The organism is Natrarchaeobius versutus, from assembly GCF_041205745.1.
GTDB lineage: Archaea > Halobacteriota > Halobacteria > Halobacteriales > Natrialbaceae > Natrarchaeobius > Natrarchaeobius versutus.
In genome coordinates, this window is the sequence record NZ_JBGFCC010000006.1 from 224,772 (window position 1) to 279,916 (window position 55,145).

Annotated in this window: 58 protein-coding genes and 1 pseudogene (1 of these 59 only partly in view); 28 read left to right on the top strand and 31 right to left on the bottom strand. The window is 64.9% G+C overall.

Annotated features, from left to right (window positions below):
• Nucleotides 1-52: 52 nt before the first annotated feature.
• The gene (locus AB7C87_RS14970; RefSeq protein ID WP_369730289.1) at nt 53-385 is read right to left on the bottom strand and encodes a hypothetical protein; all 333 of its coding nucleotides are present in this window, start codon (nt 383-385) and stop codon (nt 53-55) included.
• Nucleotides 386-512: 127 nt separating this feature from the next.
• Here AB7C87_RS14970 and AB7C87_RS14975 point away from each other — a divergent pair, with 127 nt between their 5' ends.
• Nucleotides 513-1,406, top strand: coding sequence for an isoaspartyl peptidase/L-asparaginase (locus AB7C87_RS14975; RefSeq protein ID WP_369730406.1), 894 nt, complete (start codon nt 513-515; stop codon nt 1,404-1,406).
• A 318-nt stretch (nt 1,407-1,724) separates the two neighbouring features.
• Nucleotides 1,725-2,621 (top strand): type II methionyl aminopeptidase, encoded by an 897-nt coding sequence (gene map / locus AB7C87_RS14980; RefSeq protein ID WP_369730290.1) that lies wholly within the window; start codon nt 1,725-1,727, stop codon nt 2,619-2,621.
• A gap of 315 nt (nt 2,622-2,936) precedes the next feature.
• On the opposite strand, the gene AB7C87_RS14985 is transcribed toward map, so the two are convergent.
• Entirely contained in the window at nt 2,937-3,137 is a 201-nt protein-coding gene (locus AB7C87_RS14985) for a DUF7835 family putative zinc beta-ribbon protein (protein ID WP_369730291.1), read from the bottom strand.
• A gap of 262 nt (nt 3,138-3,399) precedes the next feature.
• Between AB7C87_RS14985 and AB7C87_RS14990 the strand changes: the two genes are divergently transcribed.
• Together AB7C87_RS14990 and AB7C87_RS14995 are read left to right on the top strand one after the other, a co-directional pair.
• A complete protein-coding gene (locus AB7C87_RS14990; RefSeq protein WP_369730292.1) occupies nt 3,400-3,942 on the top strand; it encodes an HIT family protein in 543 nt (180 codons plus the stop codon).
• Nucleotides 3,943-4,004: 62 nt separating this feature from the next.
• Nucleotides 4,005-4,250: a hypothetical protein gene (locus AB7C87_RS14995; protein WP_369730293.1), complete on the top strand. Its 246-nt coding sequence runs from the start codon at nt 4,005-4,007 to the stop codon at nt 4,248-4,250.
• Here AB7C87_RS14995 and AB7C87_RS15000 read toward each other — a convergent pair.
• The 3 genes and pseudogenes from AB7C87_RS15000 to AB7C87_RS24265 all read right to left on the bottom strand — a co-directional run.
• Nucleotides 4,247-5,500 carry a tRNA (N(6)-L-threonylcarbamoyladenosine(37)-C(2))-methylthiotransferase gene (locus AB7C87_RS15000; RefSeq protein ID WP_369730294.1) on the bottom strand — a complete coding sequence of 418 codons (1,254 nt, stop codon included), beginning with the start codon at nt 5,498-5,500 and terminating at the stop codon, nt 4,247-4,249. The genes AB7C87_RS14995 and AB7C87_RS15000 overlap by 4 nt on opposite strands.
• A 100-nt stretch (nt 5,501-5,600) precedes the next feature.
• Complete coding sequence (locus AB7C87_RS15005) at nt 5,601-5,810, bottom strand: HalOD1 output domain-containing protein (RefSeq protein WP_369730295.1); 210 nt, start codon at nt 5,808-5,810, stop codon at nt 5,601-5,603.
• Nucleotides 5,811-5,861: 51 nt separating this feature from the next.
• Nucleotides 5,862-6,158: pseudogene (locus AB7C87_RS24265) on the bottom strand (DUF8158 family protein); the annotation flags it as partial.
• A 140-nt stretch (nt 6,159-6,298) separates the two neighbouring features.
• Between AB7C87_RS24265 and AB7C87_RS15010 the strand changes: the two are divergent.
• Both AB7C87_RS15010 and AB7C87_RS15015 read left to right on the top strand, forming a co-directional pair.
• Nucleotides 6,299-6,571 (top strand): winged helix-turn-helix domain-containing protein, encoded by a 273-nt coding sequence (locus tag AB7C87_RS15010; RefSeq protein ID WP_502260521.1) that lies wholly within the window; start codon nt 6,299-6,301, stop codon nt 6,569-6,571.
• Nucleotides 6,572-6,964: 393 nt separating this feature from the next.
• Nucleotides 6,965-7,099, top strand: a complete 135-nt coding sequence (locus AB7C87_RS15015) for a DUF7503 family protein (RefSeq protein ID WP_369730297.1) — start codon at nt 6,965-6,967, stop codon at nt 7,097-7,099.
• Nucleotides 7,100-7,194: 95 nt separating this feature from the next.
• On the opposite strand, the gene AB7C87_RS15020 is transcribed toward AB7C87_RS15015, so the two are convergent.
• Both AB7C87_RS15020 and AB7C87_RS15025 read right to left on the bottom strand, forming a co-directional pair.
• On the bottom strand, nt 7,195-9,348 hold the full coding sequence (locus tag AB7C87_RS15020) for a hypothetical protein (protein WP_369730298.1): 2,154 nt from the start codon (nt 9,346-9,348) through the stop codon (nt 7,195-7,197).
• Between the two features lie 66 nt (nt 9,349-9,414).
• A complete protein-coding gene (locus AB7C87_RS15025; protein ID WP_369730299.1) occupies nt 9,415-10,644 on the bottom strand; it encodes a DUF7504 family protein in 1,230 nt (409 codons plus the stop codon).
• A gap of 185 nt (nt 10,645-10,829) precedes the next feature.
• Between AB7C87_RS15025 and AB7C87_RS15030 the strand changes: the two genes are divergently transcribed.
• From AB7C87_RS15030 to AB7C87_RS15055, 6 genes are all read left to right on the top strand, one after another.
• Entirely contained in the window at nt 10,830-11,252 is a 423-nt protein-coding gene (locus tag AB7C87_RS15030) for a DUF7344 domain-containing protein (RefSeq protein ID WP_369730300.1), read from the top strand.
• A 157-nt stretch (nt 11,253-11,409) separates the two neighbouring features.
• Complete coding sequence (locus AB7C87_RS15035; RefSeq protein WP_369730301.1) at nt 11,410-12,504, top strand: M48 family metallopeptidase; 1,095 nt, start codon at nt 11,410-11,412, stop codon at nt 12,502-12,504.
• The gene (locus AB7C87_RS15040; RefSeq protein WP_369730302.1) at nt 12,501-14,138 is read left to right on the top strand and encodes a DUF4129 domain-containing protein; all 1,638 of its coding nucleotides are present in this window, start codon (nt 12,501-12,503) and stop codon (nt 14,136-14,138) included. The genes AB7C87_RS15035 and AB7C87_RS15040 overlap by 4 nt, the downstream gene beginning before the upstream one ends.
• Nucleotides 14,135-14,923 (top strand): DUF7269 family protein, encoded by a 789-nt coding sequence (locus AB7C87_RS15045; RefSeq protein WP_369730303.1) that lies wholly within the window; start codon nt 14,135-14,137, stop codon nt 14,921-14,923. Before AB7C87_RS15040 ends, AB7C87_RS15045 begins: the two co-directional genes overlap by 4 nt.
• Complete coding sequence (locus tag AB7C87_RS15050) at nt 14,920-16,266, top strand: DUF58 domain-containing protein (protein WP_369730304.1); 1,347 nt, start codon at nt 14,920-14,922, stop codon at nt 16,264-16,266. Before AB7C87_RS15045 ends, AB7C87_RS15050 begins: the two co-directional genes overlap by 4 nt.
• Nucleotides 16,263-17,639, top strand: coding sequence for a hypothetical protein (locus AB7C87_RS15055; protein ID WP_369730305.1), 1,377 nt, complete (start codon nt 16,263-16,265; stop codon nt 17,637-17,639). The genes AB7C87_RS15050 and AB7C87_RS15055 overlap by 4 nt, the downstream gene beginning before the upstream one ends.
• A 46-nt stretch (nt 17,640-17,685) precedes the next feature.
• On the opposite strand, the gene AB7C87_RS15060 is transcribed toward AB7C87_RS15055, so the two are convergent.
• Nucleotides 17,686-18,666 (bottom strand): AAA family ATPase, encoded by a 981-nt coding sequence (locus tag AB7C87_RS15060; protein WP_369730306.1) that lies wholly within the window; start codon nt 18,664-18,666, stop codon nt 17,686-17,688.
• A 285-nt stretch (nt 18,667-18,951) separates the two neighbouring features.
• Here AB7C87_RS15060 and AB7C87_RS15065 point away from each other — a divergent pair, with 285 nt between their 5' ends.
• Nucleotides 18,952-20,037, top strand: coding sequence for an SDR family oxidoreductase (locus AB7C87_RS15065; protein WP_369730307.1), 1,086 nt, complete (start codon nt 18,952-18,954; stop codon nt 20,035-20,037).
• Between the two features lie 90 nt (nt 20,038-20,127).
• Here AB7C87_RS15065 and AB7C87_RS15070 read toward each other — a convergent pair whose 3' ends face one another.
• Both AB7C87_RS15070 and AB7C87_RS15075 read right to left on the bottom strand, forming a co-directional pair.
• Nucleotides 20,128-20,544: a universal stress protein gene (locus tag AB7C87_RS15070; protein WP_369730308.1), complete on the bottom strand. Its 417-nt coding sequence runs from the start codon at nt 20,542-20,544 to the stop codon at nt 20,128-20,130.
• Between the two features lie 361 nt (nt 20,545-20,905).
• Complete coding sequence (locus tag AB7C87_RS15075; protein WP_369730309.1) at nt 20,906-21,925, bottom strand: AI-2E family transporter; 1,020 nt, start codon at nt 21,923-21,925, stop codon at nt 20,906-20,908.
• Nucleotides 21,926-22,040: 115 nt separating this feature from the next.
• Here AB7C87_RS15075 and AB7C87_RS15080 point away from each other — a divergent pair, with 115 nt between their 5' ends.
• A complete protein-coding gene (locus tag AB7C87_RS15080) occupies nt 22,041-22,775 on the top strand; it encodes a DUF547 domain-containing protein (protein WP_369730310.1) in 735 nt (244 codons plus the stop codon).
• A 66-nt stretch (nt 22,776-22,841) separates the two neighbouring features.
• Nucleotides 22,842-23,639, top strand: a complete 798-nt coding sequence (locus AB7C87_RS15085; RefSeq protein WP_369730311.1) for an HNH endonuclease — start codon at nt 22,842-22,844, stop codon at nt 23,637-23,639.
• A gap of 70 nt (nt 23,640-23,709) precedes the next feature.
• Here AB7C87_RS15085 and AB7C87_RS15090 read toward each other — a convergent pair whose 3' ends face one another.
• The 6 genes from AB7C87_RS15090 to AB7C87_RS15115 form a co-directional block, all read right to left on the bottom strand.
• A complete protein-coding gene (locus AB7C87_RS15090; RefSeq protein WP_369730312.1) occupies nt 23,710-24,147 on the bottom strand; it encodes a universal stress protein in 438 nt (145 codons plus the stop codon).
• A gap of 275 nt (nt 24,148-24,422) precedes the next feature.
• Nucleotides 24,423-25,151, bottom strand: coding sequence for a guanosine phosphorylase (locus AB7C87_RS15095; RefSeq protein ID WP_369730313.1), 729 nt, complete (start codon nt 25,149-25,151; stop codon nt 24,423-24,425).
• A gap of 75 nt (nt 25,152-25,226) precedes the next feature.
• Nucleotides 25,227-25,526 (bottom strand): HalOD1 output domain-containing protein, encoded by a 300-nt coding sequence (locus AB7C87_RS15100; RefSeq protein ID WP_369730314.1) that lies wholly within the window; start codon nt 25,524-25,526, stop codon nt 25,227-25,229.
• Nucleotides 25,527-25,665: 139 nt separating this feature from the next.
• Nucleotides 25,666-26,547, bottom strand: a complete 882-nt coding sequence (locus AB7C87_RS15105) for an ATP-dependent ribose-1-phosphate kinase (RefSeq protein ID WP_369730315.1) — start codon at nt 26,545-26,547, stop codon at nt 25,666-25,668.
• A 108-nt stretch (nt 26,548-26,655) separates the two neighbouring features.
• A complete protein-coding gene (locus AB7C87_RS15110) occupies nt 26,656-27,477 on the bottom strand; it encodes a DUF63 family protein (RefSeq protein WP_369730316.1) in 822 nt (273 codons plus the stop codon).
• Between the two features lie 149 nt (nt 27,478-27,626).
• Nucleotides 27,627-28,655, bottom strand: coding sequence for a ribose 1,5-bisphosphate isomerase (locus AB7C87_RS15115; RefSeq protein ID WP_369730317.1), 1,029 nt, complete (start codon nt 28,653-28,655; stop codon nt 27,627-27,629).
• A gap of 71 nt (nt 28,656-28,726) precedes the next feature.
• On the opposite strand from AB7C87_RS15115, the gene deoC reads away from it, so the two are divergent.
• Together deoC and AB7C87_RS15125 are read left to right on the top strand one after the other, a co-directional pair.
• The gene (deoC, locus tag AB7C87_RS15120) at nt 28,727-29,371 is read left to right on the top strand and encodes a deoxyribose-phosphate aldolase (RefSeq protein ID WP_369730318.1); all 645 of its coding nucleotides are present in this window, start codon (nt 28,727-28,729) and stop codon (nt 29,369-29,371) included.
• Nucleotides 29,372-29,556: 185 nt separating this feature from the next.
• Nucleotides 29,557-30,024, top strand: a complete 468-nt coding sequence (locus tag AB7C87_RS15125) for a GNAT family N-acetyltransferase (protein ID WP_369730319.1) — start codon at nt 29,557-29,559, stop codon at nt 30,022-30,024.
• Between the two features lie 47 nt (nt 30,025-30,071).
• Here the strand turns inward: AB7C87_RS15125 and AB7C87_RS15130 are convergent, their stop codons facing one another.
• From AB7C87_RS15130 to AB7C87_RS15145, 4 genes are all read right to left on the bottom strand, one after another.
• Nucleotides 30,072-30,413 (bottom strand): hypothetical protein, encoded by a 342-nt coding sequence (locus AB7C87_RS15130; protein WP_369730320.1) that lies wholly within the window; start codon nt 30,411-30,413, stop codon nt 30,072-30,074.
• Between the two features lie 68 nt (nt 30,414-30,481).
• A complete protein-coding gene (locus AB7C87_RS15135) occupies nt 30,482-30,799 on the bottom strand; it encodes an AzlD family protein (protein ID WP_369730321.1) in 318 nt (105 codons plus the stop codon).
• Complete coding sequence (locus tag AB7C87_RS15140; protein ID WP_369730322.1) at nt 30,792-31,610, bottom strand: AzlC family ABC transporter permease; 819 nt, start codon at nt 31,608-31,610, stop codon at nt 30,792-30,794. The genes AB7C87_RS15135 and AB7C87_RS15140 overlap by 8 nt, the downstream gene beginning before the upstream one ends.
• A gap of 100 nt (nt 31,611-31,710) precedes the next feature.
• Nucleotides 31,711-32,316, bottom strand: a complete 606-nt coding sequence (locus tag AB7C87_RS15145; RefSeq protein ID WP_369730323.1) for a DUF7347 domain-containing protein — start codon at nt 32,314-32,316, stop codon at nt 31,711-31,713.
• 125 nt (nt 32,317-32,441) lie between these two features.
• Here AB7C87_RS15145 and AB7C87_RS15150 point away from each other — a divergent pair, with 125 nt between their 5' ends.
• A complete protein-coding gene (locus AB7C87_RS15150) occupies nt 32,442-34,343 on the top strand; it encodes a S9 family peptidase (RefSeq protein ID WP_369730324.1) in 1,902 nt (633 codons plus the stop codon).
• On the opposite strand, the gene AB7C87_RS15155 is transcribed toward AB7C87_RS15150, so the two are convergent.
• A complete protein-coding gene (locus AB7C87_RS15155; protein WP_369730325.1) occupies nt 34,340-35,536 on the bottom strand; it encodes an NAD-binding protein in 1,197 nt (398 codons plus the stop codon). The genes AB7C87_RS15150 and AB7C87_RS15155 overlap by 4 nt on opposite strands.
• A gap of 142 nt (nt 35,537-35,678) precedes the next feature.
• Here AB7C87_RS15155 and AB7C87_RS15160 point away from each other — a divergent pair, with 142 nt between their 5' ends.
• On the top strand, nt 35,679-35,960 hold the full coding sequence (locus AB7C87_RS15160; RefSeq protein WP_369730326.1) for a ubiquitin-like small modifier protein 1: 282 nt from the start codon (nt 35,679-35,681) through the stop codon (nt 35,958-35,960).
• A gap of 9 nt (nt 35,961-35,969) precedes the next feature.
• Here AB7C87_RS15160 and AB7C87_RS15165 read toward each other — a convergent pair whose 3' ends face one another.
• Nucleotides 35,970-36,893 (bottom strand): GNAT family N-acetyltransferase, encoded by a 924-nt coding sequence (locus AB7C87_RS15165; RefSeq protein WP_369730327.1) that lies wholly within the window; start codon nt 36,891-36,893, stop codon nt 35,970-35,972.
• Nucleotides 36,894-37,266: 373 nt separating this feature from the next.
• Here AB7C87_RS15165 and AB7C87_RS15170 point away from each other — a divergent pair, with 373 nt between their 5' ends.
• Nucleotides 37,267-37,512 carry an AbrB/MazE/SpoVT family DNA-binding domain-containing protein gene (locus tag AB7C87_RS15170; RefSeq protein ID WP_369730328.1) on the top strand — a complete coding sequence of 82 codons (246 nt, stop codon included), beginning with the start codon at nt 37,267-37,269 and terminating at the stop codon, nt 37,510-37,512.
• The gene (locus AB7C87_RS15175) at nt 37,502-37,885 is read left to right on the top strand and encodes a PIN domain-containing protein (RefSeq protein ID WP_369730329.1); all 384 of its coding nucleotides are present in this window, start codon (nt 37,502-37,504) and stop codon (nt 37,883-37,885) included. Before AB7C87_RS15170 ends, AB7C87_RS15175 begins: the two co-directional genes overlap by 11 nt.
• 93 nt (nt 37,886-37,978) lie before the next feature.
• On the opposite strand, the gene gatD is transcribed toward AB7C87_RS15175, so the two are convergent.
• On the bottom strand, nt 37,979-39,250 hold the full coding sequence (gene gatD / locus AB7C87_RS15180; RefSeq protein ID WP_369730330.1) for a Glu-tRNA(Gln) amidotransferase subunit GatD: 1,272 nt from the start codon (nt 39,248-39,250) through the stop codon (nt 37,979-37,981).
• 159 nt (nt 39,251-39,409) lie between these two features.
• Complete coding sequence (locus AB7C87_RS15185) at nt 39,410-39,607, bottom strand: hypothetical protein (protein ID WP_369730331.1); 198 nt, start codon at nt 39,605-39,607, stop codon at nt 39,410-39,412.
• A 129-nt stretch (nt 39,608-39,736) separates the two neighbouring features.
• Between AB7C87_RS15185 and AB7C87_RS15190 the strand changes: the two genes are divergently transcribed.
• The 3 genes from AB7C87_RS15190 (at nt 39,737) to AB7C87_RS15200 (ending at nt 41,225) form a co-directional block, all read left to right on the top strand.
• Entirely contained in the window at nt 39,737-40,378 is a 642-nt protein-coding gene (locus AB7C87_RS15190; RefSeq protein WP_369730332.1) for a DUF8526 domain-containing protein, read from the top strand.
• A 242-nt stretch (nt 40,379-40,620) separates the two neighbouring features.
• A complete protein-coding gene (locus AB7C87_RS15195; RefSeq protein ID WP_369730333.1) occupies nt 40,621-40,776 on the top strand; it encodes a hypothetical protein in 156 nt (51 codons plus the stop codon).
• Nucleotides 40,777-40,826: 50 nt separating this feature from the next.
• Nucleotides 40,827-41,225: a SpoIIAA family protein gene (locus tag AB7C87_RS15200; RefSeq protein ID WP_369730334.1), complete on the top strand. Its 399-nt coding sequence runs from the start codon at nt 40,827-40,829 to the stop codon at nt 41,223-41,225.
• Between the two features lie 970 nt (nt 41,226-42,195).
• On the opposite strand, the gene AB7C87_RS15205 is transcribed toward AB7C87_RS15200, so the two are convergent.
• From AB7C87_RS15205 to arcS, 5 genes are all read right to left on the bottom strand, one after another.
• The gene (locus AB7C87_RS15205) at nt 42,196-42,756 is read right to left on the bottom strand and encodes a PIN domain-containing protein (RefSeq protein ID WP_502260533.1); all 561 of its coding nucleotides are present in this window, start codon (nt 42,754-42,756) and stop codon (nt 42,196-42,198) included.
• Nucleotides 42,757-42,769: 13 nt separating this feature from the next.
• Nucleotides 42,770-43,393, bottom strand: a complete 624-nt coding sequence (locus tag AB7C87_RS15210) for an ArsR/SmtB family transcription factor (RefSeq protein ID WP_369730336.1) — start codon at nt 43,391-43,393, stop codon at nt 42,770-42,772.
• 694 nt (nt 43,394-44,087) lie between these two features.
• Nucleotides 44,088-44,399: a hypothetical protein gene (locus AB7C87_RS15215; RefSeq protein WP_369730337.1), complete on the bottom strand. Its 312-nt coding sequence runs from the start codon at nt 44,397-44,399 to the stop codon at nt 44,088-44,090.
• A 419-nt stretch (nt 44,400-44,818) separates the two neighbouring features.
• Nucleotides 44,819-45,229 (bottom strand): CBS domain-containing protein, encoded by a 411-nt coding sequence (locus AB7C87_RS15220; RefSeq protein WP_369730338.1) that lies wholly within the window; start codon nt 45,227-45,229, stop codon nt 44,819-44,821.
• A 505-nt stretch (nt 45,230-45,734) separates the two neighbouring features.
• Nucleotides 45,735-47,507 carry an archaeosine synthase subunit alpha gene (arcS, locus tag AB7C87_RS15225; RefSeq protein WP_369730339.1) on the bottom strand — a complete coding sequence of 591 codons (1,773 nt, stop codon included), beginning with the start codon at nt 47,505-47,507 and terminating at the stop codon, nt 45,735-45,737.
• Between the two features lie 361 nt (nt 47,508-47,868).
• Between arcS and AB7C87_RS15230 the strand changes: the two genes are divergently transcribed.
• Nucleotides 47,869-49,110 (top strand): cation:proton antiporter, encoded by a 1,242-nt coding sequence (locus AB7C87_RS15230; protein WP_369730340.1) that lies wholly within the window; start codon nt 47,869-47,871, stop codon nt 49,108-49,110.
• A gap of 143 nt (nt 49,111-49,253) precedes the next feature.
• Entirely contained in the window at nt 49,254-50,168 is a 915-nt protein-coding gene (locus AB7C87_RS15235; protein ID WP_369730341.1) for a DMT family transporter, read from the top strand.
• Nucleotides 50,169-50,216: 48 nt separating this feature from the next.
• Here the strand turns inward: AB7C87_RS15235 and AB7C87_RS15240 are convergent, their stop codons facing one another.
• Nucleotides 50,217-50,579: a TRAM domain-containing protein gene (locus AB7C87_RS15240; protein WP_369730342.1), complete on the bottom strand. Its 363-nt coding sequence runs from the start codon at nt 50,577-50,579 to the stop codon at nt 50,217-50,219.
• A 93-nt stretch (nt 50,580-50,672) separates the two neighbouring features.
• The gene (gene tgtA / locus AB7C87_RS15245) at nt 50,673-52,154 is read right to left on the bottom strand and encodes a tRNA guanosine(15) transglycosylase TgtA (RefSeq protein ID WP_369730343.1); all 1,482 of its coding nucleotides are present in this window, start codon (nt 52,152-52,154) and stop codon (nt 50,673-50,675) included.
• A 328-nt stretch (nt 52,155-52,482) separates the two neighbouring features.
• Here tgtA and AB7C87_RS15250 point away from each other — a divergent pair, with 328 nt between their 5' ends.
• On the top strand, nt 52,483-53,718 hold the full coding sequence (locus tag AB7C87_RS15250; protein ID WP_369730344.1) for a hypothetical protein: 1,236 nt from the start codon (nt 52,483-52,485) through the stop codon (nt 53,716-53,718).
• Between the two features lie 375 nt (nt 53,719-54,093).
• A protein-coding gene (locus AB7C87_RS15255) for a hypothetical protein (protein WP_369730345.1) crosses the window boundary here: on the top strand, nt 54,094-55,145 show its 5' portion. It continues 271 nt past the right edge of the window; 1,052 of the gene's 1,323 nt are visible here — the first part of the coding sequence; it begins with the start codon at nt 54,094-54,096; its stop codon lies beyond the right edge, outside the window.

Sequence of the window (55,145 nt, forward strand, 5' to 3'; positions counted from 1 at the left end):
CGCCGATCGCACAGTCGCGGCTCTGGCCTCCCGTTCACTCGAGTGGTCGTCGTTACGCCGATTCGTCTCCATCGGTAGTCGTCGTGTCGTCCGCCGAAGGCCTGCTCGCGTTCGTGGCGACGTCGGTTCGATCCCAGTACCGGACGACGAGACCGACGCCGAGAACGCCGAGAAGGCCCGCAACCGCGAGCAACGCGATCTGTCCCGTCGGCGCCAGCCACCCCTCCTCTAAGGCGAGCCACCAGGATGCAAGCGCCGTGATCGCGACGACGATCAGCGTCGTTCCGACGTCGACGAGATCACGATCGTCGTCAGTCACCAGTCCCAGGACTGCGACCACTGCCATCACGGCACAGAAGCCGGCGAGCATCGCGACTGGTGTCATCGTCGACAACGATTCACAATCCGCCGTCGTAAGTGTACAGGTTTCGTCGCCGGTCTCGCGACGCCAGTTCGTCGACGCGTTTTCCACCACGACAACCGTTATGGAACTCACGACCGCAGATGCGTTCATGCAGGTGCTGGTTCACGGCGGCGCCGGCGGCGTGGCGAACGAACCCGAATCGAGACAGGCGGTTCTCGAGCGAGCGGCCGACGCCGGCTCCGAACGCTCGAACCCGGTCGAGGCAGTCGAGGCGGCCGTCGCGGCCCTCGAGTCATCACCCCGGTTCAACGCGGGTGTCGGGAGCGCAGTCCAGAGCGACGGCGAGATCCGCACCGACGCGGGGATCATGACCGACGCGCGAAACGTCGGCGCGGTGTGTTCGATGCCGAACGTCGAGCACGCACTCGCCGTCGCACGAATCGTCATGGAGGAGACGCCCCACGGGTTCGTCTCGGGGGAACACGCGGTCGCGCTCGCTGACCGCTACGGAATCGAGACCGGCGTCGACCTCTGGTCGGAGCGCACCCGCGACCGGTGGGACGACCTCGAGCGCCCGGCCGACGACGCCACCGGGGACGACCTCGAGTGGATCCGCGACCGGTACGGTCGGTCAGATCCCGACGGTCGTCGAGACGACCTCGATCACGATACGGTCGGCGCGGTCGCCGTCGAGGGCGACGACCTGGCCGCCGCGACGTCGACCGGGGGTCGCTGGCTCGCACTCGCCGGCCGCGTCGGCGACGTCCCGCAGGTCGGCTGTGGCTTCTACTGTTCGCCGGCCGCGGCGGTCAGCGCGACCGGCGCCGGCGAGGACATCGCTCGCGTCACCCTCTCCCGTCGCGTCGCCGGCCACGTCGAACGCGGACTCGAGGCCCAGGCGGCGGCCAACCTCGCGATCGAGGAGTTCGCGGAGCTAACCGGTTCGACCGCCGGCGTAATCACCCTCGACGCCCGCGGGAACGTCGGTTCCGCCGACAACAGCCCGGCGATGCAAACCGCTCGAGCACGCCGCTCGAGCTGATATAAGTTCGACGATCGTCGTTACCACATCTTTATAATTGTCGACTTCGTGGTCACGACCATGTTGAAGCCACGGTATCACGCCGCCAAACGGTGTCCTCACTGTGAGACGATCGTATCCAACGTACAGGGGGTCGACGCCTGCCTCGACTGCGAGTGGACCGACGTCGATCGAGACTGACGGCGATCGGCCGATAGTTCGATCTTCCTCAGCACCCGCCAACGGATGATCCCAGTCTTCTGACCTCGGTTTCGCGCCTCGAGTCGTTCGACACGCGGGAGCGGAACCTCTTTTTGTCGACCGGTCTAACCCCGGTGCATGGCCGAATCCGAGGTGGATCTGGAGTCCGAGCAGTACGAGAAACACCGCGAGGCGGGTGAGATCCTCGCCCAGGTGCGCGAAGAGACGGTCGAGCGCGTCGAGGTCGGCGCGAGCCATCTCGAGGTCGCCGAGTACGCCGAGGACCGCATCCGCGAACTCGGCGGAAATCCCGCGTTCCCCGTCAACATCTCGATCGACGAGGAGGCGGCACACGCGACGCCTTCCATCGGCGACGAGTCGACGTTCGGCGAGGAGATGATCAATCTGGATATCGGCGTCCACGTCGACGGCTGGCTCGCCGACACGGCGATTACGGTCGACCTCTCGGGTAACCCGGAGCTGGCGGAGGCACCTGAAGAGGCCCTAGAGGCCGCGATCGACGTCATCGAGCCAGGTATCGAGACCGGGGAGATCGGCGCCGAGATCGAGGACGTGATCGACGGCTACGGCTTCAACCCCGTCGTCAACCTCACCGGTCACGGCCTCGGTCACTGGGAACAACACACCAGCCCGAATATTCCGAATCGGGCGGTCTCACAGGGAACGACCCTCGAGGTCGGCGACGTCGTTGCGATCGAACCGTTCGCGACCGACGGCGGCGGCAAAGTCTCGGAGGGTGCAAGCGAGGAGATCTTTTCGCTCGAGCGGGAGGGCAACGTCCGGAATCGCCAGGCTCGTGACGCGCTGTCACAGATTACCGAGGAGTTCCGAACGCTCCCGTTTGCGACCCGATGGCTCGAGACGGATCGTGCGGAGATGGCGCTTCGCCGGCTCAAACGAAGCGATATCGTCCACGGCTATCCGGTCCTCAAAGAAGACGACGGCTTCCTGGTCAGCCAGAAAGAGCATACGCTCATCATCACCGAGGACGGCTGTGAAGTGACCACCGGCTGAGTCGGTCCGGCTGTGAAGTGACCACCGGCTGAGTCGGTCCGGCTGTGAAGTGACCACCGGCTGAGTCGGTCCGGCTGTGAAGTGACCACCGGCTGAGTCGGTCCGGCTGTGAAGTGACCACCGGCTGAGTCGGTCCGGCTGTGAAGTGACCACCGGCTGAATTGGTTCGAGACGGTCGACGACCTGTTCTCACCGATTCGACCCTCGTGACGTGTCACGGAACCTGCGGTATCGTCGTCGAGCGTCGAAGGAGAGCGTCGGTTGCAGAGAACGGGTGACCGGTGTGATCTCGTTTGGTTCGGGGGCTCGCTTTGATCAGGCGTTGTTCATCCGCTGGCTCGTCCGGTGACCACACTGCTGGCACTCGCTCACGCGGTATGGCTCGCGGGAAAACTGCGCGTTCTCCTCTTTCATGCTCTCGGTTCGAATCTGCACCGAGACTTCGTGGAGCGTCTCCAGGTCGCAGCGTTCACAGTGTTCGGTCATCCCGTTGAATGAGTCGTCTGTCGTTGCCATTGACGGGTTAGTTCCGATAGTACTGTCTTAAACCCACGCTTCATATCGAATCGTGAGTCGAGACGCGACGCGGCGTATTTCGACGTCTGTGGCCAATCGAGACGGTTCGACACCGTTCAATCTGTCTTCTAATCCCCCATTTTCAATTGTGGGAACGAGGTAACGATATATTACCGCTCGAGACTTCCGACAGTAATCCTCCTGGTGACCGCGGACCGGCCCACGCCGAACGTCTTTTGACGACGCTCGAGTGGTATCGGGTATGGACCAGGTGTTCGCCCCGTGGCGTATCGAGTGGATCAGACGTGAGGGAAAAAACGACGACGTCGAGGGCTGTGTCTTCTGTGCGTTTCCCGAACGCGACGACGATCGGGAGAACCTGCTCGTGGCTCGAAGCGAGCACTCGTTCGTGCTCCTGAACAACTACCCGTACAACCCCGGCCACGTGATGGTCATTCCCCGCGAACACACCGGCGAGTACGCGGAACTGACCGACGAGCAACTGCTCGATCACGCGCGGCTGAAACAGCGGACGTTCGACGCCCTCGAGGTCGCCCTCGAGCCGGACGGCTTCAACGCGGGGCTGAACCTCGGATCGGGTGCGGCCGGCGGCTCGATCGGCGACCACCTCCACACCCACGTCGTCCCGCGCTGGCAGGGCGATACCAACTTCATGCCCGTCATCGGCGAGACGTCGGTGATCGTCGAGGCGCTCGAGGACACCTACGACAGGCTTCACGAGGCGTTCGCCGCCCAGGAGGGTGCGACCGTTCCGGACGAAGACTCGGCCGTCGTCCTCGAGTGAGTTCGCCGACGGTCACGTGTCGGTCAGAAAGTATACACTCGGCGTCACTGACTGTCGGCAACATGGACACTGTCAGTTCGAATGGTGGATCCGCTCGAACGGGTTCCATCGGACTCCCGGAGATCGTTCTCGGGATCGTCGTCCTCGCGATCAGTGCCTACGCGATCCTGACGATGAACCTCCTTATCGGCGCCCTTCTCGTGGCGCTGATCCTGTTCGGCTACGTCGTGATCCAGTGGCTCGTCGAGTTCGCTCGGCTCTTCCGTCGAATGGTCGTCGCCCTCGAGCGGATCGCGGAGAACTCCTAGACGGGTTCGCCGAACGCGTACATCGTCTCGTGGGCCGTCACGTCGAGGTCGACGAAGTCGCCGGGCTCGAGTCCGTGCTCGCTCGAGTTTTGGACGATGATCTGCCGGTAGGCGGAGTCGCGACACTTGACGGAGTCGGCGGTTCCCTCCTCGACGACGAGACAGTCCTCGCGACGCTCGCCGACCATCGCCTCGTAGGCGTCGCCGACGATTTCGCGCTTTGCGGCGCTCATCTCCGTCGAGCGCTCCTTCTTGATCGTGCCGCCGAGGCCTTTCATCTTCGCGGCATCGGTGCCGGGGCGCTTCGAGAAGCGGGTGACGTTGACCTTCTCGGGTCGAGTCTCGCGGAGTAACGCCATCGACTGTTCGTGGTCGTGGTCGGTCTCGGTCGGGAAGCCGACGATGAAATCGGTCGAGAGCGTCCAGTACTCGAGGGACGCGTCGAACGTCTCGATCACCTCGAGGTATTCGGCGACCTGGTGCTGGCGGCGCATGTCGCCTAAGACGTCGTCGGAGCCCGATTGGACGGGGGCGTGCAGGAAGTCGTAGAGTTTCTCGTGGTCGGCGAAGACGGCCGCCAGCTCTTCGCGGATGCCGTGGACGCCCTTGGGGTTGGCCATCCCCACGCGGACGCGGAAGTCGCCGTCGATCGCACAGATCTCCTCGAGCAGTCGGTGGAGCTTTCGTTCGCTCGTATCCCAGCCGTAGACGCCGGTGTCCTGGCCCGTGATACGGATCTCCTTCGCCCCGGCGTGGACCAGCGCCTCGGCCTTGCGGACGTTCTCCTCGACCGGCGGCGACTCGATCTTGCCGGTCGCGTGCTTCGTGATGCAATAGGAGCAGTCGGACATACAGCCTCGAGCGATCGGGAGGATGCCGACGACGCCGTCTAAGATGGGGTCGGCGTCCGGGGTCGTCGTCGGGCACTCGCCGTTGGTGACCGCCTGGGGAACCTCGTCCCAGTGGAGCACGTCGCCGTCGATTTCGGCCTCCCGGAACTCCTCGCCCTGGGCGAGGGCCATACAGCCGGTGATGTAGAGGTCCGCCGTCTCGTCGGCGAGTTCCTCGGCCCGGCGGAGCATGTTCCGTTCGGTCTTCTCGACGACGGTACAGGTGTTCAAGATGGCGACGTCGGCCTCGTCGGGGCCGTCGACCCGGTAGTGGCCCGCATCGCGCAGGCGTCGCTCGATCTCGCGGCTCTCGCCGCGATTCGACGTACAGCCGTAGGTTTCGATGTGATACCGGGCCATTCGCGGTTATCCCATCGTCGGGCGCGAGCGGCCAAAAGCCCGACGGATCACGAGCGAGGTACCAGCGAGTCACCGGGATCGTCGACCGGTGCTCGGTGACTTAGTGTGTCTCTTCGAGGACGAGCCATCCGTCGTCTGGTGCGATGATAATTCGATAGCCGGCGTAGTTGAACTCGATCCGGTCGGCGGGTCGGTCGCCGGTGACGAGACGTGCTAGCGCATCCGTGTCGATCGACTCGTACAATGGCTCGAGATTTTCGACTCGAGTGCGTTCTCTGCCCGCGATTGTACGGATCACGTCTTGGATCATTGAATTGCGAGACGAGTCGATGGTGATAGGGTCGGTAGCGAGATGGTGTTGGACCGCCGTGGCTACGTAGATCCCGTCTCGGCCGTTTCCGAAGGCTCGTTGTCCCGCTTCTTGGGGTTCCAAATTTGCCGTAATGACGAGGTCGATACAGGTTCGAACGGGCGGTTTCCCGTACGTGGTGATGAGCTGGGAGAGGTGTCGGTCGAGTTGAGCGGCGGTGGTACCGTCTTCTCGAGGGTGGGTAGCTCGGTAGAGAACGAGCCGTTGGATCGCACGAGAGCAAGTAACTGGTTCATCGGTGAAGCAATTCCGATCCGGTGAGTAGTGGTCGTTGCATTCGGTCATCATAGTAACACGATTGGATTTGAGTTACATAAAAGTATCTCGAAGACACCTATAGACACTTTGAAAACATTCATAATGTCCTTATAACTATCTATAGTGGCCTATTCGGCGCTAATATACTGCTCCCAGAACACTGTGTAGGCATGCGCTGCCACGCTGAGTGGATGTCAATCGTCGACGAACGTATTCTCGAGTTCCTTCGCGACGAGGGGGCGCGGCAGCCGAAACAAATCGCTGGGGCACTTCGCGAACGCGGGATGGACTACAACGACAAGTACATCGGTAGGCGATGTCTCGCGCTTGCGGAGCACGAACTGTTGAACAACATCGGAAACGGCATCTACGTGATCGCCGACTCCGGCGAACGGTACCTCGAGGGTGACCTGAACCTGGCGGTGGAATACAGTAGCCACTGAACGTCATTGTACACCTGATCGCCAGACAGATCGGCGATCAGTGTGTACATCGTTTCAGTTGTTACTATCGCTTCGATCGCTGACGTCGACGCGGCGACGAACGCGCGGCTATCTGGCCGACGGTCGCGGCCGGTTACACAGCGAAGCGGGCGGTTTTGTAGCCGTTCGTGCCGTCGTCACCGCACCGCGGCGGGCGGCGTTCTCGAACCGGACGTCCGCGACGGTCGCGTTCACCTCGGAATCTCGAGTGTCACCCCTCCGCCCCGATTCGGTATGATTTTTCACTCGTATTGTTTGCATAAAATCCTCTACCGAAGCTGTAAGAGCTAATTACTTCTACTCACGATTTGTTAGCATAAATTCATTACGGGCGCCGTCGTACCCCCAATTGCGATGTCAGACAGTAACCACTCGTTACGAGCGTTTCTCGCCGACCACCCGCGACTGATGGGCGTACTGTTCGCGATGACACTGGTCGTCTCACAGGCCGGAACCGTCGCCGCGGGCAACAACGGCTCGATCTGGTAATCCGAGTCCGACCGAATCGACTTCGAACGGAGCCTCCCGGCTCGCTACGCGATTTTTCGAACGGAAAACTGCGAAATGGCCGTCGAAACCGGTGCCTACAGCCCGGACAGTCGACCGTCCGTCGACCAGCAGAACTCGTCGTCGAAGACGACCGGAATCGCCTCGAGCTGGAAGAAGCGCTCGAGCTCCGGGCCGCGAAGCGTCGTCGTCGGCAGTTCCGTCCCGGCCAGGTAGTACCGGTCGACGTCGTCGAGGTACGGGATACAGAGCGCGCCGACGCCGTGTTGGGAGTGGTAGGTTTGCTGGCGGAGTTCGTAGCGGCCGTCGCCGAGAGATTCGACGTAACACTGGTTGGGAACGCCGCCGCCGGACTGTGCGATGGCGACGCTCCCGTCGCCGACGACGACGTACTGGTTGCCGACGAACCGGTGTTCGCGGGCGATTGCCATCGCCGATCGGAACGTGAACCCGCAGTTGAGTAGTCGGGCCAGCAACTGTCCGACCGCCGTCGCGTCGCGGTTGCCGACTTCGCTCAACGTCACGATGCCCGCGGCACTCCCGGCCTCGAGCAGTCGTATACCCGGCTCGTAGGAGCGACAGCCGTTGATCAGGAAGCTGTCGACGCCGACGGTCGACAGCTCACTCACCTCGAGCGTGCCGTCCCGGCAGACGAACGCGTCGTTCTCGACGTGGCCGACGTAGTGGAGCAGGTCGGCTTCGGATTCGAACGCGGCCCGTAACTCTTCGACCGTGAGCGTCCGGTGGACGGTGACGGCAAACGGGAGTTCGTCGCGGTTCCCGTAGAGTCCGTCCTCGCTCGCCTCGTACTCGGCGACCATCGCCGGGTCGTTACAGACGACGGTGATCTCGATCGCATCGCCCGCCGGCGACCGCTCGAGGTCGTGTGCGAACGCCGCCGGGTGGAGTTTGTTCGCGCCGAGGGGGATGCCGTCGCCGAGCCAGGCAGTTTCGAACGCGTCGGTCTCGGGTGGGGAGACGTAGCCGTCGTCGATCGGGCGTCCGGCCGATCCCGAATCGGCGGTCGCGTCCTGGGCTTTGCCGGTTCCCGAACCGATCGACTCGCTCCTCGAGTCGCCGGTTTCGTCCGCCATCGGTCCGGACCGCGTAAACGCCTCGACGTCCGCCGGCGGATCGGGAACACCCCGCGTTCGCGCCGCGGCGTCGGGTGCCGGACGGATCAGCGAGAGGTCGTCGGCGAGAAACGGGAGTGCGGTCGCGTTTGCCGGTTCGGCCGTGACGAACGTCGTCGCCGGCCACGTCGGGAATAGATCCTCGAGCGCCTCGAACGGCATCGAAAGGATGGTTCGAAGCTGTTCGGCGAGTGGCTTCTCGTACAGCGTCGCGAGGTCGACGTCGACTCGCTCCTCGAACCGGTGGCGGTCGTGGAGGTCGATGTCGTACACCCCTTCCGTTCTGCTCACGCTGTCGACGAAGAAGACGCACTTGAGGACGCGAGCGACCGTCTCGACGAACCGTTCGGTCGTCCGACCGAGGGGGTACTCGAAGCCGGCGTCGGTCTCGAGCCGGGGTCGATCGCCAGTGACGACCGTTGTGCCAAGGTAGAACGCGAGCGGCGCGGTCGCGTAGACGGCGAGTCGATCGTTCGGGGCGACGATCGTGACGCCGGTATCGGGCGGCTCGATCCCGTCGGGGAGGTCGACCGCGTCGCCGAGTTCGATCAGCGGCGGATGGCCCCGATACGAGGGGAGGGATCGCTCGGCGGTCGTCGTCTTCAACGCGGAGCCGAACGTCGAGACCGCGCGTGCGAGGTCGACCGGGTCGGCCGTCGTCGTGACGGTTCCAGCGGGCCGGTCTTGCGTCGAGCAGGCACCCAGGCGAACGCGGGTCTCCTCGTCGAACTCGATCGACAGTCGGTCGTCGGCCGACGCGATCGTGAGGCCGGTTTGCACCTCGAGGTAGAACCTGATCGGCCCGGTCAACTCGAGGAGATACGTCCCCTCGGGAAGCGTCTCGAACGCGAAATGTTCGGCCTCGAGTACCGGATCTCCGGACGCATCGCGGACGCAGGTCGGGACGACGTACGGGAGGACCAGCGAAGACGTCTCGAACGCGATCGCCGCGTCGATCGGAAACTGACACCAGTCGGTATCGTCCTCGTCGTACGCGATCGGCGCCGGCGTCGCAAGCGGAAACCGTCGGTTCGCGACGGCGTCGACGATCGTCACTCCCGGACCGTCCTCGCGCGGTTCGAACGTCGGTTCCGTCATGTGTACTCTCTCGATATCGTCATGGTGTTCTCGGTGAAACGGAGTCCGTTCGCCGATCTCAGACCGTCAGCAGGCGAACCAGTCGGTCACGTGGTCGCTCGCGTGCAGGTGCCAGCGCTGGACCGGTTCGGTTCCGTCGATCCGGAGTTCGACCGTCGCGTCGAATAGCCCCTCGAGCGCCTCGACTTCCTCGGACTCTCGATCGATCGGGAGCACGTAGTGGCCAACGCCGTTTCGTTCGCGAACCCGCCGACAGATCGGCTCGAGCAGGGATCGGGCGTCGGCGGCGTCACGGTCTTCCAACAGCGGTCGCAGGGAGTCGAGACAGAGCCGCAGATCGGCGTCCCTGTCGATCCCGTCGATCGCCGTTTCGACGGCCGAAAGCGCCGACTCGATATCGCCGTCGACGGTTTCGATCCGCGGCCGCGGTGATTGGCCCGCGTTCGAACTCGCGGTCGAATCCGCGACTGCCGACGAACGGGCGACGGCGCCGCGTCGAATCACGCGTGCGGGCTGGTCGGCGCCGCCGGCCAACGAGAGTCGCTCGAGGGCCGTCTCCGTGCTCCGATCGAGGAGTCCGACGATACGCTCTCGAGGGCCGTCCTCGGTCCCGAGGAGTCGAGCACTTGCCCGATCGGAGATCGCATCCGGGACCGTCCCGACGACTAATACGTTCGCGCCGACGTGCTGGAGGCGCTCGAGCGTGGATCCGGTCGCGATCGCTCCCTCGGGTGAGACGACGACGTCGCATCCGAGCACCGAAAATCGAACCGTCGCACCAGTTCGCGGGATCCCGTTCGGACGAATCCTGTTCAGCCGGGAGAGCGCCCAGCGATCGATCACTTCGTCGATCGCTTCCTGGACCCGACAGCGGTCGACGTCGGTCTCGTCGGCGACCGCGAGGTCGAGGCGTGCACCGAGCTCGACCGACCGGGACGCTTCGGTTGGCGAGACGTGTGTCCACTCTCGCTCCGACGGCCGTTCGTCCGCGCTCGTCCCGTCGACCGGGACGACTGTGACGTCGTCCGTCCCGGTGACGATCACGTCGTGATCGGCGTAGGTGAACGTGATCGCCGGCCACGTCCCGTCTCGCCAGCGACAGCTTCGAACGACGGCGTCGAACGCGTCGGGATCGACGACTTCGTCGAGCGCCGGAACGGCGAGCGGACCGACGCCGACTGCGTCCGCGACCGCTCTGGTCACGATTCGGCTGGGTAGTTCGCCCGAAGGAGACGGCGTACGAGCTCGAGTCGGGAGGACGCTCGAGTCGCGTCTCGAGTTCTCGTCGGGTGGCATCTGAATTCCATAGAACGGCTGAGAGGAAAAGCGCTCTGGGATACATACGTCCGCGAACGCGAAGGTTCGATGTTCAATAGTTCATCTCTGTGAGTGTGTGACAATCGATACAAAAATTCTGTCCATAATATATGGGGGCGAACGCGCATAACAAATTTATTGCCGCCCGTCGCCTCGCTTCGGGCATGGTCGACAGGCATCGAGACGGGGAGGACGAACACGACCCCCCCAGTAGGCGTCGAGAGCTCGACGAATCGGAGTTCGAGATGGGATTCGACGAGATACTGTTGCTGTTGAGCCACCACCGCCGTCGGGACGTGCTGTACTATCTCTCCGAACACGATCTAGCGAGCGTCGAGCGCCTGGCGACTGAAATCGTCGCGAACGAACGTCACTGTCATCCCGACGACGTCACACCGGCCGATCGAGAGTCGATTACGATCGACCTCTACCAGAGCCACCTGCCGAAACTCACCGACCATCGCGTCGTCGAGTTCGACCGCCGAAGCGGCGCAGTTCGGTGGAACGAACCGCCGGACGACGTCGTCTCGCTCCTCGAGTTCTTTTACGACGTCGAACACGACGACACCGGCGCTGATTCGACCTGAACGGTCCGTCCTAACGCCTTCATGCATTCGAGAGCCCTCTATTTGCCGATCCGATCGGCGATTCGGTCGCTCGTCACCGGTCGATCCTCCGGGCCGGTCCCGATGGTTCTCAGAACATTTTTGATCGTTGACTCGAAACGATGAACCAACGCCCTCCATGAACCTCCGGTTGCGGATCGGCGCCGTTCTCGGCGTGTTCGTCGCCATGAATGCCCTGTTCGTCTTCGTGCTTCTGTGGGCGTACGGGGTTCTGTTGCCGGCGGCCGTCGGCGGGACGGTGACGCTCCTCCGACACGGCGAGGTCGGTATCTCCCTCCTGCAGTCACCCGTTTCGCTTCGCACCCTCCTCGTCCTCGTCGCCGTCTTTCTCCTGGCACAGGTTTATTACGGCTACCGCCGGGTTCTCTCCGGGACCGGCGCCACGGTCGGCGACGGCGATCACGAAATCGCCGCGATCGTCGACCGCCTCGCGATGACGGTCGACGTCCCGAGCCCCGACGTCCGCGTGGTCGAAGACGACCGTGCGAGCTGTTACACCGTCGGGCGGCTCACCGACGCGACGATCGTCGTCACGACGGGGTTGATCGATCGCCTCGACGCCGCCGAACTCGAGGCCGTCCTCGCCCACGAAATCGCCCACGTGGCAAACCGGGACGTCACCCTGATGACGATCGCGACGCTGTTTCTCGAGGTCGCTGACCGGGCCTACCACGCGACCCAGCTCGTCCGACGGGCGCTTTCCGATCCGGACGAACTCTCGACGCGCGGACGGTTGGCCCTGCTGTGGTTTCTCCCGCTGGTCGCCCTGACGTACGTCTTCGTCTCGCCGCTTCTGTGGGCGTTTCCGGCGGTCGCCGATCGAACGACCCGGACGCTCTCACACACCCGCGAGTTCGCGGCCGACGCCGCCGCCGCTCGGATCACCGGAAACCCGATGGCGCTTGCGACCGCACTCCTCTCGCTGGCCGACGCCTCCCCGTCGCCGGGGACGGACCTTCGAACCGCGAAAACTCGCGCGCTCTGTGTCGTCCCCTCGGATCTCGTCGCGGGCGACGAGACCGAGGCGATTCCGGCGATCGGTCGACCCGACGACGAGCCGACGCGCCGCGATCGGGTTTCGACGTGGCTCGAGGGGGAGACTCCGTCGAACCCGACCGATACCGATGCGATCGGTACCCACCCGCCCCTCGAGTACAGGCTAGAACGGTTGCAGGGAATCGCCGCCGAGCAGGAACTGGAGGGGACGCCGTGACCGGGACCCGCCGAGTCCTGTTCGTCCTCGGCTGTGTCGTCTGTCTGCTGGCCGTGGCCAGCGCACTCCCCGCGGCGGACCCGCGACTCGACGCGCCGAGCGGGCCACAGGGGGAATCGGCTCCCGGGGACTGGGAGTCGGTCGCCGAACAGACCGATCCCGCCGAGGAGCTGACCGAGACCGACTCGTCGGAGGATGCGGACGGCGTAGAGGACGACACAGACGGGACTGACAATGCCAATCCGGCCCCATCGGGATTCGAGGTCAGTGGCGAGATCGAACCCGGCAACGAAGTCCGCGTCGAGACGGAGCGGAGCACGACTCGCTCGAGTGCTATCGCGGTCAACGGCGAGGAAGTCGCGTCGACGGGTGCGTTCGGCCGAGCGGACGTCACCGTTCCCTACGAGGAGGAGATGAACGTCACGATCGTCGACTCGGGTCAATCGCGCACGTTCGACGTTCCAACTGACGCCGCGATCGAAACCGGCGACGGTGTGGCGCCGGGTGCCGACGCCGAGGTCGCCGCCGCGGTCGGTTCGACTCCCGTCTCGGAGGCGACGCTCTCGCTCGAGGGCGAGCGGGTCGCGACGACGGACGAGGAGGGGAAAGCGACCGTAATGTTGCCCGAGACGGCCGGTCCGGCCGACGTCTCGGTCGAACGCGGTGCGGTCGAAGGCGACCGCACGATCGACGTCCCGGAGCCGGACGTCGAGTTCGCACACCCGCTTTTGTTCCCGGGGTCGCCGGCGGTCGTTCTGGTGTCGGCCGACGGCGACAGGATCGAAGACGCGACGGTGTCGATCGGCGAGGATGAGACGACGACCGGCGACGACGGTCGCGCGTGGGTGTGGTTACCCGTCGCCGACGAGGCGACCGTGACGGCCGAGGTCGGCGCCGAAACCGCGACGACGACCGTTGGCAACCTCTATCTTCGGTTGACGGCCGTCGTCGTTCTGGCCCCCGGGCTCATCATCGGTGGAGCGGTGACGTACCTTCGGTTGGCCGCGAGCGCGGAACACGATAGCTCGAACGGACAGTCGGGGCTGTTCCTGGGTCTCGCGGACGCGCTGGCCGCACTCTCCGATTGGCTCGCCGGGCTTCGGTTCCCCAGCCTCTCGTTCCCGAGTTCCCTCCTGCCGTCGCTCGAGTTCGGCGGCGGACCGTCGATCGGCTGGCCGTCGCTTCCCACGTTATCGTTCCCGAGTTACTCGCTTCCGTCGCTTGGCTCGTTCACGCGCTCGTCGGGTGCCGGCTCGCGACGCGGCGTTCGATCGATGCTGGGCGAGACGTTCGGATTCGGTGACGACGGACGGGAGGAGACGGACGACGATACTGGCCCATCGTTGGCCGACGAGCCGTTCGGCCCACGCGGCCCGCGTGGCGAAATTCGTGCGACCTGGCACGCCGTCCTCGACCGGGTCGGCGTCGAGAACCGCGAAACGCAGACGCCGGGCCAGGCCGCTCGTGACGCGCTCGTCGCCGGATTCCCGGCCTCGAGCGTTCGGCGACTCGTCTCGATCGTCCGCGAGGTCGAGTACGGCGGTCGGGATCCCTCGCCGGAGCGGGTCGCGGACGCACGATCGACGGCCGACGAACTGCTCCGGTACGAACCCGACGAGGAGGGGGACGAATGAGCCGACGCCAGTCCGACCGGTCGCTGTGGGCCGCCATCGACCGGGCCGTCGACGCGAATTCCGAGCGCCTCTCGGTCGTGGTGATCGCCGTCGGTGCCGTCCTCGCGACCGCTTCGATCGTCCTCGGCGGTTTCGTCCCGTCGTTCGGCCAGTTTTTGATCGGGTTGCTCTACTTACTCGCGATGTTGCTCCCCGCGGTCGGCCTCGTCCTCGCGCTCCCGGCGATCCGGTGGGTGGTCACCGACGGCGGTGAGGACGTGTCGTCGCTCGTCGAGGACGAACCACCGGAGGTAGGGGTCACTCGGACCTCGAATCGAATCGGCCGCGAGACCGGGTGGACCCTCGACCACGCCGCGAACGGCTGGTACCGGTGTCAGCCCAACGACTCCACCGCGGAGGTTCGCAACCGCCTCGCCGAGGGCGCGTTACGAGCGATCAAGGCGAGGCGTGGTCACACCGTCGAGGCGGCCGGCGAGGCCCTCCGTACCGGACGCTGGACCGACGACCCGGTCGCGGCCGCGTTCCTGGGCGACGACCTCCCCCAACCGTTCGACGAACGGCTTCGTGGCGCCGTCGATCCGGGTGCGGCCTACGACCGCCGAATCCGGCGGACGCTCCTGGCCATCGAGGCGCTCGAGCGCATCGACGTGGGGCAGGCGGGGACGGACGGATCCACGGCGGACGAATCGACGACAGCGGAATCGACAGGGGATAAATCGGCCAGAGCGGAATCGACGGCGGACGAATCGTCCACGGCGGAATCGGCCGCGGAGGCGTCCCAATGAGCGACCACCGGATCGAACGCGTCGACAACGGCGAGTGGGCGCTCGTCGCGTCGCTGTTGTTAGCTGGCGTCGGTATCGCCGTCGCCAGTCCGATCCTCGTCGCCGGGGCGACGGTCCCGCTGTGGTACGGCGTCTCGGCCGCGTTCGGGGGTCGACCCCACCTTCGGATCAGCACCCGGCGAATCGTCACTCCCTCGTCGGTGGATAGAACGGACGCGATGGCGCGACACGGGGACGGTTCCGACGCCGGTCCCGTGTCGGCCGACCCCGGTGATACCGTCACTGTGCGGACGACCGTCCGGAACACCGGCGCGGAGACGGTCGTCGATCTCCGAGTCGTCGACGGCGTCCCCGAGGCGCTGTCCGTCGTCTCCGGAACGCCCCGGCTCTGTGAGACGCTCGAGCCGGGTGGGGAGGCCGTCCTCGAGTACGAACTCGCGGTCCATCGCGGCGAGCACGTCTTCGCAGACCCCACGGTTCGGGCGCGAAACGTGACGGGAACGGTCGCGGAGACGTGGACCGAACGCGTCGTCGGCGACGCCGAGATTCGGTGTCTCCCGACGGCCGAGACCGTCCCGCTCGGCGAGGGAACCAACGACTACGCGGGCGAGGTCCCGACCGACGAGGGCGGAAGCGGCGTCGAGTTCTACTCCGTCCGCGAGTACGAACCCGGCGACCCGGTCGGCTCGATCGACTGGCGCCGATACGCCGGGACGCGCGAACTCGCCACCGTCGAGTACCGGGCCGAACGCGCCACGCGGATCGTCTGCGTCGTCGACGCCCGCTCGAGTCAGTTCGCCGCGGCGACGACCGAGCGGCCGCCGGCGGCCGAACTCTCCGCGGAGGCGGCCCAACGGACGGCCGACGCCCTCATAGACGAGGGTCACCCGACGGGCGTCGTCGGCATCGCCGACCGGCGGATCACGACGGTTCCGCCCGACGGGGACGCCACCACGCGCCGTCGAATTCACGATCTGCTCGAGGCCGCGCGTCGGGCGGAGTTCACCGGCCAGGAAGGGACGCGAACCGCCTACGGCGATCCGGTCGACGAGCTTCCACGGACGCTCCCCGGCGAGGCGCAGGTGTACCTGTTCTCCTCGTTCGCAGACGACGAGCCCGTGGAACTCATCGAGGGTCTGCGGACCCGCGGTTACGCCGTTCGGGTCGTCTCACCCGACATCACGGCGGGCCCGGACGACCTCGAGACGCGACTCGAGGCGCTCGATCGGCGCAATCGGCTGGCACGAGCGCGAGCGGTCGGTGCCCGGGTCGTCGACTGGGATCTCGAGCGGCCGTTCGGGCTGGTGCTTTCGGATGCACTCGGGGAGGTGACTGTCAGATGACGCCGCCGGCGGAACGACTGCCGACCGAGACGGCCCGCGGGGTCGCACTCGCCGCGGTCTTCGGAACGATCGCGCTGTCCGTCGTCGAGCCGACCGCGGCCGTAGGCGCGGTCGCCGGGGGCGTCCTCGCCGCCGTTATCTTCGGGTTCGGACGATCACAGCGCCACGTCGCCGTCCGTTCGGCGCTGTTGCCGATCGTGGTTCTGGGCGTCGTCGCGACCGGTGGGCTCGTCGGCGAGCCGATCGCGATCGCCACGATGGCCGTCGGCCTCGTCCTCGGAATCGGGGTCTGTGGTGTCCTTGCCGGTCCGCCCGAGCGGTCCGCCCGACGGCGGGCCGGACTCGCGGCGTTCGTTACGGGGATCGTCGCGGCCGGATTGGTTCCCGTCGCGCTCGGCGTCGATATCGCGGGCGGCGGCGGACCGGCGCTCGAGACCGTGGTGTGGTTCGCCGAGCCGACCCCCTTGGGACTCGTCAGTTCGATCCTCCTTTCGGGCCTCGCCGCCGCGCTCGCAGTGATCGCGCTTCCGCCGGCGATGGTTGCCGTCCCACAGCGCCGCGAGGCCTACACCGCGGCCTGGCGATCGTTCGTGGCGTTCGTGGCGGTCGCAACGATCGTCGCTGTCGTCGCGGTGCTCGTTCTGAGCGTGCTCACGGCTCTTACGCCGCTTGCCTCCCTTCTGCTCGGCGCCCTCGTCGCCAGCACCCTCGTCCGTGCGCTGTGTTTCGGAGTTACGGTCGCGGGCGCTACGGTCGCGTGTCTCGGATTCACCGTGCGCCACGCGTGGTCACAGACGACGGCCCGAAGCGACGCGACCGTCGCGATCATTGTCGGCACTATCGCGGGAACCGTGGCTCCGTTCCTGACCGCGCTCGCGGCCGGCGGGAGCGTCGTCCCGGCGAACGCGCTCACCGCGCTCTACGGCGTGACGGCGCTCGTCCTCGGCGCGTCGCTGATCGTCGCTCCGTGGTACGGCGAGGCGATCCGTGCCGACGGAGCCGTGGGTCCGACGCCGTTGCTCGCCGGCTCGCTCGTCGTCGGGGCTGTCATCGTCGCGGCGACCGCCGAGGTCACCGCCTTTCGCTCCGGCGTCGTCACCATCCTCGCGCTCACCGCGGCGTGTTTCGTCTACGACGTCGGCCGGTACGGACGGACGATCGCGCTCGAGATCGGTTCGACGGGGGTCAGCCGCCGTCCTCAACTCGTCCGGATCGCCTGGAGCGGCGCGGTCGGCGTCGTCGCGGTCCCCGTCGGCGTCGCCGGGCTCTGGGTCGCGACCGTGCTCGCACCGACGCTTTCGGTCCCCGCGACGATCGGCGTCTTCGGGGGACTCGCCGCAGTCGGCGCTGGCGCGTGGTTGCTGTGGCGGTAAGAACGAGGTGGCGACGACTGTGGCGGTAAGAACGGGATGACAACGGCTACTGCGGCGGAGACGGCGAGTTCTCGGGTGGATCCATCGCCGGCACCTCGACGGTCTCGAGAACGGATTCGACGATCGTTCGTCGCGACGTCCCGTGGATGCTCGCCTCCGGGCTCAGGACGAGTCGATGGGCGAGTGCCGGCTTCGCGATGCGTCTGACGTCGTCGGGAACGACGTACTCGCGGCCGTCGAGGACGGCGCGTGCACGGCTCACCTCGAACAGCCGCTGGACGCCCCGTGGGGAGACGCCGACGTCGATGCGGCCGTCCTCGCGAGTGGCCCGACAGAGGTCGCCGATGTAATCGCGCACCTGGCCCTCGACGGTGACCGACTCGGGAACGGTCTGTAACTCGAGGACGTCCTCGCGGCCGACGACCGGTTCGACCGTCGGTTCGGGTCGATCGCGGTCGGCCCGTCGGTCGATCAACTCGCGCGTGCCATCGGCGTCGGGGTAGCCAAGCGACGTCTTCACCATGAACCGATCGCGCTGGGCTTCGGGCAGTTCGAACGTCCCCTCCTGTTCGACCGGGTTTTGGGTCGCGATCACGAGGAACGGGTCGGGCAGATCGTGTGTCTCGCCGTCGACGGTTACCTGGCCTTCCTCCATCGCCTCGAGCAACGCGGACTGGGTCTTCGGCGGGGCGCGGTTGATCTCGTCGGCCAGCACGACGTTCGCGAACACCGGCCCCGCGGTAAAGCGGAAGTCGCCGGTCTCCTCCTCGAAGACGTACGAGCCGGTGACGTCGGAGGGCATCAGGTCGGGCGTAAACTGGATCCGGGAGAACTCGAGGCCGAGTGCGGTCGCGAACGACCGGGCCGTAAGCGTCTTCCCGGTTCCCGGGACGTCCTCGAGCAACACGTGCCCGCGGGCGAGCACCCCGGCGGTGATCTCCTCGAGAACGGTTTCGTCTGCGACGACGGCGGAAAGGACTTCGTCGACGACGGCCCGTGCCGTCGACGCGGCGTCGGGGACTGACATATCCCCAACCCGTACCTACGCTGACTTATATTTCCCGCTACCCGACCGGAAAACGAGTTCTCGGGGGCTCCGGACGCGCTCCGCTCGGCTCGTCGGAGGGGTCGCTTCGATTCGCAGATCGTCACACCTGTACGCCCGTCCCGTCGGGCGAAATGGCCGTGTGCGGTCTCTGGCGGGTGCTTTTCGCTATCCGGCAGTATCAAGTCCCGAGGGTAAGGACGTGCTGGTCGTCGTACCGAGCGCTGGCTCGGACCGCGTTCGACCGCACGGCCAGTCGTGATTGCCATGGTTTCTCTCCGACGACGAATTCGGCCGCGAGACGGTGATCGTCGCGACGAACGAGCGAGCGGGTCGATCGACGACCGACCGCCGCTCGAAGAACAGGTGATCGTTATAACCGGCGCGTCCTCGGGAATCGGACTGACGACGGCTCGGATGGCCGCCGACCGGGGCGCGGGGGTCGTCCTCGCCGCGCGAAGCGAGGGCGCACTGTCCGAACTGGCCGACGAACTCGAGGCCGAAGGCGGCGAGGCCACGCCCGTCGTCGCCGACGTGCGCAACCGCGACGACGTCCGCGAGATCGCACGCACCGCCGACGAGGAGTACGGCGGGATCGACACCTGGGTCAACGGGGCGGCGGTCTCGATCTACGGCGCGCTCCGAGACGTTCCGGTCGAGGAGATGCGCGAACAGTTCGAGACGAACGTCTGGGGCGTCGTCTACGGCTCGCTCGAGGCCGCCGAGTACATGCGCGAAGACGGCGGCACGATCATCAACATTGGGAGCATCGTCTCTGACCGCACCATAATCCACCAGGGGAGCTACTCGGCGTCGAAACACGCGGTCAAGGCCTTTACCGATGCCCTGCGGATGGAGTTCGAAGGGGATGGCGTGGCGATCGACGTAACGCTCGTCAAACCGAGCGCGATCGACACGCCGTATCCCCACCACGCCAAAACCCACATGGACGAGGAGCCGACGCTTCCGCCGCCGGTGTACGCACCGGAGACGGTCGGGCGAGCGATCCTCCACGCCGCCGAACACCCCCAGCGGGAGGTAACCGTCGGTGGCGGCGGCAAGGGAATGGTGGCGCTCGGTCGCACCGCCTCGAGCCTCATGGACGCCCTCATGGAGACGATCTTCGCCCGACAGCAACGGACCGATCGCCCACCGAGTGAGGGGAGCGGCCTCGACGGCCCGACCGGGGATCTCGAGGAGCGAGGCGGCTACGAGGGACACGTCGCGGAGACGAGCTTCTACACCAGACTCGTCCAGCGCGGGATCGACGGTCGAACGGCCGCCCTCGGCGCCGGCTTCCTCGCGGGCGCGGCGTACGCCGTCTACCGGTTGCTGGGCGGGTCCCGTTCGTAGCGGTTCCCTCTCCAGTGGGCGAGACCGCGCTCGTCGTGGCTCCCTGTCTAGAGGGGGAAAGTCGCGGTCGAATCCACCGGGGGGACGGCCTTACCTGACGACCGTGACCGGAACTGGTGACCGACGAACGACGTGTTCGGCGACGCTCCCCAGCAGAATACGGGCCGCACCCGACCGACCGTGGCTTCCGATGACGACCCGGTCGATATCGTGGTCGTCGGCGAACGCGACGATCTCTCGACCCGCCCGTCCGACCGTCGTCTCCGTCTCGAGGGAGACGTCCTCGGCCGAGACGCGTTCGGCCGCCGCTTCGAACAGATCCGCCGCCGCCTCTCGCCGAGTCTCGACCAGCGCCTCGTAGGCGTAAACCGAGCCTTCGCCGTAGGCCATCGTTCCCGGATCGATGACGTGTAATGCGACGATCGTCGCGCCCGGGTTCTCTCGGGCGGCGAACTCGAGGGCGTCCATCGCCGGTTCGGAGTCGTCGAGCGGCACCAGGATGTCCATATCGGACGTTCGGTCGCGAGTGACATAACGTGTGCTGTCAAACGATTTACTGTCAGTCAGTTCCGGCGCGACTGCAGCCCGGGTCGCGGTTGCAACGGTGTACTCGCTGCACTCCTCCACCGAGACTCGTCTCACACGGTTCGACTCACCGCCGGGACATCGGGACAGGAATCCGTATCAGTTCCCACTCCACGGTGGTCGAGACGCGTTCCCGCCGACGAGACGGGCGGCGAGGTGGCGGCTGATACGGATTGCTGTAACTGTGTATCGGTGACATCTCATGCGGACGTGGTTCCGCCCGTACTGACTGACAGCGGTTCGTATACTGACAGCGATCCGTACGACGAGCCGTCTCCCGGCGTCACACACCGTCCGTATCGCCATCGAATCGCCAGTAGTGTTCGTCGACGACGTCGACCGTGGCGATCAGGGAGCCGATGATGACGGGGCCGAAGAACAGTCCCATGACGCCGAAAGCGTAGATACCGCCGAGGACGCCGAGGATGATGATCGCCGGGCTGAGATCGGCGTACCGGTCGACGATGATCGGTCGCATGTAATCGTCGGAGACGCCGACGATGAGCGTGCTGTAGGCGGCCAGCGCCACCGCGAGCAGGGGTTCGCCGGTCACGAACAGGTAGCCGACCGCGGGCCCCCACACCAGAAAGGCGCCGATTAGCGGGATGAGCGCGAGTATCACCATGACGAACGTCCAGAACGCGGCGTTCGGGATTCCCGTCGCGAACAGCCCCAGTCCGGCGATACACCCCTGGACGATCGCGATCAACACGTGGCCCGCGAGGACGGCCCACATCACCTCGTCGAGTTCACCGTAGAAGTCCTCCTGGACGTCCGAGGGGAGCGGCGTCCGATCTCGAATCCACGCCATCAGCTGATCTCCCTCCTTGAGGAGGTAGTAGAGCAAGAACAGCGTCAGTCCGAAGCCGATCAGTGCGTGGGTGAACACCCCCAGCCAGGCCGTCGTCTGCTCGACGAGGACCGTCCCGATCTGTTCGGCCGATCCGGCAACCGTCTCGGTGACGTCGACGCCGATCCCGATCTCTTCTTCGATCCACGCCTCGAGTTGGGCGATTTCGAGATCCTCCGGATCGACGGCGGCGAGGATGTTCGCGGCGTCGTCGGCGATCACCACGGCGACGAGGACGAAGGGGATGATGAAGCCGACGACCGCGAGGACGACGAGTGCGAATGCCGCGACTGTCGGCGAGACCCGCCGCTCGAGGCGTTCTTGTAGCGGGTAGAGGACGAACGCGAGCAAGAGTGCCCCCAAGACGTACTGGAGAAACGGGACGACGAGTTGCCAGGAGAGGTACGCAAATATCACCACGAGCGCGAGGAGAACTCCCTTGCTACGGTTCACGCCGTATCCGACCACGTTCGGTGCGATAAAACCGGGCGCGACCTGTCCGGAGTCGAGACTGTCGTATTCAGGCGCCACACGTCTTCAAGGATCTGGTTCGCCAACGCTAGACCGAATGTCGACCCAGCTCGATCCGCTCTCGCTGTCGGCCGACCTCCTCTATACGGTCAAAACCGAGGGCGAGGCCGACTGGCTTCGAGAGCATCTCGCGACGCTCGAGCGATCACGACTCGAGCGGGCGCTCGCCGGTCGCGAGCCGAAGCTCTCGTTCTGGCTCAACTGCTACAACGCCTACGGCCAGTTGTTGCTCGACGAGGAGTCGTCGCTGTTGTCGGGTGGCGTCCTCGATCGCTGGAAGTTCTTCGCCCGCGATCGGGTCCCGATAAGCGGCGTCTGGCTGAGCCTCAACGACATCGAACACGGGCACCTCCGTCGCTCGAAACTGCCGTGGGGCTTTGGCTACCTTCCGCGGCCGTTCCCCTCGTCGTTCGAACGACAGTTTCGACTCGAGGAGTGTGACCCGCGGATCCACTTTGCGCTCGGTCGGGGCGGCGAGAACTGTCCGCCGATTACGGTCTACTCGCCGGGCAACGTCGACGAGGAACTCGACATCGCCGTCGAGTGGTACTTAGAGGAAAACGCTGAGTACGATCCCGACGAGGAGGTTGCCACGATTCCGCGACTCTTCCGGCGCTACCGCGGCGATTTCGGCGGGAGACGCGGGATCGTCTCCTTCCTCCGGGAGTACAACGCCGTTCCGGAGGATGTCTCGCCGTCGCTTTCGTACGAGCGCTCCGATCGGGCACCCGACTTCGATCTCGACCTCGAGCACGACGAGTTGCGGCCGTAGCGAGAGTACTCCGTTATCGCGGCCGTAGCCGGAGTACTTTTGTCAGTTCACCGTCTTCGCTCGCTCGTGACTACTCCCAGCCGACACGGCGACCCTGACGCCGTGTTCGAACGCGACGAACGCATCTGTCGCCGCTGTGGGACCGGTGCCGCCGAGGATCCGAACGGGCTGGCGCTGTACCCCGTCGGTGACGCCCACGAACCGGGACCGGTCCACGAGAGTGCGCTCGTGACCGTCTGCGCTCCCTGTCTCGGCTCCCTCGAGTCGGTGCCGGGGGAGGATGTCGTACTCGACGACGACGCCCTCTTCGATCTCGTCCGACAGACGACCGAACGCCAGGGCGTGACCGTCTCGGCCGTCGCCGCTTTCGCCTCGCTCGCGACGGAGCTACCGGGCAAACTCGAGGCCGGCGAGCACGACGGCGATCTGGCCGGCGAGTACGTCCAGGCCCGCCGCGAGGTCCTCCTCGCCATCGACTCCGTCGACTCCCGACTCGAGCACCTCCACGCGGTCGACGACTCGACTCTCGAGCCGGCGGTCGCCGAGGCGCTGACCGCTTTTCGGGGTGGCGGAACCAAACTCCAGTCGGAACTGCGCGGGATCGTCGCGCTCGGCGAGTCCGTCGCGGCCGGGATCGGCCGCTGTCACGGCTGTTTCGAACCAATCGCCGACGGCGAATCGCGCTGTCCGGTCTGTGACCTCGAGTACCGCGACGTCGAGGACTGGCGGCCCGCACCCGGCGAGGGCGTGGCCTTTCACCGACTGTTCGAGGCGATCAACGAGACGTTACAGGCGGCCTCCGGAACGACCGAATCGCTGACGGGACACACGACGGCTGTCGCCGAGGCGCTCCGGGGCGGGTGAGTTGTAGTAACGACTGAAACGATGTACACCTGATCGGACAGCCGTCGTGCGATCCGGTGTGCATTGACGTTCAGTGGCTCCTATACATCCCGGTTCCGGTGACCACGACCGGAACCGACGACCGGAGGAGTACTTCCTGAGTAACGCTTCCGAAAACGTGACTTTCTGTGGGCGGTTTCGTTCGTCCGCCGAGAACGACGCAGTCGACGGCTCGTTCCGTTGCCTCTTGGAGGATGGTGTCGGTGACGCTGAACTGTCGTTCGACGACGTCCACACTGACGTCTCGTAGCTGTAAATAGCGGTATCCACGTCGGACGGAACTGACGACGTCTCGAGCCGAGAACTCGGATCTGATCTCGTTCGGGACGGTGGACTGGTCCTTTCGCTCGAAGACGAACAGGAGCGTCGCGTGCACCGACGCTGACGCGTTCGGGAGTGATGTGACCCACTCGACCTGCGATCGGACTCGTTCCTCGTTTTCGTCGACTGGAACAAGCACCTCGTACATACGAACGAATCCGTGGGGGAGCGTGTGAACGGCGAGTCCGATTCCAGGCAAGTGAGAGTCACCTATTGTCAATAATAGTTTGTTATAAATGCGCCGGTCGAGCAACCTGCTAGAGCGAAAGCGTTACCGAAACCGGTGCAAATCCCCGTGACGAGCGGATAGCACCAGCTTTACCGATGTTGTCGTGTGGATACGTCCCTCGACAGCATCGTCAGTACGAACTCGTCACCGTGGCGTCCACCGGTTCGGGATCTGTCGTCAGCTCACACTCCCCCCTACAGCGTCGTCGTCGCCTCGAGTGCGATGTCGATGGCGCGGCCGACGTTGTTCTTGGCCTTCTCGGGGAGTTCGTCGTCTTCGGTGTCGGTGCCCTTCTGGGTGCCCTCGACGAGGTTGCCGTCGACGGTACAGATGGCGCCGGCGCGCAGGCCCCGGCGTCGGGCGAGCGTAAAGAGCGCGGCGGCTTCCATCTCGACCGAGAGCAGGCCGGCGGCTTCCCAGTCGGCGACGTACGCCTCCGTCTCCGCGTAGTAGGCGTCATCGGAGGCGATCGGGCCGACGTGAACGTCTTCGTCGTTCGCCTCGGCGGAATCGACCAACGCCGAGAGGACGCCGTAGTCCGGAACGGCGGGGTACTCGACGTCCTCGTAGCGCTTCGAGGTTCCCTCGTTTTTCGCCGCGCCGGTGGCGACGATCATGTCGCCGATCTCGATTCCCGACTGGAGGGCGCCGGTCGTCCCCACGCGGAGGACCGTCTCGACGCCGACGTTCGCGAGTTCTTCGACGGCGATTGCCGCAGACGGACAGCCGATTCCGGTCGAACAGATCGTCAACTCGCGCCCGTCGTAGCTCGCGTTGACGATCTTGTACTCCCGGTTTTGCGAGACCGTCTCGGCCTCGTCGCAGTGGTCGGCGATGCGGTCGACGCGTCCGGGATCGCCCGGAACGAGTGCGACGTCGGTAAGTTCGCCCTCCTCGACCAGCAGGTGCGGTTGCGTTCCCATACCCCGCGTTCTCCGGGCGGCGAGAAAAAAGGTTCGAGAGCCGAAGCGTTCGGTTTCGGTATTCGTCCGCCAGCCTCACTCGCTCGAGGAGACCGTCACGCCGGTTTGTCCGACCACGACCGTCGCCCCCTCCACCTCGAACTCGACTCGGTGGGCCGATCGATCGCCGTCCCGGGACCCATCGAACAGCGCGTCGAGGGCTTCCGGATCGACGTAATCGTAGAGGTGAGTGGAGGTCCGCGTGACGTCCTCGCCGCGATACTGCGCCAACGCCATCGTGACGGCGATACTCGGCGGTTCGTCCGATTCGTATTCGTACTGAACGCGCCGACCGACTGCACGGCCGTTCGACTCGCGTATCGTTGGTTCGGTCATGTCTCTCCGTCACGTTTCCGTGACTGTCTACTCGAGTGGCCAACGGCTCGACCCATATAGGTATCGTCAGACGACAGCTTCTGAGAAGCACGTCCGCACCGGCTCGTGGCTGTGGCGGTAACTCGTCGAACCGTGCGTCTCAGTATCGAGCACCGAGAAACGTCTCGACCGCGTCCGCCGTCGGCGCACTCCGAGCCCCCTCCCGGCTCGCCGTGAGCGCTCCACAGGCGTTCGCGTACTCGAGGGCGCGTTCGACGTCGCCGTGAGAGAGCGTACTCGCGATGAAGCCGGCGGCGAAGGCGTCGCCGGCGCCCGCGGTATCGACCGTGTCCACGTCGAATCCCGGGTGGTCGTACGAGCCGTCGGGCGTGTGGACGTTCGCCCCGTCCGAGCCGTGTTTGACGACGAGTACGCGGTCGCCGAACGCGGAGTCGACGTACTCGTCCTCGAGAAGCGCCGCGACCTCCCTGTCGTTTGCAAAGAGGACGTCGGCGGCCGCGAGTGCATCGCCGTAGTCGCGGTCCTCGAGGCGGCGTCCGGGATCGAAACTGATCGTCGAGCCGGCCTCACTCGCGACCGTCGCGATTCGGGCCGCCGTCTCGGGTCGCTGGCTCGTGAGGTGGACGTGATCGGCGTTTCGGATCCGCGACTCGTCGAGGTCTTCGGGACCGACCGCTTCGTTGACGCCGTCGTTGCCGAGCACCGCGACCTCGCCGTCGTCGTCGACCAGCAGGTACTTGACGGCGGTGTCCGCGCCGGAAACGACGCGAAGTCCGTCCAGCGAAACGCCGGCGTCCTCGAGTTCGCGACGGGCGAGGAGCCCGTTGTCGTCGTCGCCGACGCTCCCGACGAGACCGGCCTCGAGATCGAGACCGGAGAGAGCCGCGGCGACGTTTGCGGCGCTTCCGCCGCCGGACTGGCGTTGTGATCGGATCGCCGCCTCGCCGTCCGGTTGTGGGAGCCTGTCGACGCGAAGCGTCACGTCCCAGTTGACGTGGCCGGCAGTGAGCACACCTACCATTCAGTTGTCGGAAGAACGGCCGCGAGCGAGAAAAGTCTAGGCGACCGTGAACGCGAACGTCGAGACAACCGTGAACGCGAACGTCGAGACAACCGTGAACGCGGAGGTCTACGTGACCATGAACAGGAGGACGTTGTGGATACCCGGCCCGAGACCGATCGCGGCGATGAACGCGAGTACGAGCCGCGCCCGTCTCGGCTCGACCTCGACGTACTCCCGGAACAGTCCGAGGATGACCAGCGCGAGCGCGACTTTCACCAGAACGAACAGCCAGCCGGCGCCGATGTACTCCGCCGTCGGGAGCGCCCCGCCGGCCTCGAGAATCAGCCGCGAGGCGGGCACCTCCTCTCTGGCGCCGAGGAAATCGTAGCCGACGGCGGTCGAAATGCCGTCGAGCGTGTGTCCGAAGACGACGAGGGTACCAGTCGCTCCCGTCGTCGCGGCGACGCTCGTAAACCAGATGCTCAGCCCGAACCACGTCAACGCGGTGACGACGACCGTGAGGACGACGATGACGATGAGCCAGAGCGGCCGGAACGTCCCAGTTCCGACGCTCGTCGCGACGAGCACCGAAACGGCCGCCACGAAGACTCCGGCGCCGATTCCGCCCAGGAATTTATCGGCCGTTCGCTGGAGTCCGCCCGCCTGGAGGAAGAGGCCGACGATCCAGATCAGCCCCGCGACGGTGGCCGTCACCAGGTAGACACTCGGCGTGGCGAACAATACGGCGAGAGCGTCCGGGTACACCTCGAGGCGGTAGAAGACGTGAAGCGTCGCACCAACCATCATCCACGGTGCGAACGCGAGGACGGTTCGATCGGTCACCGGCGGCTCGAGCGACCACAGGAGCGCAACGGCGCCGAAGAGCACGGCCAAAAGCGGGACGAGGAGGTACCACGGCGGGAGCATGAACCCCTCTGGAAGCACCATACGACGAGAGGAACGTGCCAGAGACTAACATGTTCCGATCCACGGTGGATCGTATTCGACTGGTGTCACGTATCCGGCCGCGAGCGAAGTGAGGTCGATAACCGACCGTGGACGTGACGTCCCGACAGCGTCGCCGCTTTCTCGCTGGCTCAGGCCTCCCACGGCTCGCCGGTCGTCTCCCCGAACAGCTCTCGCATGAGCGTCACGATGCTCTCCGGGGGGAACTGCCCTCGCTCGGTGACGATCGCGTCGACGTGGCGCGGCGGCGTGACGTCGAAGGCGGGGTTCTCGACGATCAGCCCGTCGTGGGTCCCCTCGAGTCCCCCACCGTCGGTGTGCTCGAGTGTTCGATCGTCAGTTTCCTCGAGTCCCGTAATCTCCACTCGCTCGTCAGGCGAGAGGACCTCGTTCTCGTCGCGCATCTCGATCGCGACCGTGTGGCCGGTCATCGTATCCGGATGGAGCTTGATCGTCTGGGCGGCGACCATCACCGGCACGCCTCGTTCGCGGGCGTTGACCGCGAGGCCGCTGGTGCCAATCTTGTTGATGACGCTTCCGTCGGCCGCGATGCTATCTGCGCCGACGAGGACGTGATCCGCGTCGTCGAGATACCGGCGGGCCGCGTTGTCGACGATCAGCGTCACGGGGACGTCCCACTCGCGTAACTGCTCGGCCGTGATGTGGCCTTGCTTTCGTGGCCGGGTCTCCTTGACGATCGCCTCGACGTGTTTGCCGTCTTCGAGTGCGGCCTCGATACACGACAGCGCATCCGTCGAGTGACAGTGGGTCATCACCACGTCCCCGTCTCGAAGGCGGTTCGCGCCGATCTCCCCGAGTTTGGCCTGAGCCTGCTCTAAGTCCCGGCGAAACTCGTCGGCCCTGGCGATCGTCGACGATCGCAACTCGGCGACGGTCTCGCCGTCCATCCCCTGGAGGACGTACCGGAGGGCGTTAGGGAGGCTAACGGCGGTCGGGCGCGTCTCGTAGAGGCGCCTGGCGGCGGCGCGCATTCCCGTCCGGAACGCCTCCGGGCTCGAGGCCTCGGATCGTTCGGCGTGGGTTGCAAGCGCCTCGGCGGCCGCGTCGGCGATCGTCGCGGCCCCACGGATTCGCATCTCCGCGATGTCCGTTGCGGTGGCGTCGACGACGGGATCGACGCCGGGCGAGTCGTCTTCCATGCCGACCCTTTGCACGCCGCGGGACAAAAGCGACCGGGCGGATTTTTGATGGTTCGGCGAGTCGGTCCGCTATGGACCGAACCGAACTCGCCCCCCTGATCGACCACACCGTCCTCGGACCCGAGACGACGACCGCCGACGTCAGGGCCGTCCTCGACGACGCCGAGACGTACGGGATGAACGCCTGTATCCCGCCGTACGCGATCGAGGAGGCGGCCGACTACGCGCCGGCGGTCACTCTCGCGACAGTGATTGGCTTTCCCCACGGTCAGAACGACCACGACGTGAAACGCCGAGAGGGGGTCCTCGCCTGGAAGGCGGGCGCGGACGAACTCGACGTCGTGATCAACGTTGGCCGACTCAAGGCCGGCGAGGACGACGTGATCCGGGCCGAACTCGCCGAGGTCGTCGCCGCGGTACCGATCCCGGTGAAGGTGATCATCGAAACCGCACTGCTTTCGGACGAAGAGAAACACCGGGCCTGTGAGGCCGCCGTCGCCGCCGACGCCGCGATGGTCAAAACCTCCACCGGCTTCGCAAACGGCGGTGCAACCCTCGAGGACGTCGAACTCATGAGCGAGTATCTCCCCGTCAAGGCCAGCGGCGGCGTCGGCAGCTACGAGGAGGCGATCGCCATGCTCGAGACCGGTGCCGAACGGATCGGCGCCTCGAGCGGCGTCGACATTCTCGAGGGCGCGCCCGACTCCTCGGCGTAACGCGTCGGCCCCCGACGTGGCGTGTCGACCCCCCGAAATGGTGTGTCGAACCCTCGCCGTACGCGATCGTTCTGTCGGTTCGAGATCGTCCGTCAGCGGCGTCTGACTCGTGGTTCGGCAATTAGCCTGTGGCCCGTACCCACACCGCCCGGACGGTTTTGTGGCTCGCCTTCGAAAGGCCGTCGATGACTCCCGAACTCGAGTCGTTTCCGAGCGACTCGGCGGATCTGGCGGACGGTGCTCGGCTCTATCGCGACGTGTTCAACGAACCACCCTGGAACGACGAGTGGACGCTCGAGACGGCGCGGACGCGGCTCTCACAGCTCGTCGAGACGCCCGGACACCGCGGCTACGCCGCGTCGATCGACGGCGACCTCGCGGGACTCGTGATCGGAACCCAAGAGGAGTGGGACACTGAATCAAAATACTACGTTCGGGAACTCTGCGTCGACTCGACACACCAGCGCCGGGGGATCGCCACGGCGTTGATGGACCGTCTCGCCGCCGACCTTCGTCGGGCGGGCGTCGAGTCGATCTACCTGCTAACCCTCCGGGATGCACCCGCTCGCACGTTCTACGAGGAACGAGGGTTCGACCTCGAGGACGGGACGGCGTTGCTGAGCCGCCGGATCGAGTCGTCCGACAGTACATAGACTCCCACTGATTGCCAGTGGACTCCGAGCGGTCCGCAGAGTAGTAGTCACTCGAGGTTTCGTTCACCCTCGAGGCTCGTATCCTCGGCGGTCCGCCCACGTTCGCTTTTGCCCCCACGAGCGAACTCGTCGTCGTCGATTCGTCCCGCCGCGTACGCATCCTGAAGCTGTTCGATCTCGTCACGCGACGACTCCTCCCCGTCGGTCGCACTCGTCTCGTCGTCCTCGAGCATCGTCTCGGCCAGAAATAGGTAGAGAAACGTCAGAGAGCCCACGGCGCCGAGTGCGACGAGCCACCACGGTCCGACAAACGACGCGAGAAAGGCGAACGCCAGGAGGACCAGAAAGGCGGCGAGGTATCCGTCGGTGGGCGACCATCGTGACTCCATACCGTCACAGTACCGCGTTCACTGCTATAGTAGCCACGTCGATGGATCGTGCCGTTTGTCTCACACGGTCAGCCGACGCTCCGAACGACCAGAACCGTCGCAACTCCCGCGAGCAGCGCCAGCAGGAGGTTCTCGGTCTTCCAGGCGACGAGCGCGACGACGGCCCCCCCGAGCCACTCCGTTGGCCCGCCCTCGAGCAACTCGGCCGCGACGATGGAGACGACGATCACGCCGGGCAAGAGTTCGAAGCCGGTCTCGGCTCGCTCGGGGAGGTCGATCCGTCCCACGAGCCAGAGGCCGCCGGCTTTGGTAGCGTAGGTGAGAAACGCCATCGCGAGGATCGTCGCGACGACGACCGGCTCGAGCGCCAGCGGAGACTCACTCATTCGTACCACCTCCGTCCGCACAATCGTCGTCCGGATCACCTCCCTCTGGACCGCCTCCGTCCACACCACCCGCGATTCCGACGACACAACCCGCGCAGGCGCCGAGGAGGACGTACCAGTAGCCGGGGAGGACGGAGGCACTGGCCAGCGCGACGGCGAACGCCGCGGCCCACGGCCGGAGGTCGCCGGCACCGTCCCACAGTTCGACCGCGATGGCGACGAACACCGCGGCGAAGACGAAATCCAGGCCGTACTGCGAGGGATCGCCGATGCCGTCGCCCGCGACGCCGCCGACGATCGTCGCGACGACCCACAGGAGCCAGATGGCGAACCCGCTCCCGAGGAGGTAGGCGCCGCGAATCGCCCTCGAGCCGTCGGCATCCTCTGTGAGTGCGCCCATCGTGAGCGCCCAGTTCTCGTCGGCGGTGAAGAAGATGCTCCCGTAGGCCGCGGGCGGCGACAGCTTCGCGAACCAGGGCTGGAGCGCGGCACCCATCAACACGTACCGCAGGTTCACGAGCACCGTCGTGAGGAGGACGGCGGCGACCGGAACGGCGGCCGCGTCCGCCCAGAGGTCGACCGCGATCAACTGCGCCGCGCCCGCGAGAACGGTCGCGCTCATCAGGGTCGCCTCGGCGACGCTCAACCCCGCCTGGACGGCCAACACCCCGAAGACGATTCCGTAGCTCGCGACGCCGACCGCGATCGGCAGACACTCGAGGAATCCTTCACGCGCGCCGGCAACGGTGAACGTGACCGATTCTCCCGACGTGACCGATTTCGTCGTTTCGTCGATCTCTTCGGATTCCATCCTACCCGTTTCCCTCGAGAGCGCTCGAGGAACCTAATATCTCGGAGAAGAGCCGTTCTCTAATGCGGTCGAAACGTTCGCCGCTGTGGCGAGAAACTCTCTATCGCGACCGCGAGGTCGAAACGCGTTCGGGAGGGCGCTCCGGGATCGACACACCCTCGAGCAGCCGTCGGCCGCGCTCGGTCAGCGCGTAGCCGTCGTCGCTCCCGTCGACCAGCTCCTCGAGCGTTCGCAGATGGTAGTTGAGTTTGCCGTTGTCCCGGATCGAGATGCGCGCCCGCAGTTCGGAGTACCGAAGCGGCCGATCGCAGCCGGAAAGCGCCGCCAGAATCTCGAGTCGAATCGGGCTCGCGAGCAGTTCGAACTCCTCGGAAGCGCGCTCGAGGTCGGGCTCGGAACCGTTCTCGAGGTCGTCTTCGGTGGCGGGCTCGACGCCGCGTTCAGAAACGTTCTCGAGATCCTCTTCGGAGGCGGGCTCGACGCCGGGTTCGGATTCGTGATCGGGTTCGCGTTCTCGCTCGAGGACGGGCGCGGCCTCGGACCCGGTGGGTCGCGACGGTGACCTGGGTGACGCGGGTGTGGATTGTGTGACGGCGGATCGAGTCGATCCCGAGCGCGAACCGGCGGCCGTCGAGGCGCCGGATGGACTCGTCTCTCCCCGCTCGAGTTCAGTGTTCGTCGACCACAGCCACGTCGGGATCGCCATCGCTCGTCTCATTCTTCCGGCTCGAGTAAAATCCTTTCTTCCGGTGTCGAACCACAATTCGCGAACCGAAGTCGACCGACTCGAGCGCCCCGGGAACTTACGAGGCTTCGCGTCAACGGTCCGTCATGGCGACCGAGGACACGGCTGATCCGGAGTACCCGCTCGAAGCGCTCGCATCCCTCCCCTCGTTTTTCCATCCCGCGGCGTCCCCGTCGGGTGATCGCGTGGCGTACTACGACGACGTCACGGGACGCAACGAGCTGTACGTGCTGGACGTCGAGACAGGCAAGAAACGGCAGATTAGCGACGGCGAGGTTCCGCGGGACGCGAAGTGGCGCTTTCGCTGGGACGCGACGGACGAACGCGTCTACTTCCACCGCGACGACGCGGGCGACGAGCAACACGACATCCACGCGCTCGGCCTCGAGGGCGACCACGAGGTCGTCGTCGAACCCGAGGGACAGGCGTACATCTCCGAGCCGTCCCCCGACGGGCGGTACCTGCTGTACGCGAGCGACGAACGCGACCAGCTCAACTGCTATCGGTACGACACCGAGACGGGTGGCGTCGAACGGCTCACCGAATACGACGAACCCGTCTGGGGAGCGAGATACAGCCCCGACGGCGACCGAATCGCCTACGACGCCAACGAGACCGACGACCTCGACAATCGTGACGTCTACGTCGCCGACGCGGACGGTTCGAACCCGCGACGCCTCGAGGTCGGCGCGACGGGCACGGAGGCCGGGCCGGCGGACTGGCACCCCGACGGCGACCGACTACTGCTATTTGACAACAGCGAGGACAAGCCACGGGCGGGCGTCTACGACCTCGCGTCCGATACCGTCGAGTGGCTCGGCGACGGCGACCACGTCGAGGTGCCCCTGGTGTTCACGCCCGACGGCGACGTCGTGGTGATCCGCAAACGGCGGTGTGCCGCAGTGCCCGTCGTCTACGGCCTCGAGTGTGAGCCGTCGCGTGACTCGGCGGGTCGAACGGGGAACGAAGTGATCGATAAGGCCGGCGACGGTCGGGAACTCGAGCTTCCCGAGGGCGTCGCCGAAATTCCCCAGTCCCGTTCGGAGGCGTTTCTCGCGGACGGGCGAATGCTCCTCAGCCAGTCGACCCCCAGCGAACGGTCGCGGCTGCTCGCGTACGACCTCGCGACCGACGAGTACGACGTACTCCTCGACGCCGAGTACGGCGAGATCGATCCCGACGCGTTCGTCGACGCCGAGTACGTCACCTACGAGTCGACGGATGGAACCGAAATCGGCGGTCTCCTGTGGGACGCACGGGATCGTCCCTCCGCCGACTCGGAGGCAACCGACCAGCCCGGGCTGGTGAAGGTCCACGGCGGGCCGCACTTCCAGTCGGCCAAACGGTTCGACGAGTACGCGCAATTTTTCGTCTCGCGGGGGTACTCCGTCTTTGCACCGAACTATCGGGGATCGACCGGCCGGGGACGGAAGTTCAAATTCGCGATCCGGGGTGACTGGGGTGGCATGGAAGCCGAGGACATCGCGGAGGGCGGCCGGTGGCTGATGGGCCGGGAGTGGATCGACGAGGATCGGGTCGCCGTCTTCGGCGGCTCTTACGGCGGCTACAGCACGTACAGACAGCTGACGAAATATCCCGGGCTGTGGGCGACCGGAATGGCCTGGGTCGGGATGACCGACCTCCTCGCGCTCTACGAGAACTCGATGCCTCACTATCGGACGATGCTCGAGCAACAACTGGGCAATCCGTCGGACGCCGAGGTCGCCGAGTTCTACCGCGAGCGCTCGCCGATCACCCACGTCGACGAGATGGCCGATCCGATCCTGATCACCCACGGGGTCAACGATCCGCGCTGTCCCATCGAGCAAGCTCGTCGGTTCCGCGACGCCCTCGAGGACCGCGGCTGGGCCGAAGGCGAGGAGTTCCGCTACGAGGAACTCGGCGAGGAGGGCCACGGCTCGACGGACACCGAGCAGAAGATTCGCGCCTACCGGATCATGGCGGCATATCTCGATGAGCGGCTTTAAGCCGATTTGGTATCGTTGTCGAGGATCTGGTGGATTAACTCGGAGTCGTCGCCGCCGAGTGCCGATCGCACTAACAGATTGCCGCCGAGCACCGCCGGACTGATGACCGTATCAGCCCCGGCGTGCTCGAGTTTCTTCGTGTTCTCGCGGTCGGTCGCGGCGGCGACGATTCGGGTCTCGGGGGCGAGTTGCCTGGCGGTGAGGATCGTCAGCGCGTCCTGTGCGTCCTCGTTCGTCGCGACGAGGATCGCGGACGCCCGCCCGATCTTGGCGCGGTGGAGCGGGCTCTCGTCGCTGGGGTCGGCGGTGACGACCGGAATGTCGTTTTCGGAGAGCGCGTCGCTCGCGTCGTGGTTGAGCGTTACGACGACGAACTCCCGGTCGTTTTCCGCGAGTTCGTCGACGATCGGTTCGGTCAGTTCGCCGTAGCCGAGCACCAGAACGTGGTCGCTCAGCAGTTCGAGTTCCGATTCTGTCATCATTCCGAGCGTCTTCGTGATTCGCGCCTGGATCGCCGGGCCGAGGAGCACCCCGGCCGCCAGGCCGAAACTGGACACGCCGAGGACCAGCACCGACATCGTGAACAGCTGTCCCTCGGTCGAGTCGAGGTGAGGGGTGACGTCACCGTAGCCGACCGTACTCGAGGTAATCAGCGTAAAGTAGAAGGCGTCGAGTGGGCTCTCGATTCCGTCGAAATCGGCACGGAGCGCGTACGCACCGATGGTGCCGTACGCCTGGACGCCGACCAACGCGGCGCCAGCGGCGATCTGGGTGGTACTCAGCGAGAGCGGTTTGGTGAAGTGGTCGTGGGTGAGCCACAACACCGGAATCGACACGAGCGAGAGGACGATCAGCGGCGCCGAGTACTGGCTCAACTGGAGGAACCCCTGGGCGGCGGTCAGGGGTAACAAGAGGATCGTCATCCACCAGCCGACACGCAGTCCGCGTCTGAGTGCGAGCGCGCCGGCGACCATCATGAATCCGGTCACTGCGCCCGTAAAGCGAGCCGTTCGCTGGACGATGTCCGGAATGTACGGATCGAGCGGCTCGTAGGCGGGTTGGAAGCCGATGTTGAAAAGCGCCGTCGCGACCGAAAGCAGAGCGACCGCGAGTGCGAGGGCGATCGCGGCTCGCGTCGTGAGCACCCGCTGCCAGTCCTCCGGCAGGCGGTCCCGAACGGTCTCGGCGGCCATATGCTGTGTTGGGTCGCCCCGGCAGTTAAGATTCGCCGTTTTTCTCGCCGAGCGCCGACGCGTCCGCGTTCGACCGAACCGAGGTATCGCTCGAGACTCGAGGAGCGGTAGCTACTTGCCTCCGGCACCGATACCGCCACGTATGGCCACCGAGTGGAAACTGTTCGCCGACCTCGCCGAACACGCCGGCGACAGACACGTCACGGTCGAGGCGTCGGCCGGAGACACCGTCGGGGACGCCTTCGAGCAACTGCTCGACGGCCGACCCGAACTCGAGGCACGCGTTCTCGAGGACGGCGAACTCAGATCACAAGTCAACGTCTTACGCAACGGAACGAACGTCCTCGTCGAAGAGGAGGGTCTCGAGACGGAACTCGGCGACGGGGACGAACTCGCCCTGTTTCCGCCGGTCAGCGGCGGTTGAGGCACTCCGTTATCGGTCTGGCAGCGATCGCCCTGCGAGATCGATCTCGAGGATGAAATCCGGCTCCTCGCCGAGTTCGGCGCCGGCGGCCGCGGCGTCGCTGACGAACCGGGCCGTCTCGGGGATCGCGATCCGCGTTCGGTTCGCCTCGAGCGCCGCGGCGTCTCGAGCGATCGCGGCGAACAGCGCCCTGGCGGCCTCGAGGTCGTCCCACGCCCCGACGCCGTACTCGGCGACGGTTTCTTCCTCGCCCCGGTCCGTTCGCCGATGAAACGTTCGGGACCGGTAGGCGGTTCCTGCGGTCCCGTTCGGACCTTCGACGACGAGGACGGCAGTATCGTCGACGAACCGGTCGAAGTCGGCCGACGTTATCTCGCGCATTGCCCACGATTCTTCGGGCGCGAGTCCGAGTCCCCGCAGGTGTTCGCACGCGTCGCTTCGGGTCCAGTAGCGCCACGCCGCCGTCGGATCGCTCGAGATGGCGTGGTTCGCCGGCCCCTCAGCCCCGGGGTCGGGCTTGGGGTGGGCGAATCGGAACTCCGTCACCGGTTCGAAGCCGATCGTCCGCGCCGTCGCGAGCGAGGCGACGTTCCACGAGAAGATCATGATCCGGCCGACGCGGGCGCCGCGCTCGCGGGCCCACTCGAAACAGACCTCGTTGAGTCGGCGAGCAACGCCTCGCCGGCGGTAGTCGCTGTCGACCCGGAGACTCTGGAACCAGGCTTCCTCGGACGAGAGGAGCCTCGCCTGGACGATCCCGGCCGCGTCGCCGTCGATCGTCGCCAGGAACGTCTTCGTGTCGAGGTCGCCCTCGTCCTCGAGCCAGTCGTGGTAGATCTCTGGGAGGTAGTCCCCGCCGCGGTCCGCCCAGATATCGCTCGTCATCTCGGCGACGGCCTCGTAATCGTCGTGTGTCGCCCTGCGAACGTTCATTCGGGATTCGGTTCGGCTCGGTGCGGGGTATGCTGTTCGGATTCGACTCCGGGCTGTCGACCGTTGGCAACTTACTCTATAGTACCAACTGAAACGATTTACACACTGATCGCCGAACTGTCTGGCGATCAGGTGTGCAATGACTTGCAGTGGCTACTATAGTACCAACTGAAACGGTTCACACACTGATCGCCGATCCATCTGGCGATCGGGTGTGCATTGGCGTTCAGTGGCTACTATACTTCTTCGATCCTCCTCGAGAGAATCGGCGCTGGCGTTCGGACAGACTGCTTCGTTTCGTTTGTCCTAAAAACCCACCGAAGTGACCAATGTGGGAATAGCGCTTTTGTGTACCCACTTTGTACTGGTGTATATGACCGAGATCGCGACGGACGAACGGGGGCGGATCACGATTCCCAAGGAGATCCGAGAGCGCTTCGGCGAGCGATATCGGATGGTGGAGCTTCGAAACGGGGTCAAACTGTTGGCGGTCCCAGATGACCCGGTTACAGCGCTACGGGAGGCCTCGAGCGAAGAGTTCAAGCAGGCGTCGATGGACGAACTGCGCGAAGCCGGGCTCGAAAAGGCCCAAGAAGAGGCGACCGGGCATGTACGCTGATACCGATTTCTGGGTCGCCATCTTGAAAGACGACGACTGGCTCGCCGACCGAGCCGAGATTCGTCTCGAGGAGTACCGAGGCGAACTTGAGGTCTCGCTCGCAACGTTCATCGAACTCTTTCTGATCGAGGAACGGTACGCGTTCGATCGGGAACAGGCTGCGCTCGCAATTTTTGAACTGGCCGACTGCGACGTCGACGAGGACGCCGTGTTTCAGGCGTCGGAGTACATCGACGATGGTCTCAACACATTCGACGCGTTCCACGCCGCATTGGCGGACGACGCGATCCTCTCGAGCGATCAAGCGTTCGATACCATCAGTGTCGAACGCGTGCCGCTCGAGTCGGATTCAGCGGACAATTCGGACCACTAACACGGGCCGCCGTCTGGCTTTCGGTGGAACAGCAGCCCTGTCGCGGGTATACTGGCAATGGCCGATAGCAGGCCGTGGGACTAACCGCCGCGTTCACTCCCAGGGGACCGACCGCTCTTGAATCTCGCCGGCTAGCGAGGTTTGCATGGCTTCTTCGACGTCCTCGGCGTTCGCGAGCGTCCACATCAGTTTGACTTTCGCGGTTCCGGGTAAGGTGTCGCCGGCCTCGATTACGCCGGCCTCGAGCAGGTCGCGGCCGGTGTCGTAGACCCGATCACAGACCCGGCCCTCGAGACACTGGCTGGTCATCACGACCGTCGTCCCGTCCTCGATCAGCTCCTCGATGCGAGGGATGAGATCGGTGTGGACGTGGCCGAGTCCCGTCCCCTCGAGCACCAGGCCCGCAGAGCCCTCGATGACGTCGAGGAAGGCGGGGTCCATCCCGGGCGTGAACTTCAGTAGTTCGACGTCGCTCTCGAGGTCGGGTTCGATGGCGAGGTCGGCCTCGCCGCGTTCTCCGTGCTCGCGGTGGAACTCGATCGCGTCGGTTCCGTCGTCGGAGAGCGCGTCGTAGTCGACCGCTCCCAGGGGTTCGGCGCCGACGGTCTCGAAGGCGTCTCGACGGGAGGTGTGGTTCTTCCGGACGCGCGTCCCGCGGTGAAGCGCACAGACGTCGTCCGATTCGGAGCCGTGCATACAGACCAGCACCTCGGCGCAGTCGCTCTTTGCGGCCTCGACGGCGCAGACGGCGTTCATGACGTTGTCCGAGGACGGTCGGTCCGCCGAGCGCTGGCTCCCGGTGAAAACGATCGGCACCGGCGTCTCGAGGGCGAACGAGAGGATCGACGCGGAGTACTGCATCGTGTCGGTGCCGTGCATGACGACGACGCCGTCGGCGCCGGCCTCGATCTCCTCGTAGACGGCCTCGGCGAGGTCCTGCCAGATCGGCGGCTCCATGTTCTCCGAGAGGATGTTCGCGACGACGCGCCCGCGGTAGTTCGCCCGCCCCGCCAGGTCCGGAACCGCGCGCAAGACGTCCTCGGCGTCGAACTGCGCCGTGACGGCACCCGTACGGTAGTCGACCGTCGAGGCGATCGTCCCGCCGGTCGAGATCAGCGAAATCGTCGGCAGGTCGTCGTCGAACTCGATCTCGGAGGCCTCGTCGCTGTCGCCCACCGAATCGGTTCCGTCAATCTCGTAGACGTCCTCCGCGAGCACCTCGACGTCGGCTTCGGCGCGGTCGACGCCGACGTTGTAGCCGCCCTCGAGTTTCACCACGAGATGGTCGTCCGTACTCGAGGGGAGCAACACGCCCTCGTACGTGCGGTCCGCGCGGTCGACGCGAACGCGGTCGCCTGGGTTCATGCGTGGGCGTTGCGCGCCGGCGGACTTCAAGCCACGCTTTCGTCCTCGGACGAGAATTCCCACGTGCCGGCGGCTCGAGTACGGAACGCTGTTCCGATTTACCGGTGGCCTCACAAGACGGGCTCCGATCGCGCCGGAACTGACGTCCAGCGGACCGACTTACGCGAGGATCCCGACGAGAACCAGTCCGGCCCCGCCCAGAAGGAGTACGCCGATGATGAGCGCCGTCAACAGTCGAATCGACGCCAGTGCGTCCTCGCTCAGATCGAGTCTCGGATAGAGGTGGCGTGCGGTGTAGAGCAATCCGGCGCCGGCGGCGAGGGCGATCGCCCCGAACGCGACCAGTTCGACGTTCACTCCTCGACATACCAGCCGATCCGTGAAAAAACGTGTTCACATCTTCACGGGCCGAGCGTCCGGAATCGTCTCTCGAGGACCACGCGGATATGGGAAAGCTCCATGGTGCTCGCCGGCCACCGTTCGAACATGGGAGAGCGTTCGGACGAACTGACCGAGAGTCCCGACGCGGACGCCCCGTCGACTGACGACCTCCTCGAGGAGACCGAGCAGTTGCTCTCTGAGACGGGCACCGAGCCCGCGCCGGCCGACCACCGGGATCGGTCGTCCACGTCGCCGTCGACGCCCGGCGAGACCGACGGCGCCGACACATCGCGCTCGTGGTGGCCGTACTCGAGAAGCGGGGAGTCGAGCGAAACCGCCCAGACGAGTGACTCGGGTTCCGGACGCCTCTCGAGGCTCCGGCCGAGTCGATCGCTCGGCGAGTACTTCTCGCCGAAGGCGTTTCTCGCCGTGTTGGCGCTCGTCTCCGTCGGGCTGTTCGTCGGCGGAACGGTCCTGCCGATCGGCGCCCTCGGTCGGTTCGTCGGCCTGTTGGCGGTCGCCTTCCTCATCGGAGTGCTCACCTCGAAGCGGCGCTACCTCGAGCTATCCGTGGCGGGGACGGCCGCGGGTGCGTTGACGACGGTGCTTTTCGATCTGCCCCTCGCCATCGCTGGCTCGGGGCGGACGCTGCTCTTCGCCGGCGCGGTCGCGGGGCTCGTCGTCTCGGTTCTCGGGTACTACTTCGGCCGCGACCTTCGCGACGGCCTCTCGCGGGACGTCGAGTAGGCGACCAGTTGGCTCCGTTCGAACGCACCGTTCCCTCGTAGACGTGTACCCACCGTTCGAGCGGGTTTCCCCGGCCACGCTCGAACGCGAGAACTGATCCTCGAGCGACGAAGCGCTCGACGACAGGCATCCACTTCTCGACGGGCGACCGACCCCAGTTCACATTCTGAAGAATCGTCGATCACAGAGTTTCGAATCGAAGGGGAAATCGAGGAAAGCCGGCCACTCGTAAGTCGACGAGTATGATCGCTACAGGTAACGATCCGAGAACGGAACGGGTGGACGAACGGATCGAAGGGGTCGTTCCCGACGGACCGTCGCCCTCGATCGACCGACCGACGAACCGGATCCTCGGAAGCGCTCGCCTCGGTTCTCACGATCGGTTTCTCGACCGATGACGGGGGACTCTCCCTCTCCGTTCGATTCGACGGGGCGATCGGAGTTTCCGATGTTCGAGCTACTCGAGGCGACCGACGATGAGGTGGTCGCAATTCGGTTGCACGGGGGCTCTCTCGAGGGCTATCGAGCGCTGTACGAACTGCTCGTCGAGAAGACCGACGCGTACGGAACGGTTCACCTCTACGAAGAAACCACGAACTGGACGTTGTCGACGTACCTCTCACACTACCACGGACTCCTCCCGGATCTCCGATACGGACCGAAATTCGACATCGACCGCCACGCCGCCGTCGGCGACTCCGCCCTGGCGAAACTCCTCCACTACCAGTGGCGGGCCGTCGCACCCGTCTTCCCGGTGAGCCCGGCGGAGATGCGATACGACGAGTTGTCCGCACGCGGCGACGCCCTCGAGTGGGTGAAGATGGGAACGGACGATTCCGACCGGTGAGGGCTGCTTACCGGTTGCTTCGGTTTTCTTGAACGTCTCGAGAATCACGAACGCGGGCGGAGTCTCCTCGGCATCGAGTTCGATCAGTCGACAACCGGATCTCCCGTGAATTCGGCGTTCGCCCCGCGCTCGCTGGCCGTCGTCTCGCGGTGTTCTCGAGGAATATTCCCCGAGAGCGAAGACGTTGCCGACGATTTCGACCGGCTCTCGGTGTTCGAGGAGGTCGGCTCCGTTTTCCACCCCCAGCTCGGGAAAACGGAGGCGATGTGGACGGGACCGGTACGAGCGCGGCTGGGCGACGCTCCGTCTGCGGTTCGTTTGTTCGACGTCGCTGAACAAAGCGGGAATATATTTGAGAGACTTTCTTAACGAAACGTCGGTCTCGAGTCCCGGAATTTTGGCATCGAAACCGACCTCGAACGAGGTCCCACATCTCCGACGGCAATCACTGCTACCGACCCGTTTGGCGGCCGTGAGCGTCGAACGATACGGCGATGCGACCCGAAACCCGATACGCGACCGCCCGATCACTCGTCCCGAACCTTCGTGGGGGACGAGGCCGAAACGACGGGCGAGCGTGACCGAAGCACTGAACGGTCTGGTCGACGATAACGGGCGACTCGAGCACCGAACGTGCGAGTTCTGCGGCGAACGCGTCCCGACGGTCGCCTACCGGGAGCACTTGACCAAGGTGTGCCCGGGATCGTAACCGGCGGTCCGAGTCATACGGTTTACTGTCAGTCATTTCCGCCACAACCTCGACCCGGGCGGCAGTTGCAGCGGTGGACTCGTTGCACTCCCCCACCGAGACTCGTCTCACACGGTTCGACTCACTGCCGGTACATCGTTACAGCAATCCATATCAGGTGCTCGAGCGCAGATCGGCGGCGATCTCGAGCAGTTCCGTCGCCGCAACGCAGTCGATGCAGTAGGTCGGGAAGTAGGCTCGGTTTACGGTATACGGCGTTTTTCACCTGCCATCCCACGTCAGGGAATCGGTGTGAGGGAACTCGCGTTTCGCCGTCTGTGGTGGGTTGTAGTACCGTGACTCGATCTCGTAATACCCAAACTCGGGTGGAATGCGGGCACACGCCGCTGCCAACCGTTCGTCGGCCGTGTGAGTGATAACGCGAATCCGTACATTGCGTTCGAACAACCGGACAGCCAACGCGACCAGCGACGCATCTCGCCAGTTGTTCGTCACCGGATACTTGCTCCGCCGATTCAGGAACTCATCGGCGAGGTGCCGAGCCGCCTCGACCGGTTCATCGACGGTATCGAGGGCGTCGGTTCGATCGCCAGGAAGCGGCGTCGCGACGCGGACCCATCCCGCTTCGATTGCGGGATCGAGATACGGATTCACCGGGGTCTCAGCGGTTCCGTGGTCCGCGAGTTCGTGGTAGACTGTAGCGGGCACCCACAGTTCAGTTCCGGCGTTTTTTACGGCGTCTTCGAGCGAATCGAGGCGCGAATTCGGGTGTTTTCCCACACTCCGAAAGATCACCGTATCCACGACGTTTGCGGTGTACATTCGTCGCCGGCAGTCACTCGTCAGTCGATTCCTCGAGCAGGCTGTCGGATCCACCTGCGACGTCGTCCGGGGTGTACGTCGTCGGGGTGGGGTCCTCGTCACCGAGGTCACGGATCTCGTAGATCGCTTCGACGATGTCGTAGGCCGTTCCAGACGACAGCTCCGCCAGCGTCGCGAGTTGTCGAACGGTGACCTCGCCCTCGCTGTGAGCCGTGACGAGGTCGTAGGCGAGCGCGAACGTCACGAGACCGTGGTCCTCGAGCACGCGCTCGATCACCGGGAACTCGTCCGCATGTGCGATCGCGCAGACGAGTTCGGGAGTGATCGACACCTCGACGTCACGCACCGTGAGAGTCATCTCGAACGCCTCCGCTTCGTACGCTCGCGTTCCATCGCTATCTCCGACCTCGGTAACGAGGCCCGCGCGCTCTAACTTCCGGAGGTATTCGTACACCGTCTTTTTCGACACGTCTGCCCGCTCCGTGAGTTCGGGGGCCGTCCCAGCGGCCGAGCGATAGATGTCCGTATAGAGGGAGGCGAGATCCGCGTTGGAAAGCAGCTCCGTAAACGTGGGGACGCCGGCGATCAACTCCGGAGTGTCGCCCGCGTTCCGCACGTGTTCCGTGTCGTAGCTCATGTCGTGATGAGTTACGAAACTCGAAACTGTAAGTGTTTGGTTCGACCCACGTTCTCGGCCGTTCCCGTTTCCCTTCGACTGGCAGGTGTTCGACGGCGCTTTCGCTCGAGGTCCGGTTGGATCTCCCGGCCAAACGGCCGAGCATCCGGATACCTGCTTCTCGAGTGAAGGAATCTCGAAACGGTGCACTCTCGAAAACCCGTGCCAATAAAGTACACGTCAGCTGAACGTAAATTATACTATGAGGTTCCTGAGGGAAACTGAAACGCGAATCAAAGCCGTCCTCGCGTGTTTCGCTCTCTTGGCCCTTCTAAGCGCGGTCTTACTCGTAGAACACGACACGAGTCCGGTCGTATGGCTCTGGGTCGGAGCCTCTGCTATCGGTGCAGTTCTTCTTTCGGGACCGGTGGCGAGGAGTATCCGTGGTCGAATGTCTCCCGAACGCCGTGGTGCCCTTCGAGTTATCGCGTTGGTTTTCTTCTATTTCGCCGCACTCGTTCTGAGCGTCGAGCTTCAGCTCAGGGGATTACACCACCTCCTCTATGCGATGGTACTCGGAGGCTCCATCGGATACGGACTCGTCCTCGTGTCGACCGATCGCTTCTCATAACGGCTCCCAATACGTGTCTTCGCTGTCGAAGCGAGAATACGCGGAAGAACTCGTGAAGTGTTCTCTGAGACGGCAGGGCCGTGCTCAGTCTGCGTCCCTCGAGCGCGCACCTGTCGCAATCTCGAGCAGTCCTATCGCCGCGACGCAGTCGGGACAGCAGGGCTTGGTCACGGCGTTGTAGGCGTCTGCAACGCCCGGCCCCGGCCGTGCGTCGAGGCGAATCCAGCGCTCGCCCTCGAGTGGCCGATCACAGCGGTAGCAGATCAGCTCGGGGTTGGAAGCGCCGGAATCGTCGCTGTCCGAACCGTCGGGGTTGTGGGCGGACGATTCGTCGGGCCTGTGAGCGGACGACTCGAGACTCGAGTCGTCGGTCGATCCGTCGGGACTCGTGCTCATCGACACCACCGCCGCCGGCCGGCTTCGGCGTGGCCGCTCCGTGAACTCGAGCGTGCATCAGTGGGCGGACTCGAGCGTGCATCCGTACGTGAACTTGAGTGTGCATCAGTGGGCGGACTCGAGCCTGAATCGAGGCTCCGGTGGCTGTAGGGTTCCGTCAGCTGGTCGTCTGCGATACTAACCGCTCGTGCGAGACCTTTTTGTCTCGATGGCAGTAATGGAAGCATGGCATCCGTTGTGACCGCAATGGAAGCCACGTCTCGGGTGTCTCACCACCCGGGGCATTTCGTACGCATGCCCCCGCGTCTTCGTGTGGAGGTGACTTCCGTTGTGACAGTCTCTCAAGGAATGTAATATATTTACTGGAATTTTGGTGGAGAGAATGGGCTGATACCGACGTGATTTCCGGACAGATCTCGTCAACGCTCGCTCGAGCGTCGATCCCGAATCTCGTGGATTTTCCGCAACTCCTGGTTCAGCGTCCCGTAGTGGTCGAGCAGATCCTGTGCTGTGACGATACCACAGACGTCGAGTTTCTCGACGACGACGAGTTTCTTGATCCGCTCTTCTCGCATTCGTTTTACAGCGAACCGGATTCCCCGATTCGGATCGACCGTCTCGAGGGGATGGCTCGCGACTGCTCGAATCGGTATCTCCGCAAAGGACTCTCCCGACCGGTAGCCGGCCTCGATGAGATCCGATTCGGTGACGATCCCGTAGGGATCGCCGTCGGTCGTGACGACGACGCTCCCGACGTCGTTGCGGATCATTAGCTCCGCTACCCGCCTCAGTGACGTGGTGTTCTCACACGAGATCACGTCCTCGGTCATCACGTCCCGAATCTGGGCGCATATGACTCGAGATTGCGATTACGGCGTGAAGATTCTTGCCCGGCGTCCTATCAACCGTGGCGAACTGAATACGGAGGATGAGTTCGGTGCGACGGGTACACTTGTTTCATACAGAATTGTGTGAATTATCCGTTCAATCGGCATTCGTATTGGTCGGATCGCTCGAGTAAGTCGAAGAGGTGGCAAACGTTGTGCTATCGTGACAACGGGGAGTAGCCACGCCCTCCCCAGCCGATTCGCTCCCTTCGGTCGCTCATCCCTCGCGCGTTTTCGTCGAGGGTCTCGTTACCACTCGCCCCTCGACAGCGCACGCCACCGCAACTCGGAGCGGCATAGTGGGACCGGTACCGTCTTCGCCTGTATCCACTACGGCTTTCCCACCACCGATAGCTGACAGACGTCGCTTACGTTCGCATACGTGGTGCGTCGACCAAATACTGAAAATCACCGCTCGAATGGGGTCAGACGCCCCGAACCGCTCGAGTCACTTCTCTTCGACGTGGCGAATCTCGCACGCGATGCCGCGCGTGCTCGCTTCCATCTCCCGGCCGAACATCTCTGCACGACCCACACCGAACGCTTTGGGCCCCTCGACGACGACCTCGTCACCCACGCGAATGTCCTCGTCGGCGTCGACGACGCCCGGCGCGAGCACGCTCCCGTGGGGGACGAAGCCGTCGATTTCGACCCGACGCACTGGCGCGTCGCTGTCGACCCAGCGCCTCGCACCCTCGAGCGTGAACGAGAGCGTGCCGTACTGGGGCACCATCGTCGCGAGCTGGGTGTCCTCGCGGTCGCGAACCTGGATCTTCGGGTATCGGCTGGTCGTCTGGATGTCTTCGAATAACTCGTCACCGGCGCCGTCGCCGAGCAGGTAGTCCGCGATCGCCCGGACGGTGTTGTGCTCGCGCTCGCGCTTCGAGTACTTGAGTTCGCCCGACAGCGCCTCCGAGAGATTCGCAAGCGACGTCTCGTCCGTGGGGTGACCGCCTCGCGGGACGGTGTAGGTGATCTCGAGGTCGTCGCCCTCCCACGACTCCTCGACCCGTTCGACGATATCGCGGTAGCCCTCGTCGGGGACGTGTGCGACCACGTACGGGTAGGTGTCGGCGTTTCGCTCGAGGTACCGACGAAGCACGTTCGCGACGAACTCCTTCTCGTCCTCGGACCACCGCCCAGTCACCACGGTGTCGTAGTGCTGGGCCGGATACGTGGTCTCGAGTTCCTGGGGAACGACGCCGATCGGGCTGGTCATCGAGACGAGATGGGCCCGCCACTGGATCGCGTCGTGGAACTGGCGGTGGCTCTGTGACTCGCTGTAGGGTTTCGCAGCAGAACACGGCACGAGCACGAGCGGGTTCTTGAACCGATTCCGGTACCGGCTCGTCACCCGGTCGGCGTAGCGCTGGATCTCCACCCGCCGGAGGGTATCCTCGGTCGCCGCCGAAATCTGGGCGTCCCGGAGGATCGGAGTGCGCTCCTCGAGATAGCCCCACTGCGAGTCGAGTTCGCGCATCGCGGCGGTGAGCCACTGGTCGTGGCGGGCCTGGCCCTCGAGATAATCCCGGAGTCGGCCGTCCCGAATCCGTCGGCGGACGATCCCCAGTTCGGCCTCGAGCGCGTTGACGTTGTGTTCGGCACAATCCTCGCGGGTGAACTCCTCGCGCGGTTTCTGACAGACGGGACAGGTACAGGGCAGTTCCTCCAAATCCTCGAGGAAGTACGCCTCGTCTGTCGTCAGGTATCGTCCCTGGGTCCCCTTCACGATGGCCGCGGTCGCGTCGAACAGGTCGACGCCGGCGTAAGCCAGCAAGGCGACGTTTCGCGGCGTCGCGACGCCTGAAAAGTACAGAGCGGTGTCGGCGGGGATCGCCTCGCGGACGGAGACGACGGCATCGACGAGCGCCGCGCCGTGGCCCGTGATCGACTGGACGTCCGAGACGGCGTAGGCGTCGGTTCCGTGGTCCGCGGCGCCCTCACTCGAGATCACCGCGACGCTCGGGTAGTCGACGTCGGGGTACTCGACGGCGAACGACTCTTGGACCTCCTCGGCGGTGCCGCCGGGAAACGCCCGATGGGGCAAGACGGTGAGCGTCGAGTCGTCACCCTCCGGAATCTCTCGGTCCGCACTCCACAGCGATCCGGCGTCCGCTACGACGTCGTCGACGAGCGCGGGCGTCGAAATCGGCGACTCGAGGCGAAGCTCGCCCACGCGCGCCGCCCCGTCGCGCTCGTGGACCTCGAAGTAATCGGTCATACCGGACATGACCGGGGAACGCGAAAGAGGCTATCGGTCGCAGGCCGAGACGTTTCCCGCTGCGTTCGGCCCTCTTTTTGCAGTCTTCCGTGTTCAATCTCCTCACAGCTTTCCACAGTCTACCGCGTTCAATCCACTCACAGCGACTATCCGCCGACCGAACCTGCCGACGGATCGTGGTGTGTCGTCTCCGTTTCGCGAGTCGGCCGACATCGATGGGTTCGTCCCGGGGAGACCATTTTCCCGCTCGGTGTGGGAGAACGACGCATGTCGGTCTCCGCTGACGGGACACGTTCGCCGGACATAACCACGTTACTCGAGTGCGACCCCGAAACGGACGATTCAGGAGGGCGGTGAGCCGGTGTCCACCCACGTCAATCCCGACCTCGTCGTCCTCGTCGCGGCTATCGTCGGACTCGGCGTCGCGGCCCAGTTTCTCGCGGCGAAGTACCGGGTGCCGAGCGTACTGTTCCTCGTCGTCGCCGGCATCGTAATCGGGCCAGAAGGGGTCGGCCTCGTCACGCTCGAGGCGGTCGGCGGAACGCTCTCGACGATCGTCGGAGTGAGCGTCGCGATCATCGTCTTCGAGGGATCGTTCCGACTCGAACTCGCGGGGATCGGGAATACGCCGAGGGCGGTCGGTCGGCTGGTGACGATCGGCGCGGCGATCGCGCTTTTCGGAACCGCGGTGGCCGTCCGAGTTCTTCTCGGGCCGAGTTGGGATATCGCGTTCCTCGTCGGTGCGCTGTTGGTCGCGACTGGCCCGACGGTCATCACGCCCATCCTCGCCGTCGTTCCCGTCCGCGAGGAGGTCGCGACGACACTCGAGGTCGAGGGCATCGTCAACGACGTGACGGCCGCGATCCTCGCGACCGTCCTCTTCAAGGCGATGACCGCTCGCCACCTCGCACCCGGCGGGTACGTCATGCTGTTCGTCGAGCGTCTGGCAACCGGGATTCTGATCGGGCTTCTCGTCGCCGCGGCCGTCTGGATGCTCCTTACTCGCGTCGAACTCTCGGCTCGCGCCGCACCGCAGACGGCTCGACTGCTCGTGTTCGCCGGCGCGGTCGTCGCCTTCGCCGCCGCCGATTCGATATTTTCGGAAGCCGGAATCGCGGCCGCGGCCACCGCCGGGTTCACCCTCGGAAATCTCGAGTTACCCCACCGCGAGAGCATCGAACAGTTCAAACGCGACGTGACGGTGCTCGTCCTCTCGTTCGTCTTCATCACGCTTGCGGCGTTGCTCGAGTTCGCGGAACTGCTCGCGCTGGGTGTGGCCGGGCTCGCGGTCGTCGTGATCTTGATGGTCGTCCTCCGTCCTCTGCTCGTTTTCGTGTCGACGGCGGGGGACGTCTTTACGGTGCGAGAGCGGCTCTTTATTAGCTTCGCCGGGCCTCGCGGAATCATCCCCGCGTCGGTCGCGACCCTGTTCGCCATCCGTCTCCGGACGGACGCACCGCCGACGGATCCCGCGGGCGCGGATATCCTCCTCGGAACGGTCTTTCTCGTTATCCTCGTGACCGTCGTCGTCGAGGCGGGTTTCGCGAGACGGATCGCTGGCGCGCTCGGCCTGCTCGAGGTCGGCGATCGCTCGAAGGGGTAAACGTCGGACCGGCCTTTCCCACCCCCGTCCGGGACTGATCGACGGTTCCACGCTGACTCTCTCGAGTCCGTCCAGCGCGGCCCCACGCCGACACCGCTGACCGCATTCAGAGCGGTTATCCGCCCTCGAGGGAAACCGGAGGTATGCTCGAGGTCTCGGACTCGCTTCTCGGCGTCGGTCTGGCGGTGGTCGGCGCGCTGGCGTTTGCAGGGCAGTTTCTCTGCGTCCGGCTTGGGACCGACGAGGGAGAGGTCGGGGATGCCGTGTTGGTCGTCTTGCTGTGTAACGTCGCGCTCGTGGCGGCGCCGACGCTCGTCCTGTACCCGCCGCCGTACACCTCGCTGTTTACGCCCGTCTCGTTCGCGTCGTTCGCGGCGGCCGGAATACTCGGGATGTTCGTCGCGCGACTGTTGATGTTCGAGAGCATCCAGCGCATCGGCGCGAGCCTGACGTCGCCGGTGATCGCCTCGAACGTCCTCTTCGCGACGATATTCGCCGTGGTCCTCCTCGACGAGCGACTGACCGCGGTCCACTTCGCCGGCATCGTGTTGATCGTCGTCGGCCTGGCAGTCGTCTCCTGGGAGACCGCCGCCTCGACGAACGGTGGGCAGTCGATCCGCGAGACCGGCGCCCCGCTCGTGTTGCCCCTCGCCGCCGCCGTCTGTATCGGCCTCGAGCCGATCTTCGTCTCGGTCGGGCTCGCGGCGGGAACCGCGATCCTCCCCGGACTGACGGTGATGGCCGGAACGGCGACCGTCGGCTTCGCGACGTACCTCGTGGCGACCCGATCGGTGCGCCGGATTCCCCTTCGAACCGCGTCGATGGCGTGGTACCTCGCCGCCGGTCTCTCCACGACGATCGGCTTCGTCGCCTACTTCGCCGCCCTCGAGGTCGCACCGGTCGTCCTCGTCATGCCCTTGTTACAGCTGACGCCGCTTCTCGTCGCCGGCCTCTCCGTCGCCTTCCTTCCGCGACGGCTCGAGCGGGTGACCTGGCGCGTCGGCGCGTCGGCGTTCGTCGTCGTGGTCGGCGCGACGGCCGTCTCGCTGTCGGGCTGAGGATACTGTCCGACCAAGAATCGGCTGAGGATACCGACAAAAAAGCGATTACGCGCGACCGAGGTACGCCGCCGTCGCGGACGTGTGTCCGCGATTGAACGAGAGCACTTTGAACCGGATCACGTCGGTCTCCTCGAGCCCCGGCGGAAGGTCCTCGACGAAGACGACAAATCCCTCGACCTTACAGACCGCTCGCTTCTCCCCCGAGTGGTGGTCGGCGAACTCGTAGACTGCTGACTCGCGTTCGTCGCCGACGGCGACCGGCGGCTCGCGCCCCTGTGCCTCCTGGTGGCGCTCGAGTGACTCGCGCTCGCTGGCCGACCGGCTTCCGCCGCGAAACCGCCGGATCAGCCACGATCCGAAGAGGACGATCACGATCGCCCCGAGTATCAGCGACGCTACGCCGAGCATACCGAATGTGGGCGGCGCTCGCCTCTTTGCTGTTCTGGTATCGTCATCCGCCGGTGCTCTGCCGGTTCGGGAGACCGCGAGCAAACCGTCACGTCACTCCTCGTCGGCTTCGAAATCGATCGAATCCACGCGTTCGGGAACCGTCTCGAGAACGTCCTCGGGCCACCCTCGATGGCCGAGCGCGAACTCGGTCTCCGGGTTCGCCTCGACGAGTCGGCGGATTCCATCGGCGGCGGCCCGAAGCGCCGCGTGATCCGTCCGGTCGGGCACCTCCGCCGTCAGCGGGTAGCTCTTCGAGAGCGCCCGCGGGAACGGCCCGAACGGCGCCTCGACGCGCCAGGACTCGTCGAACTCGTCGCCGCGAGTCGGTTTCCCTTCGGTCAGAAACAGCGAATCCGGGACGGACAGCCGCTCGAGTCGGCGGTGATGGCGCACCACTTCGGGTCGGCGGGCGCTCTCGTTGGAGACGTAGAAAAAGGAGCCTTTCGAGACGGGGTCAGTGCGCTCCAGTTGGTCGGCGTGGTCGAGTAGTGTGCGGTAGCCGTCGAGCATCGTCGGGTGGGCGCGGGCGCGTTCCTCGACGAGTTCGAGCAGATTGCCGGTGCGGATCGCCTGCTTGATCCGACGGATCTCCGCGAAGGTGACGTGGAGGTTGTGGGCCGCGAGTTCCTCCTCGCGGCGTTCGTCGTCGAGTGCGCGGAGTTCCTCGGGGGAGTACTCGGTGCAGACGGGACACGAACAGGGGAGGTAGTCGAGGTCCTCGAGGTGGTGGGTGCCGCTGACCGTCAGGTAGCGGTCGTCGCGGGCGTACAGCGCGTACGCGGCGGAGTCGAACAGGTCACAGCCCATCGCAACGCCCAGCGCGAACATCATGGGGTGGCCGGCGCCGAAGAGGTGGACCGGCGCGTCGGCGCCGAGTCCTCGCTTTGCGCCCGCCACCACGTCGACCACGTCGTCGTAGCGGTAGTCGTTCATCAGCGGAACCACCGCGCCGACGGGGAAGACGTCGAGATCGGTCGCGTCGGCGTGGCGCCCCGCGTCCTCACGAAGGTCGGGATACGTCGAGCCCTGGACCGGCGCGTTGACCAGCATATCGCCCGTGTCGACGGTTTCGGCGATCTCGAGGCGTTCCTGCGTGGTCTCGAGTTCGGCCTCGGCGCGCTCGCGGGAGACGTCCGGCGGCGTCGGGATGTCGACCGGCGTGCCGATATCCGAGCCGATCTCGTACTGGAACTCGAGAATCTCCTCGGTCGTGACGTCGATCTCGCCGTACTCCGCCAGTTGGAAGGAGCCGGAGTCGGTCATGATCGCGCCGGGGAAATCCAGTAAGTCGTGGAGGCCGTCGGCGAGTGCGCGCTCGCGGACGTCGTCGGTGCCGTAGACGATGTAGGAGTTCGTGATGAGGATCTCGGCGCCGAACTCCTCGGCAAGCCGGCGGGGGCTGATCGTGTCCAGGTTCGGGTTGATCACCGGGAGCAGTGCGGGCGTCTCGACGGTGACGTCGGCTCGCGGTACGGTGAGCCGGCCGATTCGCCCACCAGCGTCGGTGTCCCTGATTTCGAAGCACTCGCGCATCGACCGTCAGTTGGCGCGTCCGACGTAAGTCAGTGAAGGTTTTCGACCGGTAGTGTGGACGAGTCGGTGACTCGCCGAGTCGGCGGGGCGCGGGTCCGACCGTAGGTCGTCCGTTCTCCGACAGAGGGATACGTTGCGGCCAACGCAAGCACAAGGGGTACCCTCCGTTGGTCGATCCGGACACTTCCGACAATCCGACCGTTCGGGAGCCGTGAACGTGGAAACCGACATTAGTGATTCGGACTCGAGTTCAAACTGTGTCTTTCTTCGAGATAATCACGTAACAGTCGGGTCGTTTTAGCCGCGGACCGCCGGTACGATTGAACGCATGGTTTCACGACCGCAGAAACTCGGTGTCGTATTCGTGGCGCTGATGATCGCCGTTTCGGGCGGACCCGCCCTGGCGGGCGCGATGACAGCCACGACCGACGCCGGAGAGACAGCGACACTCGAAGGGGTACAGGTAGACTCACTCGAACTCGAGGACGTTACCGTCGAGGATGCGACGATCGAGGAGCTGAACGTCCAGAACCTCGACGTCGATGAGGAAGAACTCGAGGACGCACTCGACGAGGCTGACGACGGTCCCGACGATAACGACGAGGCTGACGACGGTCTCGACGATAACGACGAGGCTGACGACGGTCTCGACGATAACGACGAGGCTGACGACGGTCTCGACGATAACGACGAGGCTGACGACGGTCTCGACGATAACGACGAGGCTGACGACGAAGAAGAAGTGACGATCTCCGACATCGAGATCGAACAGCTCGAGCTCGAGGACGTCTCGATCGACGACCTCGAGTTGGACGAAGACGACGAACTCGACGAGAACGGCGTCGACGATAACGACGAGGCCGACGACGGTCTGGATAACGATGTCGACGATAACGACGAGGCCGACGACGAACTCGAACTGATTGACGAGGATGCTGACGAACTCACCATCCACGAACTCACTATCGAGACGATGGACGTCGATCAGATGACGATCGACGAGCTAACCGTCGAGGATGACGACGAGGTCGACGAGGAAGACGATGACGTCGCCGCCGATGACGACAACGGCGTCGACGACGAGAACGACGTTGCTGACGACGATGACGACAACGGCGTCGACGACGAGAACGACGTTGCTGACGATGATGCGCCTGCTGAAGAAATCCAGGAGCTCACCATCGAGCAGTTCGACGTTGACGACGTGACGGTCGAATCGATGACCGTCGAATCGCTCGAGGAAGACGGTGACGTTGGCGTCGACGAGGAAGACGATGATCAGAACGACGCCGACGAGGAAGACGATGACGTCGCCGATGACGACAACGGCGTCGATGACAACGGTGTCGACGAGGAGGATGACGTCGCTGACGACGAGACCGAAACGGTCTCGCAAGTCTCCGCTTCGTCGATCACCATCGGTGATGCGACCGCCGACTCGATCACGCTCGGTGACGCAACTGACCTCGAGAACGTCGACGACGAGACTGACGACGGCCTCGATGACGATGACGACGAACTCGACGAGAACGGCGTCGACGATAACGACGAGGCTGAGAACTAACTCGTCCGTGGTCACCGCACGCACCGCTGATCGGCATCGGTGCCAGCCGAATCCATAACGATACATTTTCTATACGCGATTGGTCGACTGTCCGTCCGCCAGCGGAGAGGCTTCGAGACGGGGTATTCTGCCCGGACTCGAGTCCGGTAACCGCGTTGTTCTTCGCCGTTGCAATAAGCCGGTAGCGAGCGCAAGGGAAACGAAAATCCACTGGACTTTCGACGACGAGAACAGGTAGTCAGGACTGTCATCGAACGCGACAGAATGAACGACTGATTAGCGACACCGGCTCGATACCCAACCGTCTGTTTCTCCGAAATAATCCTGTAACAGTCGGCTTGTTTTAGCCCGAAATGGGCTGTAGACCGGAGCGCAATGGCTTCACGAACGCAAGCAATCGGTGTGGTGTTTGTCGCCCTGATGGTCGCCCTTGCGGGGGGTCCTGCCCTCGCCGGTGCGACATCTGGGGCGAACGACGCCGGAGACACGAGCGCGACACTCGAGAACGTACAGGTGGGTGAACTCGAACTCGACGACGTTACCGTCGAGGACGCGACGATCGAGGAGCTGAACGTCGACAACCTCGAACTCGATGCCGAGGAAATCGAAGAACAACTCGAGGAGAACGACGATACCGAACCTGAAGAGGACGAACAGCAAAACGACGAGAACGACGAGGCTGACGACCTCGATCAGGTCCAGGACGTGACGATCTCCGACATCGAGATCGAACAGCTCGAGCTTCACGACGTCTCGATCGAGGACCTCGAGCTCGACGAAGACGAAATAGACGACATCGAGGAGGAAAACGGCGTTGACGAAGAAGAGGACATCGAGGAGGAAAACGGCGTTGACGAAGAAGAGGACGATGCCGAGGATGAGAACGGTGTCGACGACGAGGACAACGGCGTCGACGACGAGACCGGTGAACAGGATCTGATCGACGAGGACGCTGACGAACTCACCATCCAGGAGCTCACCATCGAGGAGATGAACGTCGAGAACATGACCATCGACACCCTCGAGGTCGATGACGGTGGTCTCCTCGATCAGATCGGCGACTGGTTCGAGGGTCTGTTCAACGGTAACGACGACGCGGACCAGAATGACCAGCAGGACGAGAACGACCAGCAGGACGAGAACGACCAGCAGGACGAGAACGACCAGAACGACCAGCAGGACGATGACGCCGCGGGCGACAACGACGAGAACGGCCAGCAGGACGAGGATGCGACCACACAAGAGATCGACCACCTCACCATCGAGCAGTTCGACATCGACGAGGTGTCGATCAGCACGATGTCCATCGACACCCTCGAGGAAGCCGACGAGGCTGACGAAGAAGACGACGCCGCGGACGAGAACGACCAGCAGGACGACGATGCCGCGGACGAGAACGACCAGCAGGACGACGATGCCGCGGACGA

Coding starts and splice junctions, on each gene's coding strand:
- AB7C87_RS14970 (WP_369730289.1), bottom strand. CDS start 385: ATGACACCAGTCGCGATGCTCGCCGGCTTCTGTGCCGTGATGGCAGTG.
- AB7C87_RS14975 (WP_369730406.1), top strand. CDS start 513: ATGCAGGTGCTGGTTCACGGCGGCGCCGGCGGCGTGGCGAACGAACCC.
- map (WP_369730290.1), top strand. CDS start 1,725: ATGGCCGAATCCGAGGTGGATCTGGAGTCCGAGCAGTACGAGAAACAC.
- AB7C87_RS14985 (WP_369730291.1), bottom strand. CDS start 3,137: ATGGCAACGACAGACGACTCATTCAACGGGATGACCGAACACTGTGAA.
- AB7C87_RS14990 (WP_369730292.1), top strand. CDS start 3,400: ATGGACCAGGTGTTCGCCCCGTGGCGTATCGAGTGGATCAGACGTGAG.
- AB7C87_RS14995 (WP_369730293.1), top strand. CDS start 4,005: ATGGACACTGTCAGTTCGAATGGTGGATCCGCTCGAACGGGTTCCATC.
- AB7C87_RS15000 (WP_369730294.1), bottom strand. CDS start 5,500: ATGGCCCGGTATCACATCGAAACCTACGGCTGTACGTCGAATCGCGGC.
- AB7C87_RS15005 (WP_369730295.1), bottom strand. CDS start 5,810: ATGATCCAAGACGTGATCCGTACAATCGCGGGCAGAGAACGCACTCGA.
- AB7C87_RS15010 (WP_502260521.1), top strand. CDS start 6,299: ATGCGCTGCCACGCTGAGTGGATGTCAATCGTCGACGAACGTATTCTC.
- AB7C87_RS15015 (WP_369730297.1), top strand. CDS start 6,965: ATGTCAGACAGTAACCACTCGTTACGAGCGTTTCTCGCCGACCACCCG.
- AB7C87_RS15020 (WP_369730298.1), bottom strand. CDS start 9,348: ATGACGGAACCGACGTTCGAACCGCGCGAGGACGGTCCGGGAGTGACG.
- AB7C87_RS15025 (WP_369730299.1), bottom strand. CDS start 10,644: ATGCCACCCGACGAGAACTCGAGACGCGACTCGAGCGTCCTCCCGACT.
- AB7C87_RS15030 (WP_369730300.1), top strand. CDS start 10,830: ATGGTCGACAGGCATCGAGACGGGGAGGACGAACACGACCCCCCCAGT.
- AB7C87_RS15035 (WP_369730301.1), top strand. CDS start 11,410: ATGAACCTCCGGTTGCGGATCGGCGCCGTTCTCGGCGTGTTCGTCGCC.
- AB7C87_RS15045 (WP_369730303.1), top strand. CDS start 14,135: ATGAGCCGACGCCAGTCCGACCGGTCGCTGTGGGCCGCCATCGACCGG.
- AB7C87_RS15050 (WP_369730304.1), top strand. CDS start 14,920: ATGAGCGACCACCGGATCGAACGCGTCGACAACGGCGAGTGGGCGCTC.
- AB7C87_RS15055 (WP_369730305.1), top strand. CDS start 16,263: ATGACGCCGCCGGCGGAACGACTGCCGACCGAGACGGCCCGCGGGGTC.
- AB7C87_RS15060 (WP_369730306.1), bottom strand. CDS start 18,666: ATGTCAGTCCCCGACGCCGCGTCGACGGCACGGGCCGTCGTCGACGAA.
- AB7C87_RS15065 (WP_369730307.1), top strand. CDS start 18,952: ATGGTTTCTCTCCGACGACGAATTCGGCCGCGAGACGGTGATCGTCGC.
- AB7C87_RS15070 (WP_369730308.1), bottom strand. CDS start 20,544: ATGGACATCCTGGTGCCGCTCGACGACTCCGAACCGGCGATGGACGCC.
- AB7C87_RS15080 (WP_369730310.1), top strand. CDS start 22,041: ATGTCGACCCAGCTCGATCCGCTCTCGCTGTCGGCCGACCTCCTCTAT.
- AB7C87_RS15090 (WP_369730312.1), bottom strand. CDS start 24,147: ATGTACGAGGTGCTTGTTCCAGTCGACGAAAACGAGGAACGAGTCCGA.
- AB7C87_RS15095 (WP_369730313.1), bottom strand. CDS start 25,151: ATGGGAACGCAACCGCACCTGCTGGTCGAGGAGGGCGAACTTACCGAC.
- AB7C87_RS15100 (WP_369730314.1), bottom strand. CDS start 25,526: ATGACCGAACCAACGATACGCGAGTCGAACGGCCGTGCAGTCGGTCGG.
- AB7C87_RS15105 (WP_369730315.1), bottom strand. CDS start 26,547: ATGGTAGGTGTGCTCACTGCCGGCCACGTCAACTGGGACGTGACGCTT.
- AB7C87_RS15110 (WP_369730316.1), bottom strand. CDS start 27,477: ATGGTGCTTCCAGAGGGGTTCATGCTCCCGCCGTGGTACCTCCTCGTC.
- AB7C87_RS15115 (WP_369730317.1), bottom strand. CDS start 28,655: ATGGAAGACGACTCGCCCGGCGTCGATCCCGTCGTCGACGCCACCGCA.
- deoC (WP_369730318.1), top strand. CDS start 28,727: ATGGACCGAACCGAACTCGCCCCCCTGATCGACCACACCGTCCTCGGA.
- AB7C87_RS15125 (WP_369730319.1), top strand. CDS start 29,557: ATGACTCCCGAACTCGAGTCGTTTCCGAGCGACTCGGCGGATCTGGCG.
- AB7C87_RS15130 (WP_369730320.1), bottom strand. CDS start 30,413: ATGGAGTCACGATGGTCGCCCACCGACGGATACCTCGCCGCCTTTCTG.
- AB7C87_RS15135 (WP_369730321.1), bottom strand. CDS start 30,799: ATGAGTGAGTCTCCGCTGGCGCTCGAGCCGGTCGTCGTCGCGACGATC.
- AB7C87_RS15140 (WP_369730322.1), bottom strand. CDS start 31,610: ATGGAATCCGAAGAGATCGACGAAACGACGAAATCGGTCACGTCGGGA.
- AB7C87_RS15145 (WP_369730323.1), bottom strand. CDS start 32,316: ATGGCGATCCCGACGTGGCTGTGGTCGACGAACACTGAACTCGAGCGG.
- AB7C87_RS15150 (WP_369730324.1), top strand. CDS start 32,442: ATGGCGACCGAGGACACGGCTGATCCGGAGTACCCGCTCGAAGCGCTC.
- AB7C87_RS15155 (WP_369730325.1), bottom strand. CDS start 35,536: ATGGCCGCCGAGACCGTTCGGGACCGCCTGCCGGAGGACTGGCAGCGG.
- AB7C87_RS15160 (WP_369730326.1), top strand. CDS start 35,679: ATGGCCACCGAGTGGAAACTGTTCGCCGACCTCGCCGAACACGCCGGC.
- AB7C87_RS15165 (WP_369730327.1), bottom strand. CDS start 36,893: ATGAACGTTCGCAGGGCGACACACGACGATTACGAGGCCGTCGCCGAG.
- AB7C87_RS15170 (WP_369730328.1), top strand. CDS start 37,267: ATGACCGAGATCGCGACGGACGAACGGGGGCGGATCACGATTCCCAAG.
- AB7C87_RS15175 (WP_369730329.1), top strand. CDS start 37,502: ATGTACGCTGATACCGATTTCTGGGTCGCCATCTTGAAAGACGACGAC.
- gatD (WP_369730330.1), bottom strand. CDS start 39,250: ATGAACCCAGGCGACCGCGTTCGCGTCGACCGCGCGGACCGCACGTAC.
- AB7C87_RS15190 (WP_369730332.1), top strand. CDS start 39,737: ATGGGAGAGCGTTCGGACGAACTGACCGAGAGTCCCGACGCGGACGCC.
- AB7C87_RS15195 (WP_369730333.1), top strand. CDS start 40,621: ATGATCGCTACAGGTAACGATCCGAGAACGGAACGGGTGGACGAACGG.
- AB7C87_RS15200 (WP_369730334.1), top strand. CDS start 40,827: ATGTTCGAGCTACTCGAGGCGACCGACGATGAGGTGGTCGCAATTCGG.
- AB7C87_RS15205 (WP_502260533.1), bottom strand. CDS start 42,756: ATGTACACCGCAAACGTCGTGGATACGGTGATCTTTCGGAGTGTGGGA.
- AB7C87_RS15210 (WP_369730336.1), bottom strand. CDS start 43,393: ATGAGCTACGACACGGAACACGTGCGGAACGCGGGCGACACTCCGGAG.
- AB7C87_RS15215 (WP_369730337.1), bottom strand. CDS start 44,399: ATGAGCACGAGTCCCGACGGATCGACCGACGACTCGAGTCTCGAGTCG.
- AB7C87_RS15220 (WP_369730338.1), bottom strand. CDS start 45,229: ATGACCGAGGACGTGATCTCGTGTGAGAACACCACGTCACTGAGGCGG.
- arcS (WP_369730339.1), bottom strand. CDS start 47,507: ATGACCGATTACTTCGAGGTCCACGAGCGCGACGGGGCGGCGCGCGTG.
- AB7C87_RS15235 (WP_369730341.1), top strand. CDS start 49,254: ATGCTCGAGGTCTCGGACTCGCTTCTCGGCGTCGGTCTGGCGGTGGTC.
- AB7C87_RS15240 (WP_369730342.1), bottom strand. CDS start 50,579: ATGCTCGGCGTAGCGTCGCTGATACTCGGGGCGATCGTGATCGTCCTC.
- tgtA (WP_369730343.1), bottom strand. CDS start 52,154: ATGCGCGAGTGCTTCGAAATCAGGGACACCGACGCTGGTGGGCGAATC.
- AB7C87_RS15250 (WP_369730344.1), top strand. CDS start 52,483: ATGGTTTCACGACCGCAGAAACTCGGTGTCGTATTCGTGGCGCTGATG.